General features: G+C 70.0%; 65 protein-coding genes (1 of these 65 only partly in view). 13 read left to right on the top strand and 52 right to left on the bottom strand.

From position 1 onward, the window contains the following. Window positions 1-128 precede the first annotated feature (128 nt). Window positions 129-1,028 carry a LysR family transcriptional regulator gene (locus ACFVS6_RS17425; RefSeq protein WP_389704640.1) on the bottom strand — a complete coding sequence of 300 codons (900 nt, stop codon included), beginning with the start codon at window positions 1,026-1,028 and terminating at the stop codon, window positions 129-131. Between the two features lie 182 nt (window positions 1,029-1,210). On the opposite strand from ACFVS6_RS17425, the gene ACFVS6_RS17420 reads away from it, so the two are divergent. Next, window positions 1,211-1,984, top strand: coding sequence for an SDR family NAD(P)-dependent oxidoreductase (locus ACFVS6_RS17420; RefSeq protein WP_389704638.1), 774 nt, complete (start codon window positions 1,211-1,213; stop codon window positions 1,982-1,984). Between the two features lie 85 nt (window positions 1,985-2,069). Beyond that, complete coding sequence (locus ACFVS6_RS17415) at window positions 2,070-2,783, top strand: ester cyclase (RefSeq protein ID WP_389704636.1); 714 nt, start codon at window positions 2,070-2,072, stop codon at window positions 2,781-2,783. Window positions 2,784-2,851: 68 nt separating this feature from the next. On the opposite strand, the gene groL is transcribed toward ACFVS6_RS17415, so the two are convergent. Together groL and groES are read right to left on the bottom strand one after the other, a co-directional pair. Continuing rightward, window positions 2,852-4,480, bottom strand: coding sequence for a chaperonin GroEL (groL, locus tag ACFVS6_RS17410; RefSeq protein ID WP_389704634.1), 1,629 nt, complete (start codon window positions 4,478-4,480; stop codon window positions 2,852-2,854). Between the two features lie 132 nt (window positions 4,481-4,612). Beyond that, entirely contained in the window at window positions 4,613-4,921 is a 309-nt protein-coding gene (gene groES / locus ACFVS6_RS17405) for a co-chaperone GroES (RefSeq protein WP_055418319.1), read from the bottom strand. Between the two features lie 304 nt (window positions 4,922-5,225). Between groES and ACFVS6_RS17400 the strand changes: the two genes are divergently transcribed. The 5 genes from ACFVS6_RS17400 to ACFVS6_RS17380 all read left to right on the top strand — a co-directional run bounded on the left by ACFVS6_RS17400 (window position 5,226) and on the right by ACFVS6_RS17380 (window position 10,675). After that, window positions 5,226-5,723, top strand: a complete 498-nt coding sequence (locus tag ACFVS6_RS17400) for a hypothetical protein (protein ID WP_389704632.1) — start codon at window positions 5,226-5,228, stop codon at window positions 5,721-5,723. 34 nt (window positions 5,724-5,757) lie between these two features. Next, window positions 5,758-6,438, top strand: coding sequence for a response regulator transcription factor (locus ACFVS6_RS17395; RefSeq protein ID WP_389704630.1), 681 nt, complete (start codon window positions 5,758-5,760; stop codon window positions 6,436-6,438). Then, window positions 6,431-7,894, top strand: coding sequence for a sensor histidine kinase (locus ACFVS6_RS17390; protein ID WP_389704628.1), 1,464 nt, complete (start codon window positions 6,431-6,433; stop codon window positions 7,892-7,894). Before ACFVS6_RS17395 ends, ACFVS6_RS17390 begins: the two co-directional genes overlap by 8 nt. A gap of 121 nt (window positions 7,895-8,015) precedes the next feature. After that, window positions 8,016-9,269, top strand: coding sequence for an LCP family protein (locus ACFVS6_RS17385; protein WP_389704627.1), 1,254 nt, complete (start codon window positions 8,016-8,018; stop codon window positions 9,267-9,269). Next, window positions 9,257-10,675: an FtsW/RodA/SpoVE family cell cycle protein gene (locus ACFVS6_RS17380; protein ID WP_389704625.1), complete on the top strand. Its 1,419-nt coding sequence runs from the start codon at window positions 9,257-9,259 to the stop codon at window positions 10,673-10,675. The genes ACFVS6_RS17385 and ACFVS6_RS17380 overlap by 13 nt, the downstream gene beginning before the upstream one ends. Before the next feature lie 501 nt (window positions 10,676-11,176). Here the strand turns inward: ACFVS6_RS17380 and ACFVS6_RS17375 are convergent. Next, window positions 11,177-11,920: a GntR family transcriptional regulator gene (locus tag ACFVS6_RS17375; RefSeq protein WP_389704713.1), complete on the bottom strand. Its 744-nt coding sequence runs from the start codon at window positions 11,918-11,920 to the stop codon at window positions 11,177-11,179. A 189-nt stretch (window positions 11,921-12,109) separates the two neighbouring features. Here ACFVS6_RS17375 and ACFVS6_RS17370 point away from each other — a divergent pair, with 189 nt between their 5' ends. Both ACFVS6_RS17370 and ACFVS6_RS17365 read left to right on the top strand, forming a co-directional pair. Next, complete coding sequence (locus ACFVS6_RS17370; protein WP_389704624.1) at window positions 12,110-12,244, top strand: hypothetical protein; 135 nt, start codon at window positions 12,110-12,112, stop codon at window positions 12,242-12,244. Continuing rightward, the gene (locus ACFVS6_RS17365) at window positions 12,237-12,476 is read left to right on the top strand and encodes a hypothetical protein (RefSeq protein ID WP_389704622.1); all 240 of its coding nucleotides are present in this window, start codon (window positions 12,237-12,239) and stop codon (window positions 12,474-12,476) included. The genes ACFVS6_RS17370 and ACFVS6_RS17365 overlap by 8 nt, the downstream gene beginning before the upstream one ends. Before the next feature lie 473 nt (window positions 12,477-12,949). Here the strand turns inward: ACFVS6_RS17365 and ACFVS6_RS17360 are convergent, their stop codons facing one another. Together ACFVS6_RS17360 and ACFVS6_RS17355 are read right to left on the bottom strand one after the other, a co-directional pair. After that, complete coding sequence (locus ACFVS6_RS17360; RefSeq protein WP_389704620.1) at window positions 12,950-13,831, bottom strand: polysaccharide deacetylase family protein; 882 nt, start codon at window positions 13,829-13,831, stop codon at window positions 12,950-12,952. Further along, window positions 13,831-14,781 (bottom strand): polysaccharide deacetylase family protein, encoded by a 951-nt coding sequence (locus ACFVS6_RS17355; protein ID WP_389704618.1) that lies wholly within the window; start codon window positions 14,779-14,781, stop codon window positions 13,831-13,833. Before ACFVS6_RS17355 ends, ACFVS6_RS17360 begins: the two co-directional genes overlap by 1 nt. A gap of 72 nt (window positions 14,782-14,853) precedes the next feature. Between ACFVS6_RS17355 and ACFVS6_RS17350 the strand changes: the two genes are divergently transcribed. Continuing rightward, window positions 14,854-16,056, top strand: a complete 1,203-nt coding sequence (locus ACFVS6_RS17350) for a methyltransferase domain-containing protein (protein WP_389704711.1) — start codon at window positions 14,854-14,856, stop codon at window positions 16,054-16,056. Between the two features lie 28 nt (window positions 16,057-16,084). Here the strand turns inward: ACFVS6_RS17350 and ACFVS6_RS17345 are convergent, their stop codons facing one another. From ACFVS6_RS17345 to tsaB, 5 genes are all read right to left on the bottom strand, one after another. Further along, window positions 16,085-16,747 carry a hypothetical protein gene (locus ACFVS6_RS17345; RefSeq protein ID WP_389704616.1) on the bottom strand — a complete coding sequence of 221 codons (663 nt, stop codon included), beginning with the start codon at window positions 16,745-16,747 and terminating at the stop codon, window positions 16,085-16,087. A 137-nt stretch (window positions 16,748-16,884) separates the two neighbouring features. Beyond that, the gene (locus tag ACFVS6_RS17340; protein WP_389704615.1) at window positions 16,885-17,157 is read right to left on the bottom strand and encodes a hypothetical protein; all 273 of its coding nucleotides are present in this window, start codon (window positions 17,155-17,157) and stop codon (window positions 16,885-16,887) included. Next, window positions 17,154-18,299 (bottom strand): tRNA (adenosine(37)-N6)-threonylcarbamoyltransferase complex transferase subunit TsaD, encoded by a 1,146-nt coding sequence (tsaD, locus tag ACFVS6_RS17335; RefSeq protein ID WP_389704614.1) that lies wholly within the window; start codon window positions 18,297-18,299, stop codon window positions 17,154-17,156. Before tsaD ends, ACFVS6_RS17340 begins: the two co-directional genes overlap by 4 nt. Next, window positions 18,292-18,774 carry a ribosomal protein S18-alanine N-acetyltransferase gene (gene rimI, locus ACFVS6_RS17330; RefSeq protein WP_281204277.1) on the bottom strand — a complete coding sequence of 161 codons (483 nt, stop codon included), beginning with the start codon at window positions 18,772-18,774 and terminating at the stop codon, window positions 18,292-18,294. Before rimI ends, tsaD begins: the two co-directional genes overlap by 8 nt. Window positions 18,775-18,800: 26 nt before the next feature. Further along, the gene (gene tsaB, locus ACFVS6_RS17325; RefSeq protein WP_389704613.1) at window positions 18,801-19,463 is read right to left on the bottom strand and encodes a tRNA (adenosine(37)-N6)-threonylcarbamoyltransferase complex dimerization subunit type 1 TsaB; all 663 of its coding nucleotides are present in this window, start codon (window positions 19,461-19,463) and stop codon (window positions 18,801-18,803) included. Window positions 19,464-19,600: 137 nt separating this feature from the next. Here tsaB and ACFVS6_RS17320 point away from each other — a divergent pair, with 137 nt between their 5' ends. Beyond that, window positions 19,601-20,158 carry a hypothetical protein gene (locus ACFVS6_RS17320; RefSeq protein ID WP_389704611.1) on the top strand — a complete coding sequence of 186 codons (558 nt, stop codon included), beginning with the start codon at window positions 19,601-19,603 and terminating at the stop codon, window positions 20,156-20,158. Between the two features lie 179 nt (window positions 20,159-20,337). Here the strand turns inward: ACFVS6_RS17320 and ACFVS6_RS17315 are convergent, their stop codons facing one another. The 8 genes from ACFVS6_RS17315 to ACFVS6_RS17280 form a co-directional block, all read right to left on the bottom strand. Next, window positions 20,338-20,523, bottom strand: a complete 186-nt coding sequence (locus tag ACFVS6_RS17315) for a hypothetical protein (protein WP_389704609.1) — start codon at window positions 20,521-20,523, stop codon at window positions 20,338-20,340. 195 nt (window positions 20,524-20,718) lie between these two features. Beyond that, window positions 20,719-21,267: a tRNA (adenosine(37)-N6)-threonylcarbamoyltransferase complex ATPase subunit type 1 TsaE gene (gene tsaE / locus ACFVS6_RS17310; protein ID WP_389704709.1), complete on the bottom strand. Its 549-nt coding sequence runs from the start codon at window positions 21,265-21,267 to the stop codon at window positions 20,719-20,721. Next, window positions 21,224-22,399, bottom strand: coding sequence for an alpha/beta fold hydrolase (locus ACFVS6_RS17305; RefSeq protein ID WP_389704607.1), 1,176 nt, complete (start codon window positions 22,397-22,399; stop codon window positions 21,224-21,226). The genes tsaE and ACFVS6_RS17305 overlap by 44 nt, the downstream gene beginning before the upstream one ends. 17 nt (window positions 22,400-22,416) lie before the next feature. Next, entirely contained in the window at window positions 22,417-23,565 is a 1,149-nt protein-coding gene (gene alr / locus ACFVS6_RS17300; protein ID WP_389704605.1) for an alanine racemase, read from the bottom strand. Between the two features lie 103 nt (window positions 23,566-23,668). Then, window positions 23,669-25,081 (bottom strand): NAD(P)H-hydrate dehydratase, encoded by a 1,413-nt coding sequence (locus ACFVS6_RS17295; RefSeq protein ID WP_389704604.1) that lies wholly within the window; start codon window positions 25,079-25,081, stop codon window positions 23,669-23,671. Window positions 25,082-25,127: 46 nt separating this feature from the next. Beyond that, on the bottom strand, window positions 25,128-25,496 hold the full coding sequence (locus ACFVS6_RS17290) for a holo-ACP synthase (RefSeq protein ID WP_389704602.1): 369 nt from the start codon (window positions 25,494-25,496) through the stop codon (window positions 25,128-25,130). A 26-nt stretch (window positions 25,497-25,522) separates the two neighbouring features. Further along, the gene (glmS, locus tag ACFVS6_RS17285) at window positions 25,523-27,370 is read right to left on the bottom strand and encodes a glutamine--fructose-6-phosphate transaminase (isomerizing) (RefSeq protein WP_389704601.1); all 1,848 of its coding nucleotides are present in this window, start codon (window positions 27,368-27,370) and stop codon (window positions 25,523-25,525) included. A gap of 131 nt (window positions 27,371-27,501) precedes the next feature. Further along, window positions 27,502-28,275 carry a hypothetical protein gene (locus tag ACFVS6_RS17280; protein ID WP_389704599.1) on the bottom strand — a complete coding sequence of 258 codons (774 nt, stop codon included), beginning with the start codon at window positions 28,273-28,275 and terminating at the stop codon, window positions 27,502-27,504. A gap of 311 nt (window positions 28,276-28,586) precedes the next feature. Here ACFVS6_RS17280 and coaA point away from each other — a divergent pair, with 311 nt between their 5' ends. Together coaA and ACFVS6_RS17270 are read left to right on the top strand one after the other, a co-directional pair. After that, window positions 28,587-29,606, top strand: coding sequence for a type I pantothenate kinase (gene coaA / locus ACFVS6_RS17275; RefSeq protein WP_389704598.1), 1,020 nt, complete (start codon window positions 28,587-28,589; stop codon window positions 29,604-29,606). Between the two features lie 45 nt (window positions 29,607-29,651). Further along, window positions 29,652-30,614: a DUF389 domain-containing protein gene (locus ACFVS6_RS17270; protein WP_389704596.1), complete on the top strand. Its 963-nt coding sequence runs from the start codon at window positions 29,652-29,654 to the stop codon at window positions 30,612-30,614. A 13-nt stretch (window positions 30,615-30,627) separates the two neighbouring features. Here ACFVS6_RS17270 and glmM read toward each other — a convergent pair whose 3' ends face one another. The 33 genes from glmM to rplW all read right to left on the bottom strand — a co-directional run. Continuing rightward, entirely contained in the window at window positions 30,628-31,986 is a 1,359-nt protein-coding gene (glmM, locus tag ACFVS6_RS17265; RefSeq protein WP_389704594.1) for a phosphoglucosamine mutase, read from the bottom strand. Between the two features lie 135 nt (window positions 31,987-32,121). Further along, window positions 32,122-32,637, bottom strand: coding sequence for a 30S ribosomal protein S9 (gene rpsI, locus ACFVS6_RS17260; protein WP_281204242.1), 516 nt, complete (start codon window positions 32,635-32,637; stop codon window positions 32,122-32,124). Window positions 32,638-32,679: 42 nt separating this feature from the next. Then, complete coding sequence (rplM, locus tag ACFVS6_RS17255) at window positions 32,680-33,123, bottom strand: 50S ribosomal protein L13 (protein WP_073912858.1); 444 nt, start codon at window positions 33,121-33,123, stop codon at window positions 32,680-32,682. 232 nt (window positions 33,124-33,355) lie between these two features. Then, window positions 33,356-34,633, bottom strand: coding sequence for a glycosyltransferase family 87 protein (locus tag ACFVS6_RS17250; RefSeq protein ID WP_389704591.1), 1,278 nt, complete (start codon window positions 34,631-34,633; stop codon window positions 33,356-33,358). Between the two features lie 107 nt (window positions 34,634-34,740). Next, window positions 34,741-36,369, bottom strand: a complete 1,629-nt coding sequence (locus tag ACFVS6_RS17245) for an ATP-binding cassette domain-containing protein (RefSeq protein WP_389704589.1) — start codon at window positions 36,367-36,369, stop codon at window positions 34,741-34,743. Window positions 36,370-36,412: 43 nt separating this feature from the next. Then, window positions 36,413-37,264: a tRNA pseudouridine(38-40) synthase TruA gene (gene truA, locus ACFVS6_RS17240; RefSeq protein ID WP_389704587.1), complete on the bottom strand. Its 852-nt coding sequence runs from the start codon at window positions 37,262-37,264 to the stop codon at window positions 36,413-36,415. A gap of 142 nt (window positions 37,265-37,406) precedes the next feature. After that, window positions 37,407-37,871 (bottom strand): 50S ribosomal protein L17, encoded by a 465-nt coding sequence (rplQ, locus tag ACFVS6_RS17235; RefSeq protein WP_281204238.1) that lies wholly within the window; start codon window positions 37,869-37,871, stop codon window positions 37,407-37,409. Window positions 37,872-37,968: 97 nt separating this feature from the next. Continuing rightward, window positions 37,969-38,991, bottom strand: a complete 1,023-nt coding sequence (locus ACFVS6_RS17230) for a DNA-directed RNA polymerase subunit alpha (protein WP_008739666.1) — start codon at window positions 38,989-38,991, stop codon at window positions 37,969-37,971. 150 nt (window positions 38,992-39,141) lie between these two features. Further along, window positions 39,142-39,546: a 30S ribosomal protein S11 gene (rpsK, locus tag ACFVS6_RS17225; protein WP_003956432.1), complete on the bottom strand. Its 405-nt coding sequence runs from the start codon at window positions 39,544-39,546 to the stop codon at window positions 39,142-39,144. Between the two features lie 54 nt (window positions 39,547-39,600). After that, window positions 39,601-39,981 (bottom strand): 30S ribosomal protein S13, encoded by a 381-nt coding sequence (rpsM, locus tag ACFVS6_RS17220; RefSeq protein ID WP_150518306.1) that lies wholly within the window; start codon window positions 39,979-39,981, stop codon window positions 39,601-39,603. Window positions 39,982-40,180: 199 nt separating this feature from the next. Beyond that, window positions 40,181-40,294, bottom strand: a complete 114-nt coding sequence (rpmJ, locus tag ACFVS6_RS17215) for a 50S ribosomal protein L36 (RefSeq protein WP_003956441.1) — start codon at window positions 40,292-40,294, stop codon at window positions 40,181-40,183. Between the two features lie 73 nt (window positions 40,295-40,367). Further along, on the bottom strand, window positions 40,368-40,589 hold the full coding sequence (gene infA / locus ACFVS6_RS17210; RefSeq protein ID WP_003956442.1) for a translation initiation factor IF-1: 222 nt from the start codon (window positions 40,587-40,589) through the stop codon (window positions 40,368-40,370). A gap of 138 nt (window positions 40,590-40,727) precedes the next feature. Further along, window positions 40,728-41,579, bottom strand: coding sequence for a type I methionyl aminopeptidase (gene map / locus ACFVS6_RS17205; protein ID WP_389704584.1), 852 nt, complete (start codon window positions 41,577-41,579; stop codon window positions 40,728-40,730). A gap of 95 nt (window positions 41,580-41,674) precedes the next feature. Next, window positions 41,675-42,322: an adenylate kinase gene (locus ACFVS6_RS17200; protein WP_389704582.1), complete on the bottom strand. Its 648-nt coding sequence runs from the start codon at window positions 42,320-42,322 to the stop codon at window positions 41,675-41,677. Then, window positions 42,322-43,638: a preprotein translocase subunit SecY gene (gene secY, locus ACFVS6_RS17195; RefSeq protein ID WP_281204235.1), complete on the bottom strand. Its 1,317-nt coding sequence runs from the start codon at window positions 43,636-43,638 to the stop codon at window positions 42,322-42,324. Before secY ends, ACFVS6_RS17200 begins: the two co-directional genes overlap by 1 nt. Window positions 43,639-43,825: 187 nt before the next feature. Further along, entirely contained in the window at window positions 43,826-44,281 is a 456-nt protein-coding gene (gene rplO, locus ACFVS6_RS17190) for a 50S ribosomal protein L15 (RefSeq protein WP_008739693.1), read from the bottom strand. Window position 44,282: 1 nt separating this feature from the next. After that, window positions 44,283-44,465, bottom strand: a complete 183-nt coding sequence (gene rpmD, locus ACFVS6_RS17185) for a 50S ribosomal protein L30 (RefSeq protein ID WP_053682614.1) — start codon at window positions 44,463-44,465, stop codon at window positions 44,283-44,285. Beyond that, window positions 44,465-45,067, bottom strand: coding sequence for a 30S ribosomal protein S5 (rpsE, locus tag ACFVS6_RS17180; protein ID WP_073912880.1), 603 nt, complete (start codon window positions 45,065-45,067; stop codon window positions 44,465-44,467). Before rpsE ends, rpmD begins: the two co-directional genes overlap by 1 nt. Before the next feature lie 45 nt (window positions 45,068-45,112). Continuing rightward, on the bottom strand, window positions 45,113-45,496 hold the full coding sequence (gene rplR / locus ACFVS6_RS17175; RefSeq protein ID WP_008739696.1) for a 50S ribosomal protein L18: 384 nt from the start codon (window positions 45,494-45,496) through the stop codon (window positions 45,113-45,115). A gap of 2 nt (window positions 45,497-45,498) precedes the next feature. Further along, complete coding sequence (gene rplF, locus ACFVS6_RS17170) at window positions 45,499-46,038, bottom strand: 50S ribosomal protein L6 (protein ID WP_389704579.1); 540 nt, start codon at window positions 46,036-46,038, stop codon at window positions 45,499-45,501. Window positions 46,039-46,058: 20 nt separating this feature from the next. Then, a complete protein-coding gene (rpsH, locus tag ACFVS6_RS17165; RefSeq protein ID WP_007265911.1) occupies window positions 46,059-46,457 on the bottom strand; it encodes a 30S ribosomal protein S8 in 399 nt (132 codons plus the stop codon). 223 nt (window positions 46,458-46,680) lie between these two features. Continuing rightward, complete coding sequence (locus tag ACFVS6_RS17160; protein ID WP_003956452.1) at window positions 46,681-46,866, bottom strand: type Z 30S ribosomal protein S14; 186 nt, start codon at window positions 46,864-46,866, stop codon at window positions 46,681-46,683. Window positions 46,867-46,871: 5 nt separating this feature from the next. Beyond that, on the bottom strand, window positions 46,872-47,423 hold the full coding sequence (gene rplE / locus ACFVS6_RS17155) for a 50S ribosomal protein L5 (RefSeq protein ID WP_037792008.1): 552 nt from the start codon (window positions 47,421-47,423) through the stop codon (window positions 46,872-46,874). Continuing rightward, a complete protein-coding gene (rplX, locus tag ACFVS6_RS17150) occupies window positions 47,423-47,734 on the bottom strand; it encodes a 50S ribosomal protein L24 (RefSeq protein ID WP_030008468.1) in 312 nt (103 codons plus the stop codon). The genes rplE and rplX overlap by 1 nt, the downstream gene beginning before the upstream one ends. 2 nt (window positions 47,735-47,736) lie before the next feature. Next, window positions 47,737-48,105: a 50S ribosomal protein L14 gene (gene rplN, locus ACFVS6_RS17145; protein ID WP_053682618.1), complete on the bottom strand. Its 369-nt coding sequence runs from the start codon at window positions 48,103-48,105 to the stop codon at window positions 47,737-47,739. Window positions 48,106-48,214: 109 nt separating this feature from the next. Beyond that, window positions 48,215-48,499, bottom strand: coding sequence for a 30S ribosomal protein S17 (gene rpsQ, locus ACFVS6_RS17140; protein ID WP_008739702.1), 285 nt, complete (start codon window positions 48,497-48,499; stop codon window positions 48,215-48,217). Further along, window positions 48,499-48,723 carry a 50S ribosomal protein L29 gene (rpmC, locus tag ACFVS6_RS17135; RefSeq protein WP_008739703.1) on the bottom strand — a complete coding sequence of 75 codons (225 nt, stop codon included), beginning with the start codon at window positions 48,721-48,723 and terminating at the stop codon, window positions 48,499-48,501. The genes rpsQ and rpmC overlap by 1 nt, the downstream gene beginning before the upstream one ends. Beyond that, window positions 48,723-49,142, bottom strand: a complete 420-nt coding sequence (gene rplP / locus ACFVS6_RS17130; RefSeq protein ID WP_030026326.1) for a 50S ribosomal protein L16 — start codon at window positions 49,140-49,142, stop codon at window positions 48,723-48,725. The genes rpmC and rplP overlap by 1 nt, the downstream gene beginning before the upstream one ends. A 5-nt stretch (window positions 49,143-49,147) precedes the next feature. Then, window positions 49,148-49,990 (bottom strand): 30S ribosomal protein S3, encoded by an 843-nt coding sequence (gene rpsC, locus ACFVS6_RS17125; protein WP_008739710.1) that lies wholly within the window; start codon window positions 49,988-49,990, stop codon window positions 49,148-49,150. Further along, window positions 49,990-50,337 carry a 50S ribosomal protein L22 gene (rplV, locus tag ACFVS6_RS17120; RefSeq protein WP_007265904.1) on the bottom strand — a complete coding sequence of 116 codons (348 nt, stop codon included), beginning with the start codon at window positions 50,335-50,337 and terminating at the stop codon, window positions 49,990-49,992. The genes rpsC and rplV overlap by 1 nt, the downstream gene beginning before the upstream one ends. 43 nt (window positions 50,338-50,380) lie before the next feature. Continuing rightward, entirely contained in the window at window positions 50,381-50,662 is a 282-nt protein-coding gene (gene rpsS / locus ACFVS6_RS17115; protein ID WP_008739713.1) for a 30S ribosomal protein S19, read from the bottom strand. A gap of 12 nt (window positions 50,663-50,674) precedes the next feature. Further along, window positions 50,675-51,511, bottom strand: a complete 837-nt coding sequence (rplB, locus tag ACFVS6_RS17110) for a 50S ribosomal protein L2 (RefSeq protein ID WP_030388860.1) — start codon at window positions 51,509-51,511, stop codon at window positions 50,675-50,677. Between the two features lie 39 nt (window positions 51,512-51,550). Further along, on the bottom strand, window positions 51,551-51,770 hold the 3' portion of the coding sequence (gene rplW / locus ACFVS6_RS17105; RefSeq protein WP_030154694.1) for a 50S ribosomal protein L23. The gene runs 104 nt beyond the window's last position; only the last 220 of its 324 coding nucleotides appear in the window; the start codon falls outside the window, past its right edge; it ends in the stop codon at window positions 51,551-51,553.

Here is a 51,770-nt window from a genome sequence, read left to right as displayed (position 1 = left end):
GACCCCCCCCCCTACCCACCCCAACTAGGGTTGCGGCGTCCCGGACTACCCGCCGCCCCCCGGGTTGCCCGGGGTCCGGCGGGTGACGGGGCCCGGGGCGCCACGCGTCCGGCCGTACCGCCGTACGGTCAGCGCGTGGCGGCCCGCGCCAGCTCGCCCAGGGTCGCCGCGACGGCCGGTACCCGCGCCAGGTCCGGCAGCGTCAGGGCCACGACCTCCCGCTCGACGGCCGGCTCCACGGCCAGGGTGCTGACGCCCTTGGCCCGTACGGACTCGACCGCCAGTTCCGGCAGCACCGCCACGCCGAGCCCGGCGCCGACCAGGCCGACCACGGCCGGGTAGTCGTCGGTGGCGAAGTCGATCCGCGGGGTGAAGCCGACGCCCTCGCACACCTCGACGAGGTGGCGGCGGCAGCGCGGGCAGCCCGCGATCCAGGGCTCGTCCGCCAGCTCCGCCATGCCCACCCGTTCGGCGCCCGCCAGCCGGTGCCCTTCCGGGACCAGTCCGACGAGGCGGTCGGTGAGCAGCGGCGTGACCACGAGGTCCTCCCACTCGGACGCGGAACCGGACGCCCCGCCGTAGCGGAAGGCCAGCGCCAGGTCGCAGTCGCCCTCGCGCAGCATCTCGACCGACCTCGGGGGTTCGGCCTCGACCAGGGAGATCCGGGTGCCCGGGTGCGCGGCGCGCATGGCCGCGAGCGCGGTCGGCACCAGCGTGGAGCTGCCGCTGGGGAAGGACACGAGCCGGACCCGTCCCGCGCGCAGGCCGGCGATGGCCGCGACCTCCTCCTCGGCCGCTGTCAGCCCGGCAAGGATTCCGGCGGCGTGCCGCACCAGGGCCTCGCCCGCCTGCGTCAGGCGCATCTCGCGGCCCGTGCGGATCAGCAGCGGGGTGCCCGCCGACTGTTCGAGGGCCTTCATCTGCTGGGAGACGGCGGGCTGGGTGCAGCCGAGCTCGCGCGCGGCGGCGGAGAAGGAGCCGGTCCCGGCGACGGCGCGCAGGACCCGGAGATGACGTGCCTCTATCACCCCTTGAGCATAAGCCCGACTTTGACTGCAACGCGCTTACCGGGGTCGCGCTTTGAGCTCGCCGGGGCGGGCGTGGCCGCATCCACCCCGCGCGGGCACGGTCGGTAGCGGATCGCGGGACGGCCCGAACACCGGCCCCGCCCCACGGGACACCCCCTGACCCGGGCGGCTAGGTTGCGCCTATGACGACTGCGTTGATTACGGGATCCACGGCGGGCATCGGCGCCGCCTTCGCCCGCCGGCTCGCCGCCCAGGGCCACAACCTCGTGCTGGTGGCGCGCGACACCAAGAGGCTGGCCGAGCAGGCCACCGAACTGCACGACCGGCACGGCATCGAGGCCGAGGTGCTGGCCGCGGACCTCTCCACCGAGGAGGGCATCACGGCCGTCGAGACCCGCCTGGAGGACCGTACGCACCCGGTGGACCTGCTGGTCAACAACGCCGGCTTCGGCAACAAGGGCCGCTACCTCGAAGTGTCCATGGCCGACGAGCTGACCATGATCAAGGTGCACATCGAGGCGGTGCTGCGGCTGACCTCGGCGGCCACCGCGTCGATGCGCTCGCGCGGTCGCGGCGGCGTCATCAACGTGGCCTCCGTGGCGGCCTTCGTCCCGCGCGGCACCTACGGCGCCAGCAAGGCCTGGGTCGTGCAGTTCACACAGGGCGCGGCCAAGGACCTCGCGGGTTCCGGCGTGCGGCTGATGGCCCTGTGCCCGGGCTTCGTGCGGACCGAGTTCCACGAGCGGGCCGGCATGGGCACGGACAACATCCCGAGCTGGCTGTGGCTGGACGCCGACAAGCTGGTGGCGGCGGCGCTGGCCGACCTGGCCCGCGGCAGGACCGTGTCGATCCCGGACCCGCGGTACAAGGCGCTGATGGGCGTGGTGAAGCTGACGCCTCGCGGACTCCTCGGCGGCGTGTCGTCCCGCACGGGCCGCAAGTACGGGCCGCAGTAACCCGTTCAGCCCGTTCACAAACCGGCCAAACGGGTGAAATCTCCCTAAACTGGACGTGTCCCGATCCGGCCTGGGAGGCGACACGATGACATTCGTACAGGTGATCGATTACGAGACCCGACGGTTCGCCGAGATGAACGCGCTGATCGACCGCTGGGCGGAGCAGAGCAGCGGCAGGCGCACCGCGACGCGCGCGATGCTCGGCCAGGACCGCGAGGCGCGGAACCACTACGTGGACATGGTGGAGTTCGCCTCGTACGAGGAGGCCATGGCGAACTCCCACCTCCCCGAGACCGAGCGGATGTTCCAGGAGATGGTGGCCCTGTGCGAGGGCATGCCGAAGTTCATGAACCTCGACGTGGTCCGCGACCAGCACCTCAACAAGCAGCTCGTGGAGCGGGTGTTCCAGGAAGCCATCATGGGCGGGGACATGGGCGTCCTCGACGAGTGCTTCGCGGCGAACTACATCGACCACGACATCAGCAAGGAGGAGTCCACCGTCATCGGACGGGAGGGCATGCGCGCGGACATCGAGACCTGGCGCGGCGCCTTCGACATGACCTTCGAGCCGATGGCCCGGCTCGCCGAGGGCGATCTGGTCACGACGGTGTGGAACTGGCGCGGCACCCACGACAAGGGCCCGTTCATGGGGGTCGCCCCGACCGGCAGGACGTACGAGATGTCGGGGAGCACCACGTTCCGGTGCACGGGCGGGGAGATCGTCGAGGGCTGGTGGCACTACAACCCCGGAGCCCTGCAACGGCAGATGGGTGGATCCGGTACCCCGTACGGGTCCTGAGGCCGCATCACGGGGAAGGCCCCGTCCCGCGACTGCGGGACGGGGCCTTCTCGGCGTGGTGCGTGCGATCAGTGGCTGTGGCCGTGACCGTGGCCGTGACCGGCGTCGCCCTCTTCCTCGGCCGGCTTCTCGACGACCAGGGTCTCGGTCGTGAGCAGCAGCGAGGCGATGGAAGCGGCGTTCTCCAGCGCGGAACGGGTGACCTTGACCGGGTCGATGACGCCGGCCTTGACCAGGTCGCCGTACTCGCCGGTGGCGGCGTTGAAGCCCTGGCCCTTGTCGAGCTCGGCGACCTTCGAGGTGATGACGTAGCCCTCGAGGCCGGCGTTCTCGGCGATCCAGCGCAGCGGCTCGACGGCGGCGCGACGCACGACCGAGACGCCGGTGCCCTCGTCGCCGGTCAGGCCGAGGTTGCCATCCAGGACCTTGACGGCGTGGACGAGCGCGGAGCCACCGCCGGAGACGATGCCCTCCTCGACCGCGGCACGGGTCGCCGAGATGGCGTCCTCAAGGCGGTGCTTCTTCTCCTTGAGCTCCACCTCGGTGGCGGCGCCGACCTTGATGACGCAGACGCCACCGGCGAGCTTCGCCAGGCGCTCCTGCAGCTTCTCGCGGTCCCAGTCCGAGTCGGTGGACTCGATCTCGGCCTTGATCTGGTTGACGCGGCCCGCGACGTCGGCGGAGTTGCCACCACCGTCGACGATGGTCGTGTCGTCCTTGGAGACGGTCACGCGGCGCGCGGAGCCCAGGATGTCCAGACCGGCCTGGTCGAGCTTGAGGCCGACCTCCTCGGCGATGACGGTCGCACCGGTGAGGGTGGCGATGTCCTGGAGCATGGCCTTGCGGCGGTCACCGAAGCCGGGGGCCTTGACGGCGACCGCGTTGAAGGTGCCACGGATCTTGTTGACGACGAGGGTGGAGAGCGCCTCGCCCTCGACGTCCTCGGCGATGATCAGCAGCGGCTTGGAGGCGCCGGCCTGGATGACCTTCTCCAGCAGCGGCAGCAGGTCCTGGATCGAGGAGATCTTGCCCTGGTGGATCAGGATGTACGGGTCATCGAGGATGGCCTCCATACGCTCCTGGTCGGACACCATGTACGGCGACAGGTAGCCCTTGTCGAAGGCCATGCCCTCGGTGAATTCGAGCTCCAGGCCGAAGGCGTTGGACTCCTCGACGGTGATGACACCGTCCTTGCCGACCTTGTCCATCGCCTCGGCGATGAGCTCGCCGACCTGCGAGTCCTGCGCGGAGAGCGCGGCGACGGCGGCGATGTCGGACTTGTCCTCGATCGGGCGGGCGGTCGCGAGGAGCTCCTCGGACACGGCCTTGACCGCGGCGTCGATGCCCTTCTTCAGGGCGGCCGGGGAAGCACCCGCGGCGACGTTGCGCAGACCCTCGCGGACCAGTGCCTGGGCCAGCACGGTGGCGGTGGTGGTGCCGTCACCCGCGATGTCGTTGGTCTTGGTCGCCACCTCCTTCACGAGCTGCGCGCCCAGGTTCTCGTACGGGTCGTCCAGCTCGACCTCGCGAGCGATGGTGACACCGTCGTTGGTGATGGTCGGCGCGCCGAACTTCTTGTCGATGACGACGTTGCGGCCCTTGGGACCGATCGTCACCTTGACCGTGTCGGCAAGCTTGTTGACGCCGCGCTCGAGGGCGCGACGGGCGTCCTCGTCAAACTTCAGAATCTTCGGCATGGGAGCGGTTCCGCCCTCTCGTTGCGATCCTCGGCCGCTCACCGCGACCGCATGGAAACGAACTACGCCCCTCGCCGCCCGGCATCAGCAGGGTGACCAGGGGCGTAGCTCACAGCAAAACTGGAGAAGTGATTACTTCTCGACGATCGCGAGCACGTCGCGGGCCGAGAGGACGAGGTACTCCTCGCCGTTGTACTTCACTTCGGTGCCGCCGTACTTGGAGTACAGGACGACGTCGCCGACGGTGACGTCGAGCGGAAGACGGTTGCCGTCCTCGAAGCGACCGGGACCGACGGCAAGGACGACGCCCTCCTGGGGCTTCTCCTTCGCGGTGTCCGGAATGACCAGGCCAGAGGCCGTGGTCTGCTCGGCGTCGAGCGGCTGGACCACAATGCGGTCCTCGAGCGGCTTGATGGCAACCTTGGAGCTGGTGGTCGTCACGATCCGACCTCCCCCTTCGGAGATCCGGGGTTAACTGTCTGAGGTGGCGACCAGGTCGATCCGTCGTCGCGGGTGCCGGACCAGCCTGTCGCTGTGTTGGCACTCACCAGGGGCGAGTGCCAGGTGCGACACTATTCCGGCGATTAGCACTCGGTCAAGCGGAGTGCCAACACGCGCCGGCCGAGCCGTACGGATCAGGCCGCCCGGAGGGCGTGTTGGGCCCTGGTCACAGGCGTTCCGACGGGGTGGCGCGGCCCGATTTTTTCCGTGTCCCCGCAGGTCGGCGACCCCTATGATCCCGATCATGAACACCTCAACGGGGGCAGGGCGGCGCCGCACGGCGGGCGGCATCGGCTTCGGACGTCTGTACTCGACCGCCATCTCCATCGCCGGAGCGGTGATCCTCCTCCACTTCGTCATCCCCCGGATGACGACGCAGCTGACCGGCATCGAGGGTTCCTTCCGCGCCGTGTCCTGCACCCCGTACGAGTCCCGCCGCGACGCCGACAGCGTGATGTGCAGCGGCACCTTCACCGCCCGGGACGGCTCCTTCTCCCTCGCCCGGGTCTCCGTGGACACCACCTTCGACACCCCGCCGACCGTCCCCGTCGCGACCGTCGTCAGCGGACCGGACGCCACCGGGGCCGTCTCCGCCGAGCGCCGGGCCTGGGCCCTGCCGGGCGCCACCGGGCTGCTCTGCCTCGCCGTCGCCGTCTGGAACGTCACCTCCATCGCGCGCACCGTCCGCGCCTCCCGGGCGGGGGCGGGCACTCCCGCCGCGGCCGGGCCGGCCACGACCTGAAGGGCGTTCCCGCCCGGTATGTGACGCTTGAGCGGTGCGCATCCTGGTGGTCGAAGACGAAGAGAACCTGGCCGAATCCCTACGGCAGGGCCTGTCCGCGGACGGTCACCGCGTCGAGGTGGCCCACGACGGACACCGCGGCCTCGAACTGGCCCGCACCGGCGGACCCTACGACGCGGTGGTCCTGGACCTGATGCTCCCGGGCCTCGACGGCCACGAGATCTGCACCCGGATGCGCGCCCACGGCGACCCGACCCCCGTCCTGATGCTGACCGCCCGGGACGGGGAACGCGACGAGGCCGACGGCCTCGACGCGGGCGCCGACGACTACCTCACCAAACCGTTCTCCTTCGTCGTGCTCGGCGCCCGCCTGCGGGCCCTCGCCCGGCGGGCCGCCGCCCCCGAGCCCACCGTGCTCCGGGTCGGGGACCTCGTCCTCGACCCGCAGGACCGGCGCTGCCGCCGCGGCACGCGGGACATCGAACTCACCACCCGCGAGCTGGGCGTCCTCGCCTGCCTGATGGAAAGGCCGGGCCGGGCCGTCGCCAAGCAGGACATCCTCGACGAGGTCTGGGACGCCCCGCACGCCATCGACCCGAACATCGTGGAGGTGTACGTCTCCTCCCTGCGCAGGAAGATCGACGCGCCCTTCGGCCGCCGCTCCATCCTCACCGTCCACGGCACCGGCTACCGGATGGCGCCCGACGGTGGTTAGCAGCCTCCGGGCCCGCACCGCCGTGGCCGCCGCCCTCGCCATGACCGCCGTCCTGGCCGTCGGCGGCCTTTGGCTGCACGCCGTGCTGCGCGCCAACCTCCTCGACAACACCACCGGGCGCACCGAACTCGCCGCCCGGAAGGCCGCCGCCCGGTTCGACTCCCGGGACCCGTCCCCCGGCGGGCGGCTGCCCGCGCCCGAGGGCGGGGTCGACCTGGTCCTCGTACGGGACGCGGCCGGCCGGACGGTCGCGTCCAGCGGGGACCCCGAGGACGCCCCGGACTTCGGCGCGCTGCTCCCCCGCCCCGGCCCCGGCGACGACTCCCGCTCGACGGTCCTGCCCCCCGCCCACCCCGACGGCCAACGCCGCGCGGTGGTGGTGGTCGCGACCCCGGGGGGCGGGGGCGCCGGGAGGGGTGGGGGTGCCGGGGGTGCCGGGGATGCCGGGGACGTCGGGGGTGCCGGGGCCTCCGGGGGCGTCGGGGGCTCCGGGGAGCACGCGCCGTACGCCGTGTACGCGATGACCGTGCTGGGCGACGTCGACGACGCCACCCGCGCCATCGCCGCCGGCCTGCTCGCCGGCGCTCCCCCGCTCATCGCCTTCGCCGCCGCCCTGGCCTGGTGGGTCACCGGCCACGCCCTGCGCCCCGTCACCGCGATCCGTGGCGGGCTGGCCTCCGTCACCGCGAGCGAGCTGGACCGGCGGGTGCCCGACCCCGGCGGCGCGGACGAGATCGCGCGGCTGGCCCGGACCGTCAACGACACCCTCGACCGGCTGGAACGCTCCGACGCGCGGCAGCGGCAGTTCACCGCCGACGCCTCCCACGAACTGCGCAACCCGCTCGCCGCCGTCCGCTCCCGGCTGGAGGTGGCCCTGGCCATGGAGCGGCCCGACCGGGCCTCGGTGGCCGCCGCGCTGGCCGACACCGAACGGCTCCAACGGATCGCGGCCGACCTGCTGCTGCTCGCCCGCCTCGACGGCGGCCCGGCGCCGCGCCCCGAACCCGTCGACCTCGCGCTGTTGGCCGCCGAGGACGCGGCCCGCCGGCCCGCGCCCCGGGTGCCGCTGCGGCTGGAGGCGGACACGCCCGTGGCGGCGTACGGGGATCCGGCCCGACTGGAACGGGCCCTGGCCAACCTGGTGGACAACGCCCTGCGCCACGCCGCCGGCGGCGTCGTCGTCCGGGCGCGGGCGTGCGGCGACTGGGCGGAGCTGGAGGTCGTGGACGACGGTCCGGGGATCCCGGACGCGGACCGGGCCCGGGTGTTCGAACGGTTCGTACGACTGGACGCGGATCGCGGCCGGGCCGGCGGCGGAACCGGGCTGGGCCTGGCCATCGCCCGGGAGATCGCCCGGGCGCACGGGGGCGACGTACGCGCCCTCCCCGCCCGGGACGGCGGCGCCCGACTCCGCCTGCGCGTCCCCGGAGCCGGTGGGGACGGGCGATCCCGGTAGCGGATCGCCGGAGGGGGCAGGCGATCCCGGTAGCGGATCGCCGGTGCCGGCAGCCGTTGCCGGTCCCGGCTGCCCCGGCCCTCAGGATTCCTTCAGCGGGTGTGCCCCAGCATCGGTGGGCATGAGCGCGCAACGGAGGAAGACCAGCCGCCGCCGGCCCTCGCGACGCCGGATCGGCCGCACGCTGCTGATCACCGGCTGCGTGCTGACGGCGGTGGCGGGCGGCACCGCCTGGTACGTCTACCGGGACCTGGTGTCGAGCATCGGCAGCTCCAAGGCCCTGGAGGGCGCCGAGAAGTCGGCGCACGGCGACGTGAACGTCCTGCTCATGGGACTGGACAGCCGCCGCGACCAGAACGGCGACCCGCTGCCGGACGAAGTGCTCGACAAGCTGCACGCCGGCAGCTCCGACATCGGCGGCTACAACGCGAACACCATGATCCTGCTGCACGTACCCGCGGACGGCAGCCGGGCGAAGGCCTTCTCGATCCCGCGCGACGACTTCGTCGCGATACCCGGCCACGGCAAGGACAAGATCAAGAAGGCGTACGGGCTGGCCAAGGCCGCCAAGGAGGACCAGCTGTCGGCGCAGGGCGTCAAGGACCGGCGGCAACTGGAGCAGGAGGGCCGGGAGGCGGGGCGCCGGGCGCAGATCGACACCGTACGGAACTTCCTGGGCGTCCCGGTCGATCACTTCGCGGAGCTGAACCTGGCTGGGTTCTACCACCTCGCGGACGCCCTCGGCGGGGTCCCGGTGTGCCTGAACAAGCCGGTGAAGGACCGCTGGTCGGGAGCGGACTTCCCGGCGGGCCGGCAGCAGCTCGACGGCCGGCAGTCACTGGCCTTCGTACGCCAACGGCACGGCCTGGAGATGGGCGACCTCGACCGGACGAAGCGGCAGCAGGCCTTCCTCGCGGGCGCCACGCAGAAACTGAACTCGGCGGGCACCTTCACGGATCCGGTGAAGCTGGTCAAACTGATCGACACGGCGAAGAAGGACGTCGTGACGGACTCCGGGTGGGACCTGCTGTCGTTCGTGAGGCAGGCGAAGAACCTGTCCGGGGGCAAAGTGCAATTCACGACACTTCCCATCGAAGGGTTCGGAAGGAACCATGGGGAGGACATCAACGTCGTAGATGATATGAAGATAAAGCGCCTCATAGCCGAGCAGATCGGTCCTCAGACCACTGCGACCCCCAGTGCGCCGGGCGCTTCGTCCTCATCCCCGTCCTCGCCCCCGTCCCCGCCCTCGTCCTCGCCCTCACCCCCCGCGTCACCGCCGACGCAGGATTCGGGGCCGCAGGATTCGGGGCGGCAGGATTCCCGGCCGCAGAAGGGCAGCATCGACGGCGGCGGCATCCCGTGCGTGGACTGAGGCCCCGCACGTCGGCGGGTCCCCGCCGGCGCACCGAAGCACTGCTGCTCGTCCTCGTCGTCGGCATCGCCGTCTTCGGCCACGTGAGCGCCGGCCTCGCTATGAACGGCGAGCTGCCGCAGCACCTGCCCAGCTTCGTCATCAGCATGAGCCTGCTGTCGCTCGTGGGGCATCTGGGCATCCGACGGTTCGCGGCGTACGCGGACCCCCTGATCTTCCCGCTGGCCATGCTGCTGACGGGGCTCGGGCTCGTACTGATCCACCGGCTCGACCAGGGGTACATCGAGCGGTACAACTCGGACGCGAACGCGCCCGGTCAGCTGATGTGGACGGTGGTCGGCGTCGCCGCCTGCCTCCTCGTCGTGGCGCTGCTGCGCGACCACCGGCTGCTCCAGCGGTTCATCTACATCACGATGGCCGGCTCGCTGGTGCTGCTGATCGCGCCGGCGTTCTTCGGCGCGGACACGTACGGCGCGAAGCGGTGGATCAAGCTGTTCGGCTTCTCGCTCCAGCCCGGCGAGTTCGTGAAGATCATGATCGCGGTCTTCTTCGCGGGCTACCTGGTCGTCCACCGCGATTCGCTCGCGCTGACCGGACGGAAGTTCCTCGGCATGCGGCTACCCCCGATGCGCCAGCTCGGCCCGATCGTCACCGTGTGGATCGTGTCGATGCTGGTCCTGGTCTTCGAGCGCGACCTGGGCACCTCGCTGATCTTCTTCGGCGTCTTCGTCGTCATGCTGTACGTCGCCACCGAGCGCACCAGCTGGATCGTGTGCGGCCTGCTCATGGCCTCCGTGGGCGCCTTCGTCGTCGGCTCGACCGAGCCCCACGTCAAGGCCCGCGTGGCCGCCTGGCTGAACCCGCTCTCGTTCTACTGGGAGAACCGACCGCCCGGCATCACCTCGGACCAGTCCGCCCAGGCCCTGTTCAGCTTCGGCACGGGCGGCATCTCGGGCACCGGCCTCGGGCAGGGCCACCCCGAGCTGATCGCCTTCGCGGGGCGCAGCGACTTCATCCTGACGACGGTGGGCGAGGAACTCGGCCTGGCCGGGGTCATGGCCGTCATCCTCCTCTACGCGCTCCTCGTGCAACGCGGGCTACGGATGGCACTGGCCGCGCGGGACCCGTTCGGCAAGCTCCTGGCGGTCGGCCTCGCCGCCGCGCTGGCGCTCCAGGTGTTCGTGGTCGCCGGCGGCGTCACGGGCCTCATCCCCCTGACGGGCAAGGCCCTGCCCTTCCTCGCGAAGGGCGGCTCGTCCCTACTGGCCAACTGGATCATGATCGCCCTCCTGCTCCGCATCAGCGACAGCGCGGAACGCCAACGCGAAGCGGACACCCACGACCCGGCGGAAACGACGATCACCCCGATGGTGGGGGCGGGGGCGGGGGCGGGGGCAGGGGTCTAGGCGGGAGCGGGTCGGGGGTGGGCGGGATGCACTCGGTCCGTGTCAGGGAGGGTTTGGTGGTTTCCCGCCGGTCTCATCGTCTCCCCGTGGCGGGCCGGTCCCTCAAGGGCGCTCCTCCTTCGTCGTCGCGTCGCTTCGCGATGGCCTTCGGCCACCCTTGACCGACCGACCCGCCACGGAAAGCCGAAGACCGACGGGAACCCCCCAAAAGAACGGTCACGGGTCAGAGATGAACAGGGACGGGTCCCTCAGTGACGAGGCGAGGGGACGGGTGCTGCCCGACAGGGCATGCGGGCACGCCGGAGGGCCTGCGGCCGGGCCAGGGGCGCGGGCACGGGCTCTACCTGCCCGTCAGGACGAGGAAATCGACCTCAGGGCACGTCAGACGGGCCATAAGCACCGGGTTCGTGGGTTCTTCGCCCGGTTCGGCGTCTGCGAGCCGTCTGGGCTTGAAGAAGCAGGTTTGCTTGCCGCCGTGCGGGGACGGGTCCGAGGTGGCTCCTAGGCGTCGAAGTCGTACTCCAGCACGTATGACGCGGAGTCCAAGGTCATCTCGTTGACCTCGACGGCATGCCCGTCCTCGGTGAACGCGGTGCGGACGATCTGGATGACGGGTGTGCCCATGGCGAGCGACAGTCGCTCGGCCTCATCGGCTGAAGGCATACGAGAACGGATCTCTTCGCGGAAGTGAGCGGGGCGATGCCCCAGCTCGGCCAACCTCGCGTAGGTCCCGCCGGGGCCGGTGTCGACCTGAGTGATGGCGGAGTCGGCGACCACGTCGGACGGCAGGTACGACTTCGCGAAGAGCACCGGCTTGCCATCGAGCACGAAGCGGCGACCACGGGTCCAGACCCGGGAGCCGGAAGAAACACCGAGAGCGTCGGCGATGCGGCTGTCGGCCTCTTCCTCCCGCACCTCGATCTGGTCGACGACCAGGTCGCGATCTTCGGTGTCGGTGGACCAGATGGATCGGCCCGAGCCCCACTGCTCCTGCGCCAGCCGTTGAATACCTCGTCGTCGTAGCGGTCTGAACGCTCGGACGAAGACGCCCGCACCCTTCCGCGCCTCGGCGAGCCCTTCGTTCTGAAGCACACCGAGAGCCTGCCGTGCGGTCATCCGAGCGACGTCGTACGCAGCCATCAGGTCGTTCTCACCCGGCAGCCGGTCCCCCGGCCCGTACTCCCCCGACTGGATGGCCGCCCTCAACGCATCAGCGATCCGCTGGTACTTCGGCTGGCCCGTCATCAAACCGATCACTCCCTCTCCTCTCTAGACACCCTAGGGCCAAAGGTCGGTCGCTGCATTTAGCAGAATCACGCCCCAACCGGTGAGATCTCTAGACATGCCTTGACGGCGCAGGGTTGCATCAGCTGCAATGAATACATCTCTAGAGAGGTTGTCTGAGAGGCATCCTCGTGGCTGAGGAGAGTGCGTATGCGCCCGATCGTTATCGCCATCGAAACCGAGGACGTCGCTGCGCCGATCGAACCCAGTGCGGAACTACTCGACCGCGCGCTGGTCGGCTGGGAGCGCTTCCTCGACACCTTCGAAAAAGCACCCGATGAGTGAGCGCTACGAGTACCTACCGCATCGACTTCTGCGGCAGCGGGTGCGCGACGTGGCCTCCGGCACCGAGGGGGAATTGATGGCCGTGGTCAACGAGAACGTCTCGGACTCGCCCTTGAATGATCACTGGATGGAGTTGGCCTACATCCGCGCCGCATCCGGCCGTGAGTTCACCACGGCGATCCACAACATCCAGCCCGCCGTTGACCAACCACGGGAGAATCGCAGGCAATGAGGCGTGAAAAGGGCCTACGGTTCAGACAATTCTCAGCCGCCTGGCGTGCCCTGAGGTCGACTACGTCGTCCTGGCGAGCCAGTAGGGGCCCCTTGGCCGTCTGTCGGGTGTGGAGAGGTGCTGTGACGTGCCCGTATGCCCGATGGGCCGACCCCCGGTCCCTCGTCTCGTCACTGACGGACCCGCTCCTGCTCATCCGTCCCCCGTGACCGTTCTTTTGGGGGGTTCCCGGCGGTCTTCGGCTTTCCGGGACGTGCCGGTCGGTCAAGGGTGGCCGAAGGCCATCGCGAAGCGACGCGACGACGAAGGAGGAGCGCCCTTGAGGGACCGGTACGGCACGGAGAGACGATGAGACCGGCGGGAAACCACCAAACCAACCCTGATCCGGACCAAGGACATCCCGCCCACCCCCCGACCCCACCAACAGGACAACCCCGCCCCACCAAAGCCCCCCCACCCCCGACCCCGCCCCCCTACAGCCAGTCCTCCAACCGCCCTATGCGGTAGCCCTGTTCCTGGATGCTGCGGAGCATGCGCGTCGTCATCTGGGTTTCCGTCGCGCCCTTGAGTTCCGACGGGCCGCGGAAGTGGGCCAGGACTATGTCGCCCGGGTGGAGGGCGGAGCCCTCGGCGTACTGGAAGTTGTTGATCTGCATCGACGCGCGCCACAGGACGACCGAGGAAATACCGCACTCGGCAGCGGCCCTGAGGGTGTCGTCGTTGTAGTTGCCGAACGGCGGGCGGAACAGCGGCGGGCGTTGGCCGAAGCGCTGCTGCAGGCGGTCCTGCTGGCCGCATATCTCCTTCTTCTGCGCCGCGTAGGGCAGGGTCCGGAGGTTCGGGTGCGTCAGGGTGTGGTTGTTCACCGTGCTGCCGGAGCCGTTGTCGCGGAGCTTCTCGAAGTGTCCGTAGTCCGCGGAGGCCACGTTGTCGGTGAGGAACATGCTGATCGGCAGCTTGAGTTCGGCTGCCATCTTCAGGAATTCGGGGTCCTTCTCCGCGCCGTCGTCGAAGGTCAGGAACACGACCTTGTCCTGCGGCGCGACGGGTATTCGGTCCACGACCGCCGCCTTGCCCGGGGCGGCCTTCGGGAGTTGGGGCTTGCGGTCCGGCTTAGGGGCGTACTGGACGGGGGCGGTCAGCCCCCACTTGCGGTACGCCTCGTCCGGGGAACGCGTGGCCGAGGAGGGGGAGGCGGAGGCCCCGACGGACGGGGAGGCCGTGGGGGTCGCCCCGTCCTGCGTGGCCTTGCGGCCGAGCCGTTCGATGGGATCCACGCTGTTCCCGCAGCCCGACAGGGAAAGCGCGAGCGCGCCGGCCGTCAGCGTCCCGGCCAGCAGCCGGCGCGCGTACATCACAGGTAGTCCTCCAGGCGGGCCACGGCGTACCCCTTGTCCGTGATGGTCTTCATGGCATGACGGATCATGTCAGGCATCGTGCCCTTCCAGTCCTCCCGTCCCCGGAAGTGGGTCAGGATGATGTCGCCGGGGTGCAGGTCACGGTCCCACTCCCGGTAGTCCATCCGGTTCGGGAAGGCCTCGGCGTTCCACAGCGGAACGGCCTTGATGCCGCAGGACTTCGCCGCCATGAGCGTGTCCTGGTTGTAGTTGCCGTACGGCGGGCGGAAGAGCGTGGGCCGCTTGCCGAACTGCTTCTGGATCGTGTCCTGCTGGCCGCAGATCTCCTGGCGCTGCTTCTCGTACGACAGCGCGGGCATGTAGCGGTGGTTGAGGGTGTGGTTGTTCAAGGTGACGCCGGCGGCCTGCATCTCCTTGAAGTAGGGGTAGTCGTCGCGGACGATGTAGTCGCTGAGGAACGCCGTGTACGGGATCTTCAGCTCCTTCATCATCTTGATGAACTCGGGGTCCTTCTCCGCGCCGTCGTCGACCGTCAGGAAGACGACCTTGTCCTCCGTCGGGATCGTCGTGAAGACGGGCGGGAGTTCCTCCTGGTCCTCGACCTCGAAGCCGTCGCGGGTGGTGATCTCCGGCTTCTCCTTGGGCCCCGGCGGGGCGACGAGGGGCGGCTTGGCCAGGCCCCACCGCTTCGCGGCGGCGACCCGGGCCTGTTGGGCGGCCTTGAGCCGGTCGGCGACGTTGCCGGCGGCGCCCGCCGCTCCGGGCCCCGCCTCGGCACCCTTGGCGGGCTTGGTCTTGGCCGGCGTCTCCTGCTCCCCGGCGCCGCATCCCGTTCCGAGGGCGGCCACCAGCAGCGCGGCCACGGCCACCCCGTACCGGCCGCGCGGACGTGCCGCGGACCGGTGACCCATGTGCGCGGTCTTTCCCTTTTGTCGTACTAGCTGCATAGCTGCGGATCTTTACATCGCACAACCGCCCGCCCCGGCCGACACCACGGCCGGACTCCGCCCTTCCACCGACTGGCCCACAATGGAGCGGTGACCCCCGAAGACTTCGCCGCGCTCCTCACCTCCGAGGGCCACGCGCTCCTCGACTCGCTCCGCGACCACGACCCCGCCCAGGAGCTGGCCCTCGCCACGCGGCTGCGCCGCGAGCACCCCGCGCCCCTGGTGTCGGCGGCGCTGGGGCAGGCCAGGTTGCGGCAACGGGCGGTGGCGAAGTTCGGGGCCGAGGACGCGTTCCGGATGTACTTCACGCCCGGCGGCGGCGAGATGGCCACCCGCGCACCGGTGGCCTCGTACCGCGCGGGCCGGCTCGCGGAGCTCGGCGTACGGAGCGTCGCGGACCTCTGCTGCGGCATCGGCGGGGACGCCCTCGCCCTGGCCCGGCTCGGGATCCGGGTGCTGGCGGTGGACGTCGACCCGCTGACGGTGGCCGTCGCCCGGGCCAACGCCGAGGCGCTGGGCCTGGCGGACCTGATCGAGGTCCGGGAGGCGGACGTGACGGACGTGGACGTGTCCGGGTACGACGCCGTCTTCATCGACCCGGCGCGCCGCGGTGGCCGCGGCCGCGTCTTCGACCCGGAGTCGTACTCGCCGCCGCTGTCGTGGGCCGTGGCGACGGCCCGTGCGGCGAAGTACGCGGCCCTCAAGGTCGCCCCCGGCATCCCGCACGAGGCGGTGCCGGAGGAGGCCGAGGCGGAGTGGATCTCCGACCACGGGGACGTCAAGGAGGCCGTGCTGTGGTTCGGGACCGCTCCCGGCACCGTCCGCGCCACCCTGCTGCCCGGCCCGCGGCTGCTGCGCACCACCGACCCGCTGCCCGACCCGGAGGCCGGTCCGGTCGGCCGCTGGCTCTACGAGCCGGACGGGGCCGTGATCCGCGCCCACCTGGTCGCCGAGGTGGCCGAGGAGCTCGACGGCCGGCTCATCGACCCGACCATCGCCTACGTCACCGCCGACGAGCTGCGCCCGACGCCGTACGCGACCGCGTACGAGATCACCGACGTCCTGCCGTTCGGCCTGAAGAAGCTGAAGGCCCTGCTGCGCGAGCGCGAGGTCGGCATCCTGACCGTGAAGAAGCGCGGGTCGGCCATCGAGCCGGAGGAGCTCCGCAGGAAGGTGAAGCCGCAGGGGCCGAACTCCGCGACGGTGTTCCTGACGCGGGTCGCGGGAGCGCCCTCCATGCTGATCGGCTCCCCCGCCCAGGCGTCGGGGGCCTGACGCGGAGCCCCGGCCCCGCCGGGTTCCGTCAGTACGCCGTGTCCCGGAGCACCGGCACGGGCGGTCGGGCGGCCCGTACGGGGCGGCCGGAGCAAGCCAACCGGCGGTGGTGCACGCCCGCCCTGGCCAGCCCCAGCAGGCCGGTGATCCACAGGATCATGCCGAGCCCCATGAAGTAGGCGACCTCGCCGTACGCGTGCTCCCCCGGCCGCACCTCGGACGCGGCCGCGAAGGCCACCCGGAGCCCGGTGGCGCCCAGGGCGAGCGAGCCGGTCAGCCACACCAGGCTCCGCCCGGGCGCGCGCAGCCCGCTCCCGGTGGCGGCGGGGTCCCGCCCGGCTTCGAGCCAGGCGCACAGCAGTCGGCTGAGCTGCCGTTCCTGCCGGACGCCGCGGACGAACCAGGAAGCGGCCGGTACCAGCACGCCCAACCCGATCAGGCCGAAGACGAACCCGAAGAAGCACGAGAGCGGGTCGCCGGATTCGAAGGCGGTGACGGCCATGCCGACGAAGGTCCAGCCGATCACGAACAGCGCGGCGACGGCCCAGAGCAGCAGCAGCCGCCCCAGGCCCAGGTTGCGCCGGCCCAGGTCCGCCAGGAACCGCGCCCGGTCGGCCCGTACGGCGCCCTCGTCCAGCCACTCGCGCAGGTGCGCGGGCGGCGGCGGGGGCGGGAGGTCACGACGAGGCATGGACATGACCATAGCGGCAGCCGGTACAGCCCCACCGGAGCCCTCTTCGACCCCCGATCCAGCCACCGCCACCCGGCCCGACCCACGATCCGACCACCGAATGCCGGGCGCGGCCCGACCCGGCCCGGCCCCCGGCATCAGCCGCCCGTGACCTCCACCGACTCGAACCGCCACCTGTGCACGGCCCGTGTGATCAGGTCGGCGGCCGGTTCCGGCAGCTCGGGCAGCTCCGTCGCCGTGCCCTCGGCGGCCTCCCACCAGGTGACCACCAGCACCCGGTCCTGGCCGGCCCGCAGCACCTCGCGGCGCACCGGCTCGCGGGCCAGGACCTGGGCCCGGGCCCACTCCAGGAGCTCGTTGCCCCGGCCCTCGACGGCCCGGGCCTCCCACATCAGCGCGACGGTGCTCACGAGTAGAGGTTGTCCTTGCTGAGCTCGTGCACGTGGTCGTGATCATGCCCGTGACCGTGACCGTGCGAGTGCCCGTGCCCGTCGCCGTCCCCGTGCGACGCCCCCGGGACGTGCGGTTCGGTCACCGGCAGCGAGGAATCGGCGGACAGGTCCCAATCGGATGCGGGCCGGTTCCGCTTGACCATCTCGGCGCCCAGCGCCGCGACCATCGCGCCGTTGTCCGTGCACAGCTTGGGCCGCGGCACGCGCAGGATGATCCCCGCGTCGTCGCAGCGCTCCTGCGCGAGCGAGCGGAGCCGGGAGTTGGCGGCGACACCGCCGCCGATCATCAGGTGGTCGACGCCCTCGTCCTTGCAGGCGCGGATCGCCTTGCGGGTCAGCACGTCCACCACCGCTTCCTGGAAGGAGGCGGCCACGTCGCGCACCGGGACCTCCTCGCCCGCCTTCCGCTTCGCCTCGATCCAGCGGGCGACGGCCGTCTTGAGGCCGGAGAAGGAGAAGTCGTACGCCGCGTCGCGCGGACCCGTCAGGCCGCGCGGGAAGTTGATCGCCCGGGGGTCGCCCTCACGGGCGAGCCGGTCGATGACCGGGCCGCCGGGGAAGCCGAGCTGGAGCACCCGGGCGATCTTGTCGAAGGCCTCGCCGGCGGCGTCGTCGATGGTGGCGCCGAGCGGACGGACGTCCGAGGTGATGTCCGGGGCCAGCAGCAGCGAGGAGTGGCCGCCGGACACCAGCAGCGCCATGGTCGGCTCGGGCAGCGGCCCGTGTTCCAGCTGGTCGACGCAGATGTGCGAGGCGAGGTGGTTGACCCCGTAGAGCGGCTTGCCCAGGGCGTACGCGTACGCCTTCGCCGCCGAGACGCCCACCAGGAGCGCCCCCGCGAGGCCCGGCCCGGCGGTGACCGCGATGCCGTCGAGGTCGCGGGCGCTGACGCCGGCTTCCTTCAGGGCGCGCTCGATGGTGGGGACCATGGCCTCCAGGTGGGCCCTGGAGGCGACCTCGGGCACGACGCCGCCGAAGCGGGCGTGCTCGTCGACGCTCGACGCGATGGCGTCCGCGAGCAGGGTCGTGCCGCGGACGACGCCGACGCCGGTCTCGTCGCAGGAGGTCTCGATGCCGAGGACGAGAGGTTCGTCAGCCATTGCTCTCACTGCTCTCAGTTCGTGCTTGTGCGGGGTCGGTCAGTCGCATCACGAGCGCGTCGACGTTCCCGGGCTGGTAGTAGCCGCGGCGGAAGCCGATCGGTTCGAAGCCGAAGCGCTCGTAGAGCCGCTGGGCACGGGTGTTGTCGACCCGGACCTCCAGCAGCACCTCGGCGCATTCGAAGGCGGTCGCGGCGCGCAGCAGTTCGGACAGCAGCCGGGCCCCGAGGCCGGTGCCCCACTGCTCGCGGGCGACCGCGATGGTCTGTACGTCGGCCAGGTCACCGGCGGAGGCCAGCCCGGCGTAGCCGGCCAGGCGGCCGGTCGCCGGGTCCTCGGCGACGACGTAGCGGCGGGTGGCGTGCGGGCCGCGCGCGTGGGCGAGTTCGGACCAGAACATGCCGGCGGACCAGGCGTCGTCGGGGAAGAGCTCGTGTTCGAGCTCCAGCACCGGGTCGATGTCCCACCAGCGCATCTCGCGCAGCGCGGGGGTCTCGGGGGTCACTTCGGGGTGACCACCTTGTAGTTCTTGGGCACCTGGGCGTCGGGCCGGCGCAGGTAGAGCGGGGTGGGCGGGAGGAACTCGACGCCCGCCGCGAGCCGCTCGGCGGCCAGGGCGGCGAGGGAGGCCGCCGACTGGTGCTCGGGGGCGCGCGCGTCCGCGAACACCTCGGGGTAGAGGTGGGCGCCCTGGCCCACGGCGGGCAGTCCGGCGACGTGCTCGGCGATGTCGGCCGGGCGGTCCACGGCGGGCTCGCCGGTCCGGGTGCGGGGGTCCTCGTACCGGGCCCAGTAGACCTCCTTGCGCCGCGCGTCGGTGGCGACGACGAAGGGGCCCTCGATGCCGGCGGCGCCCGCGGCGTACGCGAGGCCGTCGAGGGTGCACAGGCCGTGGACCGGGACGCCGAGGACGGAGGCGAAGGTGGAGGCGGTGACGAGGCCGACGCGGAGCCCGGTGTAGGGGCCGGGGCCGACGCCCACGACGATGCCGGTGACGGCTTCGAGCTTCACCCCGGCCTCGGCGAGGACCTTGTCGACGGAGGGCAGCAGGAGCTCCCCGTGACGGCGGGCGTCGACCTGGTTCGACTCGGCGAGGACGGACTCCCCGTCGTGCAGGGCGACGGTGACGGCGGGCGTGGCGGTATCTACAGCGAGCAAGAGCACGCGAACAGCCTACGACTCCCGGGCCCCCGGGCCTTGCGGCCGGGGCGGCGGGCGGTCCTGCTGCTACCTTTCGACCGGGGTTATCGCACCCAAGTCCGGACGCAGGTCCACACACAGGCGCGGAGAGGTGGAGCAAGGTGGCACGCAGCAGCTCGGGAATCGTGGCCGGGCTCACGGTCGCGGCAATCGCCGCCGTCGCGTTCCTCGGCTACCAGGCCTCGGCGACCGCGCCGGCGCTCCCCCCGAAGGCGGCTCCGTCCGCTCCCGCCACGCCCGCCCCCGACCAGGCGCAGGCCCAGCAGCCGGCGAAGCCGGGGGCCCTGCCGGCCGATTCCGGGGCCGGGACGCGCGTCGTGTACTCGCTGGGTCAGAAGCGGGTGTGGCTGGTCACGGAGGGTGCTCCGGAGCCGCGGACCTTCACGGTGGTGCCGAGCACGGTGAACCCGGCGCCCGGCAGCTACGCGGTCACCTCGCGCTCGGGTTCGGTCACCGGCACGGACGGGGTGCCGATCGAGCACGTCGTGCGGTTCACCAGCACCGAGGGCATCGCGGTCGGCTTCAGTGCCCGTGTGGACGGTGCGACGCCCGCGCCGGACGTGGCGAAGAAGACCGGCGGCATCCGCATGGCGCGTGCGGACGGCGACGCGATGTGGGCGTTCGCCACCATCGGCGCGAAGATCATCGTCGTTCCCTGACCCGAAGCGCTCCGACCGGCGCGACGCCCTCCGGCGACGACGCGACGCCTCGACCGATGGTGCGACGTGCTCGCCCGATCACGCGGCGCCCTCCGCCCGATGACGCGACGTCGCCCGGCCGACCGGCGGTCTCCCGACCGCCCCGCCGCCTCCCGACGCGCTTTCACCCGTACGTGGTATCAGGCCGCTTCCGACTCCGGGGCGGCCTGTTCGCCGTGCGCGGGGGCCACGGCGACGGGGCGCGGTGCTTCCGGGGCCCGGCCGAGCCACGAGGGTGGGGTCGAGACCGCCGTGGCGGCCGCGCCCGCCGCGAGCAGGACCCGCATGGACACGACGGGCGCTCGCTCTGCTCCTGCTACCGACATGGCTGCCTCCTGAACCCCGGGCCACCGTACTTAGGTAAACCTAACCAGTGCTGAGTACCATGTGACCACGCAGCCCGCCGGAAGCGCAATGTTTTTCCCGACGACTTGTCGGTACCTTTTCGCGCGAGGAGCCCCGGCCGGACGCCCGGGACGCTCCCCGGCCGACCGATCCCGGGCGCCGACGCGGACCGGGCCCTACGCCAGCTCCGCCAACCCCGCTCCGACCCAGCGCGCCCCGACGCCGCGCACCGCGACCTCGCGCACGTCGTCCAGGACCTCCTCGTGCCCCACCGCACGGCCGATGACCACGTGCAGGCGGTCGTCGGAGAGCTCCTCCACCTTGCCGTCGCCCCATTCGACGACGACCACGGACTCGGGCAGCGAGACGTCGAGGTCCAGGTCCTCCATCTCGTCGAGCCCGCCGCCCAGCCGGTACGCGTCCACGTGCACCAGCGCCGGTCCGTCGGCCAGGGGCGGGTGCACCCGGGCGATCACGAAGGTCGGGGAGGTGACCGCCCCGCGGACGCCGAGCCCCTCACCGAGGCCCCGGGTCAGGGTGGTCTTGCCGGCGCCGAGCTCGCCGGTCAGCAGGACGAGGTCGCCGGGGCGCAGCAGGCCGGCGATCCTGCGGCCCAGGTCCTGCATGGAGGCGGGCGAGTCGACGGTGATCAGGGTTTCGGCGGCGGTTGCGGCGAGGACCTCAGCGGCCGGGCTGCGCGGCGCTTCCCGCGGTACTTCTTCCATCATGCGTCCCAACGTTAGCCGCTGCGGGGAGGGCTCCCGCGCGCGCCAGGAGGCCGGTCAGCAGCCCGGTCACGATGTCGGGGCGCTCCAGCATCATCAGGTGCCCGGTGCCTTCCAGCACCACCAGTTCGGCGGCCGGCAGCGTCTCCTTGATGGCGACGCTGTGTTCGGGCGGGGTGATCATGTCCCGGTCGGCGGCGATGACGGTGACCGGGATGTCCGCGAAGCGTTGGAGGGCGGCGGTCTTGTCGTGGATCTGGAACGCCGGGTAGAACGCGGCGACGACGTCGATCGGGGTCGCCTCGATCAGCCGCTCGGCGAAGCGGGCGACGCCGGGGTCCACGTCCCTCGAACCGAACGAGTACATCTTGATCATGCCCGCGAAGAGGTCGGCGGTGGCCCGCCGGCCCCGCTCGACGAGTTCGGTCTGGGAGCCGAGGGCCTTGAGCACGCCCGGGAGCATGCGGCGTACGGCGCCCAGGCCGTAGGCGGGCAGTCCGTACGTCACCTCGTCGAGGCGGCCGCTGGAGGTGCCGACGAGCGCCACGCCGACGACGCGGTCGCGCACCAGGTCGGGGAACTGCTCGGCGAGGGCCATGACGGTCATTCCGCCCATCGAATGGCCGACGAGGACGAGGGGGCCCTCGGGGGCGGCGGCGTCGATGACGGCCTTGAGGTCCCGGCCGAGTTGCTCGATGGTCACCGGCACGCCCTCGGCCTGGGCGACGCCCCGAGCGCTGCGGCCGTGGCTGCGCTGGTCCCAGTAGACGCTGCGGACCACGCCGCGCAGGGCGGCGCGCTGGAAGTGCCAGGAGTCCTGGCCGAGGCAGTAGCCGTGGCAGAAGACGACGGTGGCGCCGGCGGTGGCCGTGCGGCGCGGGCGCCGCTTCTTGCCGTCGTCGGGCAGTTCGTCGATCTCGTAGTGGAGTTCGGTGCCGTCCTCGGCCCGGCAGGTGCCCTCGGTGCCGCGCAGGGAGCCGTAGTCGCCGGCCGCGTCGAGCGCGAGGCGCGCCTTCATCCGGATGCCGCGTCCGACGGTGATCCGTTCGACGGCGACACCGGCCGCCGCGCCCGCCGCCAGCACGCCGATGGCCGCACCGGCCCAGCCGGCCTTGCGCCAGTTCTCGCTCATGCCGTCGCCGTCCTCACTCAGCCGCCCAGGTACACCCGGGGGACCCGGCCTCCGATACGGGTGACGATCTCATACCCGATCGTATGTGCCGCTTGAGCCCAGTCCTCGGCGGTGGGTTCGCCCCGTTCGGCGTCACCGAACAGGACGGCCTCGTCCCCGGCGCGGACCGTCGCGGCCCCCGGGTCGGATCCGAGGTCGACGACGAACTGGTCCATGGCGATCCGCCCGGCCGCGTGGTGGATCCGGCCGCCGACCAGGACGGGCCCGGCGTCGGAGGCGTTGCGCGGGAAGCCGTCGGCGTACCCGGCGGGGATCAGCGCGAGCGTCGTCCCGGACTTGGTGACGTGGTGGTGGCCGTAGCTCACGCCGTGCCCGGCGGGAACCGTCTTGACCAGGGCGACGGACGCCCTGACGGTCATGGCGGGGCGCAGGCCGAGCTGGGCGGGGGTGCCGAGTTCGGGCGCCGGCGAGACGCCGTAGACGGCGAGGCCGGGGCGGACGAGGTCGAAGTGGCTCTCGGGGAGGGTGAGCGTGGCCGGGGAGTTGGCGATGTGCCGCACCTCGGGGTCGACGCCCTCCTTCTCCGCGTACGCGAGCATGTCGCGGAAGGCGGTGAGCTGGAGCTGGATGGACGGGTGACCGGGCTCGTCGGCGCAGGCGAAGTGCGACCAGACGCCGGTGACGTGGACGGTGCCCTCGGCCTGGGCGGCGACGGCGGCGCCGACCAGTTCCGCCCAGTCGGCGGGCTGGCAGCCGTTGCGGCCGAGGCCGGTGTCGGCCTTGAGCTGGACGCGGGCGGGGCGGCCGGCGGCGCGGGCCGCGGCCCGGACCTCGTCCAGGGCCCACATCGCGCTGACGGACACGTCGATGTCGGCCTCGATGGCCTCCCGCCAGGGGCCGCCCGGGGTCCACAGCCAGCACAGCACCGGTCCTTCGATGCCGGCGGCGCGCAGTTCGAGCGCTTCCTCGGGGGTCGCGGTCCCGAGCCAGTCGGCGCCGGCCTCCCGGGCCGCCCGGGCGCAGGGGACGGCCCCGTGCCCGTAGGCGTTCGCCTTGACGACGGCCATCAGCCGGGAACGGGGCGCCCGCGCGCGCAGCGCGCGCACGTTCTCCCGTACTGCGTCAAGGTCGATCTCGGCGTACACGCGCGTCGGAGTCTCGTTCATCGGGGTCAGTCTCTCAGAACCGCCCCGTACCGCCCGCCCCGCACCGGTCGCGGTACGGGGCCAATCCGGCCCTCCGGGACAAACTTCCCGCTCGGGCGGCGCGTCAGCGCAGGACGTCGCGCCACGCGTCGGGCAGGGCCCGCGCCACCTCGTGGGCCGTCACCGGGGCTCCGGCCGAGGCGCGGCGGGCGGCGAGGCCGTGCAGGTACGCCGCCACCGATCCGGCGTCGGCCCCGCCGAGCCCGGCCGCGAGCAGCGATCCGGCCAGCCCTGACAGCACGTCACCGCTGCCGGCGGTCGCCAGCCAGGGGGTTCCGGTCGGGTTGACCCGGACGGGGGCCGTGCCGGCGGCCACCAGCGTGGTCGATCCCTTCAGCAGGACCGTCGCCCCGTACCGCGCGGCCAGCGCCCGTACGGAGGCCAGCCGGCCCGCCTCGACCGCCGCCCGGTCCACTCCGAGCAGGGCCGCCGCCTCCCCCGCGTGCGGGGTCAGCAGGGTCGCCGCCCGGCGTGCGCGCACCACGGCCGGGTCCAGTCCGCGCAGCCCGTCGGCGTCGACGAGGACCGCCGCGTCCCGGTCGGCCAGCGCCTCGGCGACCTCGGCGCCGCGCCCGTCGCCGATGCCCGGCCCGACCACCCACGCCTGCACCCGGCCGCGTCCGATCAGGGTCTCCGGGTACCGCGCGAGGACGGCCTCCGCGACGGCCGGGGGGCCCACGTACCGGACGGCGCCGGCGCCGCCGCGCAGCGCTCCGGCGACGGCCAGGACCGCCGCGCCCGGGTAGCGGTCGGACCCGGCGACGACGCCGACGACGCCCCGCCGGTACTTGTCGCTCGACGCCGTCGGGGCCGGCAACAGCCGCGCCGTGTCGGCGTGTTGGAGGGCCTCCAGGTCGGGGGCGGGCAGCTCCAGCCCGATGTCCACGAGCCGGACGGCGCCGGCCAGCGACGCCCCCGGGTCGATGAGCAGTCCGGGCTTGTACGCCCCGAAGGTGACCGTCGCCCCGGCCGTGACGGCCGGGCCCGCCGTCTCCCCGGTGTCGGCGTCGACGCCGCTGGGCAGGTCCGCGGCGACGACGAGCGCGCCGTCGGGCACGCGTTCCGCGAGGGCCGCCGCCGCCGGGCGCAGCCCGCCGCGGCCGCCGATGCCGAGCAGCCCGTCCACGACGAGGTCCGCCCGCGCGGGGACGACCCGGGCGAGTCGCCCTCCGGCGGCCCGCAGGGCGGCGAGCCCGCCCGCGTGCACCCGTTCGGGGTCCAGCGGCACGGCCGTCACCCCGGCGCCGCGCCGGGCCAGGCGGGCGCCAGCGTACAGGGCGTCGCCGCCGTTGTCGCCGGGTCCGACGAGCAGCACGACCTTCGCGCCGTAGACCCGGCCACGGCGCCGCGTGAGCAGACCCGCGCAGACGACGGCCAGTCCGGCCGCCGCCCGGGCCATGAGGGTGCCTTCGGGCAACCGGGCCATCAGCTCGCGCTCGGCGGCCCGTACGGTCTCCACGCTGTAAGCAGTACGCATGCCCCCAGCGTGCCCGAAGGACGCCGCCCGGGGCCCGGAACAGGTCCTAGCCCTCGGCGATCACCACGGCCGACGCGACTCCGGCGTCGTGGCTCAGCGAGATGTGCCAGGACTTCACCCCGAGGGCCGCGGCCCGCGCGGCGACCGTCCCGGAGACGCGCAGCCGGGGTCGGCCGCTGTCCTCGACGTACACCTCGGCATCGGTCCACAGCAGTCCGGCGGGCGCTCCGAGTGCCTTGGCGAGGGCTTCCTTGGCGGCGAAGCGGGCGGCGAGCGAGGCGGTTCCGCGTCGCTCGCCGCTCGGCAGTGTCAGCTCGGATTCGAGGAAGAGGCGGTGCGCCATGTTCGGCGTGCGCTCCAGCGCGGCGCCGAACCGCTCGATCTCGGCAACGTCAATCCCCACACCGACAATCACAGCAACGAACCAGCCCTACTGATCGCTCACTCCACGGTCACCGACTTGGCGAGGTTACGCGGCTGGTCGACCTCGTTGCCGCGCGCGGTCGCCAGTTCGCAGGCGAAGACCTGGAGCGGCACGGTCGCCACCAGCGGTTGGAGCAGGGTGGGCGTCGCGGGGATCCGGATCAGGTGGTCGGCGTACGGGACGACGGCCTCGTCGCCCTCCTCCGCGATCACGATGGTCCGCGCCCCGCGGGCCCGGATCTCCTGGATGTTCGACACGATCTTGTCGTGGAGCACGGACCGGCCGCGCGGCGACGGTACGACGACCACCACCGGCAGGTCCTGCTCGATCAGCGCGATCGGCCCGTGCTTGAGCTCGCCCGCCGCGAAGCCCTCGGCGTGCATGTACGCGAGTTCCTTGAGCTTGAGCGCGCCCTCCAGCGCGACCGGGTAGCCGACGTGCCGGCCGAGGAACAGCACGGTGTCCTTGTCGGCGAGGGAGCGCGCGAGGGCCCGTACGGGCTCCATCGTCTCCAGCACGGTGTCCACGGCGGCGGCGATGTCCGAGAGCTCCCGGATCACGGCCTGGATCTCGTCGCCCCACTTGGTGCCGCGGACCTGCCCGAGGTAGAGGGCGACGAGGTAGCAGGCCACCAGCTGCGTCAGGAACGCCTTCGTGGAGGCGACGGCGACCTCGGGGCCGGCGTGCGTGTAGAGCACGGCGTCCGATTCGCGCGGGATGGTGGAGCCGTTCGTGTTGCAGACGGCCAGCACCTTGGCGCCCTGCTCGCGGGCGTGCCGCAGCGCCATCAGGGTGTCCATGGTCTCGCCGGACTGCGAGATCGCGATGACGAGCGTCCGCTGGTCGAGGATCGGGTCGCGGTAGCGGAACTCGCTGGCCAGTTCGGTCTCGCAGGGGATGCGGGTCCAGTGCTCGATGGCCAGCTTCGCGATCATGCCCGCGTGGTAGGCCGTGCCGCAGGCCACGATGACGACCTTGTCGACCTCGCGGAGCACCGAGGTGGGGATGCGGACCTCGTCGAGGGTCAGCAGGCCGCTGCCGTCGATCCGGCCGAGGAGGGTGTCGGCGACGGCCTTCGGCTGCTCGGCGATCTCCTTGAGCATGAAGTAGTCGTAGCCGCCCTTCTCGGCGGCGGAGGCGTCCCAGTCGACGTGGTACGCCCGCACCTCGGCGGGCGCCCCGTCGAAGTCGGTGACCACGACCCCGTCGCGGCGCAGTTCGACGACCTGGTCCTGGCCGAGTTCGATCGCGGAGCGGGTGTGCGCGATGAAGGCGGCGACGTCCGAGGCGAGGAAGTTCTCGCCCTCGCCCACGCCCACCACCAGCGGGGAGTTGCGGCGTGCGCCGACGACGACGTCCGGCTGGTCGGCGTGCACCGCGACCAGGGTGAAGGCGCCCTGGAGCCGCCGGCAGACCCGGCGCATGGATTCGGCGAGGTCCCCCCACACCGCGAACTGCTCGGCGAGCAGGTGCGCGACGACCTCGGTGTCGGTCTCGGACTCCAGCCGGTGCCCGCGTTCGGCCAGTTCGCCGCGCAGTTCCGCGAAGTTCTCGATGATTCCGTTGTGGACGACGGCCACCCGGCCGGAGTTGTCCAGATGGGGATGGGCGTTGACGTCGGTGGGCCCTCCGTGGGTGGCCCACCGGGTGTGCCCGAGGCCGGTGGAGCCGGCCGGCAGGGGCTGCCCGACGAGTTCCTTCTCCAGGTTGACCAGCTTGCCGGCCTTCTTGACGTTGGCGAGTTCCCCGTCGGCGAGCACGGCGATGCCCGCCGAGTCGTAGCCGCGGTACTCCAGCCGCTTCAGTCCGGCGATGACCACATCGAGCGCCGATTGCGCTCCTACGTAACCCACAATTCCGCACATAGGCGGCAGCGTACGCCGATGTGCGCCCCGTGCCCCGTACCCGAACAGGACGAAAACCCCGCTCCGGGGAATCCACCGGAACGGGGTCGACGACCTGTTCGAACACGCGCGCCCGGTCGGGCGCGCACGGCTCAGCCCAGCTTCTTGACCTGTGCGTCGACGACGGTCTTCGGCTGCTCGGCCTTCAGGCCCCAGGTGTAGAAGGTGGCCAGCGTGTTGCCCTTGCGCACGGCCACGAAGTGGGTGGCGGACTTGTCGCCGTCCTCCAGGTCCATGGGCGCGGCGTAGGACACGGCCTCGTCGCCACCGGTGACGGCGGCCCCCGGGGCGACGGCGCCGAACTTCACCTTGTCGCCGTCCGAGGTGATGGTGAAGCCGGCGGCGCAGGCGGTGGCCGCGGTCTTCACGGCGGCGAGGGCCTCCTCGGCGCCCTTGCTGTCGTAGGAGGTGACGGTGACCAGGGTCTGGGAGCCGCCGATCGCCTTCAGCGTGGCCTCGACCCTCTGCTCGGCGGTGGCGTTCGCCGGCAGTTCCTTGGGCTTGTCCTTGGAGCCGGTGCGGCCGAGGCCGGTGGCCGCGCCGGGCTTCTGCGACGCCATGATCTGGACCAGCGGCTTGCAGGCGGCGTTCTCGGCCTCGGCCGGCATGGCGACGACCTTGGCGGCGCTCTCGGCCGAGACGACCTGGTCCGCGAGGTCGGCCTGGGTGACGACCAGCGCCGCGACCTCCGCGTCCGACTTGCCCTTCGCGCCCGGCGCCGCCGAGGACGCCGCGCCACTGGCGGCGGCCGACGGCTTGGCGTCCTTCTTGGCGTCGGAGTCGCCGGAACCGCAGGCGGTGACCAGCAGGCCCAGGGACAGCGCGGAAGCGGTCAGGACGGTACGACGGACGAGTGCGGTACGCACGATGGATCTCCCCCATGAGTCACGACGAGCAGCAGGGCAGCCCGAGCGGCGCCCCGCCGGACGGGGCGCGCATCGAAGGCCGCGATGACGATCAATGTACGGGCGCCGATCGATCGCACGATCGGGATCACGGGCCGCTCCGGCAATCGTGATGCTGACGAGACTTCCCGGGATTCCGATCGATACCTGCTCGCGCACAACCCTGCACACTTGCGCCGAAACCATGTCTGACCTGCCCCGATCCGTCCCGGACCGGCCGACGTGACCGACCCCACCACCCACGGACGCCCCCGAGCCCCGACAATGGCCCTGTGATCACATCGCCGACGCGTGGCACGCCGGAGCGCGGGGCGGAGCGCACCGGCCCCCGCCGGGCCCCCGACGCCTCCCCGTACGTCGACCTCACCCGGGCGGAGTGGAGCGCGCTGCGCGAGCGCACGCCACTTCCCCTCACCGCGGACGAGGTGGAGCAGCTGCGCGGTCTGGGGGACGTCATCGACCTCGATGAGGTCCGGGACGTCTACCTGCCGCTGTCCCGGCTCCTGAACCTGTACGTCGGGGCGACCAGCAACCTGCGCGGCACCCTGAACACCTTCCTCGGTGACGCGGGCAACGGACACGGCGCCCAGCAGGGCACCCCGTTCGTCATAGGCGTCGCCGGTTCGGTCGCCGTCGGCAAGTCCACCGTGGCCCGTCTGCTCCAGGCGCTGCTGGCCCGCTGGCCGGAGCACCCCCGGGTGGAGCTGGTCACCACGGACGGCTTCCTGTACCCGATGAAGGAGCTCCAGCGCCGCGGGCTGACCTCCCGCAAGGGCTTCCCCGAGTCCTACGACCGGCGCGCGCTGACCCGGTTCGTCGCCGACATCAAGGCCGGCAAGGACGAGGTGACGGCCCCCGTCTACTCCCACCTGATCTACGACATCGTCCCGGACGAGCGGCTCGTGGTGCGGCGCCCGGACATCCTCATCGTCGAGGGCCTCAACGTCCTCCAGCCGGCGCTGCCGGGCAAGGACGGCCGGACCCGCGTCGGGCTCGCCGACTACTTCGACTTCAGCGTGTACGTCGACGCCCGCCCGGAGGACATCGAGCGCTGGTACCTGGGCCGGTTCCGCAAGCTGCGCGCGACCGCGTTCCAGAACCCGTTCTCGTACTTCCGCAAGTACACGCAGGTCTCCGAGGAGGAGGCGCTGGAGTACGCGCAGACGATGTGGCGGACCGTCAACAAGCCGAACCTGATGGAGAACGTGGCTCCCACCCGCGGCCGCGCCACCCTCGTGGTGCGCAAGGGTCCGGACCACAAGGTGCAGAAGCTGAGCCTGCGCAAGTTGTAGCGGCGCGGGCCGGCGCGGCGGGTCCGCTTCGCTAGGGTGCGGGGCATGCTGCACCTGCGGATGATCACCCCGCCGGACCGGACGGACGCGGTGGTGGCGATCGTCGAGAAGACGGTCGGAACCACCCATCTGGTCGTGCTGAAGGGCGCGGCCCGGATTCCGCCCGGCGACCTCGTGCTGTGCGACGTCGCCCGCGAGGCCGGGGACGAGCTGCTCCAGGAGCTCCAGGAGCTGGGGGTCGACGCGGACGGGTCGATCGCCGTGGAGAACATCGACCTGTCGCTGTCGCGGCGGGCCGACGCCGCCGAGGAGGAGGCTCCGGGCGAGGCCGCCGACGCCGTGCTGTGGAAGCAGTTGACGGAGGCCACCCACGAGGAGTCGACGCTCACCATCACCTACTGCGCGTTCATGATCCTCGCGACCATGATCGCGGCCTGTGGCGTGCTGCTCGACAACGCGATCCTGATCGTGGGCGCGATGGCGGTCGGCCCGGAGTTCGGGCCGCTCGCCGGGGTGTGCGTCGGCGTCGTGCAGCGGGAGCGGCGGCTCGCGCTGCGGTCCCTGTCCGCGCTGCTGATCGGCTTCGCGGCGGCGATGGCCGCCACCACCCTCTTCACCCTGGGCATGGACGCGATCGGCCAGTTCGAGCCGGGCATGTTGGACCGGCCCCGCCCGAACACCGGGTTCATCTGGCAGCCGGACCCGTTCTCCTTCGTGGTCTCGCTGCTGGCGGGCATCGCCGGGGTGCTGTCCCTGACCTCCGCGAAGTCGGGGGCGCTGGTCGGCGTCGCCATCTCGGTGACGACCGTCCCGGCCGCCGCGAACGCGGCCGTGGCCCTCGGCTACGCGGAGTTCGCCCAGATGTGGGGCTCCGTGGAGCAGTTGCTGCTCAACCTGGGCGGAATCATGCTGGCCGGCGTCCTGACCCTGTACGGGCAGAAAGCACTGTGGCGGACCCAGCAGGGACGCTGGATCCGCCGGGCCAAGGGCGGTGCCCCGGGCCGTTGAGGCGTGCGGGCCGTCAGCCGAGCGCCGACTTCACCACGTCCGCGAGCCGCCCGGCGACCGCGCGGGCCTGCTCGATGTCGGCGGCCTCCACCATCACCCGTACGAGCGGCTCCGTGCCGGACGGACGGAGCAGCACCCGGCCGGTCGTACCGAGCTCGCGCTCGGCCTCGGTGACCGCCGCGGCCAGCTCGCCCGAGGTCGTCACCCGGGACTTGTCCACGTCGGGCACGTTGATCAGGATCTGCGGCAGCCGCGTCATCACACCGGCCAGCTCGGCCAGGGACCGGCCGGTGGCCGCGATCCGCGCCGCCAGCAGCAGGCCCGTCAGGGTGCCGTCGCCCGTCGTCGCGTGGTCGAGGATGATCACGTGGCCGGACTGCTCGCCGCCCAGCGCGTAGCCGTGCTCCTTCATCGACTCCAGCACGTAGCGGTCGCCGACCCCGGTCTGCACGACCTGGATGCCCTCGGCCTCCATCGCCAGCTTGAAGCCCAGGTTCGACATGACGGTGCCGACCACGGTGTTCTCGCGCAGCTGGCCCGCCTCGCGCATGGCCAGGGCGAGCACCGCGAGGATCTGGTCGCCGTCGACCTCCGCGCCCGTGTGGTCCACGGCCAGGCAGCGGTCGGCGTCACCGTCGTGGGCGACGCCGAAGTCGGCGCCGTGCTCCACGACGGCCTGCTTCAGCAGGTCGAGGTGGGTGGAGCCGCAGCCGTCGTTGATGTTCAGCCCGTCGGGCTCGGCGCCGATGGTGACGATCTCCGCGCCGGCGCGGGCGAAGGCCTCCGGGGACACGTACGCCGCCGCGCCGTGCGCCTCGTCGAGGACGACCTTGAGGCCTTCGAGACGGTTGGGCAGGACGCCGATCAGGTGGGCGACGTACTTGTCGAAGCCCTCGGTGTAGTCGGAGACCCGGCCGACGCCGGAGCCGGTGGGCCGGTCCCAGGGCGCGCCCGTGCGGTGCTCCTCGTAGACCGACTCGATCCGGTCCTCCAGGTCGTCGGCGAGCTTGTGCCCACCGCGCGCGAAGAACTTGATGCCGTTGTCGGGCATCGCGTTGTGGCTGGCGGAGAGCATCACGCCGAGGTCGGCGCCCAGCGCACCGGTGAGATACGCCACCGCCGGGGTGGGCAGCACACCGACGCGCAGGACGTCCACGCCGGCGCTCGCGAGGCCCGCGACGACCGCGGCCTCCAGGAACTCGCCCGACGCACGCGGATCGCGGCCGACGACCGCGGTGGCCCGGTGGCCCGCGAAGGTACCCGCCTCGGCCAGTACGTGTGCGGCCGCCACGGAGAGGCCGAGCGCGAGCTCGGCCGTCAGATCCGCGTTGGCAACGCCTCGTACACCGTCCGTCCCGAAGAGTCGTCCCACTGTTGTCCTCCCGAGTTCACGCTTCGCTTGTGACCGCTAGTGACAGGTATTTGCCGGCTATGGCGGTAAACGAACCGCCCCGGCAGCACAGAGAGTGCTGCCGGGGCGGTTTCGTTGCAGAACAGCAGGCGCAGATTAACGCTTGCTGTACTGCGGAGCCTTACGGGCCTTCTTGAGACCGGCCTTCTTGCGCTCGACCGCACGGTCGTCGCGGGAAAGGAAGCCGGCCTTCTTCAGCGCCGGGCGGTTGTTGTCCACGTCCGCCTCGTTCAGCGCACGGGCGACACCGAGGCGCAGGGCACCGGCCTGGCCGGAGACGCCGCCACCCGAGATGCGGGCGATGACGTCGTAACGGCCGTCGAGCTCCAGGAGCTTGAAGGGCTCGTTGACTTCCTGCTGGTGCACCTTGTTGGGGAAGTAGTCCTCAAGGGTGCGACCGTTGATCTTCCACTTGCCGGTGCCCGGAACGATCCGGACACGGGCGATGGCGTTCTTGCGACGGCCCAGGCCGGCGGCCGGCTGGGGGTCACCGAAGCGACCGGCAAGCGACTCGGAGGTGTAGTCGCCCTCGGCGACAACCTCGGACTCGGTGGTGTACTCCTCGACGCCCTCGAACTCTTCGACGGGGGTCTCGGCGGTGGTCTCGGCCACGATGCTCCTCAGAATTTTCTACGTCTTAGGGGGTGGCCGGAACTACTGCGCGACCTGGGTGATCTCGAACGGCACCGGCTGCTGGGCAGCGTGGGGGTGCTGGTCGCCCGAGTAGACCTTCAGCTTCGAGAGCATCTGCCGGCCCAGGGTGTTCTTGGGGAGCATGCCCTTGATGGCCTTCTCGACGGCCTTCTCCGGGTTGTTCGCCAGGAGGTCGTCGTAGCGCACCGAACGGAGACCGCCCGGGTAACCCGAGTGGCGGTACGCCATCTTCTGGGTCGCCTTGTTGCCGGACAGGTGAACCTTGTCGGCGTTGACGATGATGACGAAGTCGCCCATGTCCATGTGGGGGGCGTAGGTCGGCTTGTGCTTACCCCGCAGGAGGGCAGCGGCCTGGGTCGCCAGACGGCCGAGGACAACGTCCTGGGCGTCGATGACGAGCCACTGGCGCGAGATGTCGCCGGGCTTGGGGCTGAACGTACGCACGCGTATGCCTTCGCTTCTTCAGTGGTGGTATCCCAAGGGCGCAAGCCCCACGGGAAGGTCCTGACAGGGTCACCACGGACGATCACGACAGCCCTCGTTCGCATCGGGGACGCAACCCGTGCGCGAACTGCTGGTCATCGGTCCGGTGGACCGGCGCAAGGCCTTTCACGTGAGAATGAGAAAGCCAATACGCATAACAAACCAGCAGGATACCCAGCAGACCCGAGACGGGTCAAAACGCGGTCCGCGATGCCGATTCTGCTGGCGTCGCGGCGCACTCCGGTTCGGTCCTGGGTGGGGACCCCGCAGTTGTTACAGGGACCAGGGTAACCCGACCCGGACGCAGCGCACGACGCGCCAGCAGGAACGCGAGCCCGCACAGGGTCACCGCGTCCCGGAACGCCCGCCGCTTGCGCTCCACCTCGGAGGGCCACGGGATGCCGGCCGTCTGGGGCACCAGGGCCACCCAGAACCAAGGCGTACGGGGCATCGAGCCCTCCCGCACCCCCGACGCCAGCAGCAGCGGCAGCACCACCAGCAGGTAGTGGTCGAAGGACGGACGCGACACCAGGAATGCGGCGAGCATCACCATGCAGGCCGTCTCCACCAGCCGCATCTCCCCCGCGTCCGCGTCGGGCGCGCGCCACCGCGTCCACGCCGCCCACAGCCCGGCCGCGGCCCCCGCGAACGCCAGCAGCACCGCCACCGGGACCGGCACCCCCAGCCGCGGCAGCACCGCGATCGGCGAGGCGTCCCACGGCAGGGCGTAGGAGTCCTGCCCCTGGAAGAGGAAGGGCAGCGTCTTGGTGAAGAACAGCGTCGGACTCGGCATCATCAGCGCCCCGACCAGGGACATCCCCACCGGCACCAGGACCGCAACGGCCAGCCCCCGCCACTGCCGGGCCAGCAGGAAGAGCAGCCCGATCGGCACCAGCATGGGCTTGCAGGCGATGGCCAGCCCCACCACCAGCCCGGCCGCGCCCCACGAACGCCGGTGCGCCAGCAACAGCGCCACCGGCAGGGCCGCCGCCGAGATCGCCGTCCAGTTTCCGATCAGCACGAGGTTCGCGTACGGCTTGTGGGCCAGCGCCAACAGACCGAGGCCGCCCACCGCGAAGCGGGAGCACAGCGGCACCGAGAACAGCCTCAGCGCCGCCCACCACCCCACCCCGACCAGCCCCGAGATGCCCGCGGGCAGCAACCAGCGCAGCACCTCCGTCGGCAGCAGCGCCTCCGGCACCGCCATGATCACCGCACTCGGCAGGTAGAGGAAGCGTTTGTCCTCGTACGGGGAGATCCCCGCCATCAGGGCATCGGCGGCCTTGACGACGAAGGCGTTGTCCGACCCCCAGTTGGAGCGCAGGCTCGACGACACGGCGACCGTCAGGAGGACCACCAGGGAGGCGACCCGCAGGGACCGCGGAGCCGGCCTCAGCAGCCAGGAGGTCAGCCGGTCCCCCGAATCCGGGCGGTCCCACTTCACGAGCCAGGTGCTAGGCCGCAGCCCCACGACGCCTCCCCCTCGACCGGCGCGGAAGGTGGTCGCCCCTCAGCGCACGCGCTCAACCCGACGTTCGACCCGGACGGGACCCCGTCCGTCGAACGCGCGGCTTCCCCTCAGCGCTTGCGCTCAACCCGACGTTCGTCCCAGACGGGCTCCTGAGTCTCCCTCACAACACCGTCCGAACCGAAGACCAGGTAGCGGTCAAATGTGCGCGCGAACCACCGGTCGTGCGTGACGCACAACACAGTGCCGTCGTAGGACTCCAGGCCGTCCTGCAACGCCTCCGCCGACTCCAGGTCGAGGTTGTCCGTCGGCTCGTCCAGGAGCAGCGCCGTGGTTCCGGCCAGCTCCAGCAGCAGGATCTGGAAGCGCGCCTGCTGGCCGCCGGAGAGCTTCTCGAAGGGCTGGTCGCCCTGTCGCTCCAGCTCGTAGCGGCGCAGGGCGCCCATCGCCTGGCCGAGCGGCTTGGCCGCCTCCGTCCACAGGATGTCGACGAGCGTGCGCCCGAACAGCTCGGGGTGCGCGTGGGTCTGCGCGAAGTGGCCCGGCACCACGCGGGCACCCAGCTTCCAGTTACCGGTGTGCTTGACGTCCTCGCCCGCCATCAGGCGCAGGAAGTGCGACTTCCCGGAACCGTTCGAGCCGAGCACCGCGACCCGCTCCCCGTAGAAGACCTCCAGCGAGAAGGGCTTCATCAGCCCCGTGAGCTCCAGGTTCTCCACGGTCAGCGCGCGCACGCCGGTCCGGCCGCCCTTGAGGCGCATCCGGATGTCCTGCTCCCGCGGCGGCTCCGGCGGCGGACCGGCCTCCTCGAACTTCTGGAAGCGGGTCTGCATCGCCCGGTACCGCGAGGCCATGTCCGGGCTGCTCGCCGCCTGGTTGCGCAGCCGCAGCACCAGCGCCCTCAGCCGGGCGTGCTCCTCGTCCCAGCGCCGCTTGAGCTCCTCGAAGCGGGCGAAGCGCTCCTTGCGGGCGTCGTGGTACGTGCCGAAGCCGGCGCCGTGCACCCACACGTCGGAGCCGGTCGGGCTCGCCTCCAGGCTGATGATCTTCTCCGCGGCCTGCGTCAGCAGCTCCCGGTCGTGGGAGACGAAGAGCACGGTCTTGCGGGTGGCCCTGAGCTGCTCCTCCAGCCACCGCTTGCCCGGAACGTCCAGGTAGTTGTCCGGCTCGTCGAGCAGCAGGACCTCGTCGGGCCCGCGCAGCAGCGCCTCCAGGACGAGCCGCTTCTGCTCACCGCCCGACAGCGTGCGCACCTCGCGGTACTGGGCGCTGTCGTACGGGATGGCCAGCGCGGCCATGGTGCAGACGTCCCACAGGGTCTCCGCCTCGTAGCCCTGGACGTCGGCCCAGTCGCTGAGCGCCTGCGCGTAGGCCATCTGCGCGGCCTCGTCGTCGACGGTCAGGATCAGGTGCTCGGCCCGGTCGACGGCCTTGGCCGCCTCCCGGATCCGCGGCTGGGACACCGAGACCAGCAGGTCCCGTACGGTCGTCTCGTCCCGGACCGAGCCCACGAACTGCGACATCACGCCGAGTCCGCCGCTGATGGCGACGCCGCCGCCGTGCGGCTGGAGCTCGCCGGAGATCAGCTTGAGCAGGGTGGTCTTGCCGGCGCCGTTCGCCCCCACCAGGGCCACCACCGAGCCCTCCCCCACGCGGAAGGAGACGTCGGGGAGCAGGACCCGCCCGTCGGGAAGGTAGTACTCCAGGTGGTTGGCTTCGAGATGTCCCATGCCGGGCATTGTCCCGGTCCCCCCGCGATCCGCCCAAACGCATAAGCGGATCTCAGCAGCAACCAGCTCCTGGCAGGGTCCGCAGGTTGCGCGCCTCCTTGCTGCGGGCGGCCAGCAGCTCGTCGGCGGGGTAGCCGACCTCCTCCAGGGTGAGCCCGTGCGGCTTCACCACGTGGACCGAGGAGTCCCGTACGCCGGCGGCCAGCACCTCGCCGGGCCAGGTGACCGGCCGGTGTCCGTCGCCGACGTGCAGCAGGGCGCCGACCAGCGAGCGGACCATGTTGTGGCAGAAGGCGTCGGCGCGGACCGTCGCGGTGACGATGCCGTCGTCGGCCCGCTCCCAGCTGAGCTGCTGGAGCGTACGGATCGTCGTGGCGCCCTCGCGCTTCTTGCAGTACGCGGCGAAGTCGTGCTCGCCGAGGAGCGCGGCGGCGGCCTCGTTCATGGCGTCGACGTCCAGCGGCCACTGGTGCCACAGCACGTGGCCGCGGCGCAGCGGGTCCACGCCGGCCCGGTGGTCGCCGACCCGGTAGGCGTAGCGGCGCCAGATGGCCGAGAACCGGGCGTTGAAGCCCTCGGGGGCCTCGGCGGCCCGCCAGACCCGTACGTCCTGCGGGAGGCGCCCGGCGAGGCGGCGCAGGAGCTTGTCGTGGTGCTCGGCCCACACCTCCTCGGCCAGGTCGAACTGGGCGACCTGCCCGCGGGCGTGGACGCCGGCGTCGGTGCGCCCGGCGACGGTCAGCTCGACGGGGTCCGCGAGCCGCATCACGGTCCGCAGGGCGGACTCCAGCTCGCCCTGCACGGTCCGCAGCACGCGCTGCTTCGCCCAGCCGGAGAAGTCCTTGCCGTCGTACGACAGGTCCAGCCGCACCCGGACGTGCCCGGGCTCCACCTCGTCACTCACGTGACCGATCCTCTCAGGGTGTTCCAGGGCCGTGTTCCCGCGCCGCTCTCCCGGGCTGTGTTCCCGGGAGAACGCGGGAACGGGCCCGCCCCGGGAAGGGGGCGGGCCCGTTCAGAGCCGTTCGGCGTGATCCCGGAGGGGATCAGGCCTCCTTGGTCTCCTCGGCGGCGGGAGCCTCGGTGGCCTCCGCCTCCTTCACGGCGCGCTTGGTGGCGGCCTCGGCCTCACCAGTGGCCTGCTGGGCGACCGTCAGGGCCTCGACCAGCTCGATGACCGCCATCGGGGCGTTGTCGCCACGACGGTTGCCGATCTTGGTGATGCGCGTGTAACCACCGGGGCGGTTCTCGTAGCGCGGGGCGATCTCGGTGAACAGCGTGTGCACGATGCTCTTGTCCGTGATCGTCTGCAGCACCAGGCGACGGTTGTGGATGTCGCCCTTCTTGGCCTTGGTGACCAGACGCTCGGCGTAGGGACGCAGGCGACGGGCCTTGGCCTCGGTGGTGGTGATGCGGCCGTGCTCGAAGAGCGACTTCGCGAGGTTCGCGAGGAGGTGCTTCTCGTGCGCGGCGCTGCCGCCCAGACGGGCACCCTTTGCGGGACGCGGCATGGTGTTACTCCTTCATATCTGCACCGGCCGTGTCAGGTACCGGTGTCAGTTCCCCCGAGGCGGACGCCGCGGGAAAGTCCGTTCTGCGAGCCGAGGCTCAGTACTGCTCGGTCTCGACGAAACCGGCGTCCGCGTCGTCGTCGGCGCCGAAGGCGTCGGCGGCGGCGGTCGGGTCGAATCCGGGCGGGCTGTCCTTGAGGGCCAGGCCCATGCCGGCCAGCTTCGCCTTGACCTCGTCGATCGACTTCGCACCGAAGTTGCGGATGTCGAGCAGGTCGGCCTCGGAACGCGCCACGAGCTCACCCACGGAGTGGATGCCCTCGCGCTTGAGGCAGTTGTACGAGCGGACCGTGAGCTCCAGCTCCTCGATCGGCAGCGCCAGATCGGCGGCCAGGGCCGCGTCCGTCGGCGAGGGGCCCATGTCGATGCCCTCGGCGTCGATGTTGAGCTCGCGCGCCAGACCGAACAGCTCGACCAGGGTCTTACCGGCGGACGCCATGGCGTCGCGCGGGCGCATGGCCTGCTTGGTCTCGACGTCGACGATCAGCTTGTCGAAGTCGGTGCGCTGCTCGACTCGGGTCGCCTCGACCTTGTAGGTGACCTTGAGGACCGGGCTGTAGATGGAGTCGATCGGGATGCGACCGATCTCCTGGCCCAGCTGCTTGTTCTGGACGGCGGAGACGTAGCCGCGACCGCGCTCGACGGTCAGCTCCATCTCCAGCTTGCCCTTGCCGTTGAGCGTGGCGAGGACGAGGTCCGGGTTGTGCACCTCGACACCGGCCGGGGGCGCGATGTCGGCGGCGGTGACCAGGCCGGGACCCTGCTTGCGCAGGTACATCACGACCGGCTCGTCGTGCTCCGAGGAGACGACCAGCTGCTTGATGTTGAGGATGATGTCGGTGACGTCTTCCTTGACACCGGGCACGGTGGTGAACTCGTGCAGCACGCCGTCCACGCGGATGCTGGTGACGGCGGCACCCGGGATCGAGGAGAGCAGGGTGCGGCGCAGGGAGTTGCCGAGGGTGTAGCCGAAGCCCGGCTCCAGCGGCTCGATCACGAACCGCGAGCGGTACTCGTCGACGACCTCTTCGGTCAGCGAGGGACGCTGAGCGATAAGCATGTCTGTGTTCCTTCAGTCGTGGACGCCCACTATTTGACGCCCGACGGTGTGCAGCATGGCGCTGCGGACTACAAGGGTACGGGCGGTACGTCCCCCGCGAGGGGTTCGTACCGCCCGAACACTCAAAGACGCACAGGTGCGTCCGCTGCGTCAGACGCGGCGGCGCTTCGGCGGACGGCAGCCGTTGTGCGGGGTGGGGGTGACGTCCTGGATCGAGCCGACCTCGAGGCCGGTGGCCTGGAGGGAGCGGATCGCGGTCTCACGGCCGGAGCCGGGACCCTTGACGAAGACGTCGACCTTGCGCATGCCGTGCTCCTGCGCGCGGCGGGCGGCCGACTCGGCGGCCATCTGCGCGGCGAAGGGGGTGGACTTGCGCGAGCCCTTGAAGCCGACGTGGCCGGCGGAGGCCCAGGAGATCACGTTGCCCGAGGGGTCCGTGATCGAGACGATCGTGTTGTTGAACGTGCTCTTGATGTGGGCGTGCCCGTGAGCGACGTTCTTCTTTTCCTTGCGGCGCACCTTCTTGGCAGCGCCCTGACGACCCTTGGGGGGCATCTAAATCTCCTACGGGAGGTGGTCGGTCCTACAGCGCAAGACCGCTGAACAGGACTACTTCTTGCCCGGCTTCTTCTTACCGGCGATCGCGCGACGCGGACCCTTGCGGGTACGGGCGTTCGTGCTGGTGCGCTGACCGTGCACCGGGAGGCCACGACGGTGGCGAATACCCTGGTAGCACTGGATCTCGACCTTGCGGCGGATGTCGGCCTGGATCTCGCGGCGGAGGTCACCCTCGGTGCGGAGGTTGGCGTCCACGTACTCGCGGATCTTGACCAGGTCCTCTTCGGCCAGGTCACGAACGCGGGTGTTCGGGTTCACACCGGTGGCCGCAAGGATTTCCTTGGACCGGGTGCGACCGACACCGAAGACGTAGGTGAGTGCGATCTCCACGCGCTTTTCGCGCGGGATGTCAACACCGGAAACGCGTGCCATTCAATGGCTCCTGTGTGTTCGGGGGTCTTCAGCAGAATCGACCCCGACCGCCGACCACACCTGATGGGTGGTGGTACGTCCGGGTCCCCGGCCCCCGCCGGAGGTGCCGCCGGCTCCTGTCGGAGCTGGGCGGATTCTGCGTATGTACGTTTTCTTACGTCGCGCGAAGAACTGCGGAAGGCAGGTCGGTCGGCGTGCGTCAGCCCTGGCGCTGCTTGTGGCGCAGGTTGTCGCAGATGACCATGACCCGACCGTGACGGCGGATCACCTTGCACTTGTCGCAGATCTTCTTGACGCTCGGCTTGACCTTCATTGGGTGAGGTTCTCCGGGTCAGTGCCACCACCCGCGCCGGACGAGAATGCCCGGTCGGGAGTGAGGACAAGATCTACTTGTATCGGTAGACGATCCGGCCACGCGTCAGGTCGTACGGGGAGAGCTCCACGACGACCCGGTCATCAGGGAGGATGCGGATGTAGTGCATGCGCATCTTGCCGCTGATGTGCGCGAGGACCTTGTGACCGTTCTGGAGTTCCACCTTGAACATCGCGTTCGGGAGGGACTCGATCACGGTGCCCTCGATTTCGATGGCACCTTGCTTCTTGGCCACGCTTCGCCTTTCGAATCGGCTACCTTGATCGGCTTCGTGCGCCATGCAGGCATGGAAGTGCACGAGAGCCGACGAGTCAGTCTACGTCAGGGCACCCAGAAAGACGAATCCGGAAAGTTTGCCCCAGAGTCTAGATCATTAACCGAGGGGGTCCGGCGCCGTGGTGACGCCGTACTCCGCCAGCTTCGCCTTGCCGCAGTCCGGGCTGGTCAGGACGATCGGTCCGGCCTCGGTCAGCGCGATGGAGTGCTCCCAGTGCGAGGACCAGGTGCCGTCCGTCGTGATGACCGTCCAGTCGTCCGCCAGTACCTCCGTCTGGGCGGTGCCCAGCGAGACCATCGGCTCGATCGCCAGGCACAGGCCCGGGACGAGCTTGATGCCCTTGCCCCGCTTGCGCGAGACGTAGTTCAGCAGGTGCGGGTCCATGTGCATCTCGGAACCGATGCCGTGGCCGCCGTAGTCCTCGATGATCCCGAACTTGCCGAGGCTGTGCTCACCGGTCGTGGGACGCGGCTGGCGCTTGATGTACGTCTCGATCGCCTTCGAGATGTCCACCAGCCGGTTGCCGAGCCGCATCGCCGCGATGCCGGCCCACATCGACTCCTCGGTGACCCGGGAGAGCTCGATCAGCTCCGGGGCGTGACCGGTGCCGACGAAGGCCGTGTAGGCCGCGTCACCGTGCCAACCGTCGATGATGGCGCCCGCGTCGATGGAGATGATGTCCCCGTCCCTGAGGACCGTCTTGTCGTCCGGGATGCCGTGGACGACGACCTCGTTGACCGAGGTGCAGATCGTCGCGGGGAAGCCGCCGTAGCCGAGGAAGTTCGACTTGGCGCCGGCGTCCGCGATGACCTTGCGCGCCACCATGTCCAGATCCCTCGTCGTGGAGCCCGGCACCGCGGCCTCACGTGTCGCCGCGTGGATCGCGGCGACGACCAGCCCTGCCTCGCGCATCTTCGCGATCTGCTCGGGGGTCTTGATCTGAACCATGAACGGGCCTTCCACCTTCGAAACCGGGTCTTCTCAACAGTACGGCCGCGATGCCCGAAGGACACCGCGGCCGTACCCGCACACGAACAGCAGGACTACTTCTTCAGGGCTTCCATCGCACGCTTCGTGACGTCGGCGACCTCACCGAGGGCCGGGATCGTCACCAGCAGGCCCTGGGCCTTGTAGTAGTCGATGATCGGCTCGGTCTGCGTGTGGTAGACCTCCAGCCGGTTGCGGACCGTGGCCTCGGAGTCGTCCTCGCGCTGGTACAGCTCGCCACCGCAGGTGTCGCAGACACCCTCGGTCTTCGGCGCCGCGTACGTGACGTGGAAGACGTGCGCGGACTCCTTGCGGCAGATCCGCCGACCGGCGATCCGCTTCACGACCTCGTCCTCCTCGACCTCCAGGTCGAGGACGGCGTCCAGCTTCATACCCTCGGACTGCAACATGACGTCGAGCGCCTCGGCCTGCGAGACGTTGCGCGGGAATCCGTCGAGCAGGAAGCCGTTCACGGCGTCCGGCTGCTCCATGCGGTCCTTGGCCATACCGATGGTGATCTCGTCGGGGACGAGGTCACCGGCGTCCATGAACGCCTTCGCACGCCGGCCGAGCTCGGTGCCCTGGCTGATGTTGGCCCGGAACAGGTCGCCCGTGGAGATGTGCGGGATGGACAGGTTCTTGGCAAGGAACGCGGCCTGCGTACCCTTGCCCGCACCGGGCGGTCCGACGAGGACGATTCGCATCAGCGGAGGAACCCTTCGTAATTGCGCTGCTGGAGCTGGCTCTCGATCTGCTTCACGGTTTCCAGACCCACACCCACGATGATCAGGATGCTCGTCCCGCCGAACGGGAAGTTCTGGTTCGCCCCGAAGCCCGCCAACGCCATTGTCGGCACAAGAGCGATCAGACCCAGGTACAGCGAGCCGGGCCAGGTGATCCGGTTGAGTACGTAGCTCAGGTACTCGGCGGTCGGCCGGCCGGCGCGGATGCCCGGGATGAAGCCACCATACTTCTTCATGTTGTCGGCAACTTCCTCGGGGTTGAACGAGATCGCCACGTAGAAGAACGCGAAGAAGACGATCAGGAGGAAGTAGACGGCGATGTAGTACGGGTGGTCGCCCTTGACGAAGTGCTTCTGGATCCAGTTGGCCCAGCCCGCGGTCGAGCCGCTGAACTGCACCACCAGGGCCGGGATGTACAGCAGCGACGAGGCGAAGATGACGGGGATGATGCCCGCCTGGTTCACCTTGAGCGGGATGTAGGTCGAGGTACCGCCGTAGGCACGGCGGCCGATCATGCGCTTCGCGTACTGAACCGGAATGCGGCGCTGCGCCTGCTCGACGAAGACGACCAGGCCGACCATCGCGAGACCGACCAACATGACCACGCCGAACTCGACCCAGCCTCCAGCGATCTTGCCCTGGAGCTTGATCGTCCAGAGAGAACCGACGAAGCCGGCGGCGATCGAGATGAACATCAGGATCGACATTCCGTTGCCGATGCCGCGGTCGGTGATGAGCTCACCGAGCCACATGACGACACAGGTACCGGCGGTCATGGTGAGCACCATGACGACGGTCGTGAAGATCGAACGGTTGGGAACGATCTGCGAGGCGACCGAGCAGTTCCCGAAAAGGGCTCCGGTGCGGGCGGTGGCGACGAGACCGGTGCCCTGAAGGATCGCGAGCGCGACCGTCAAATAGCGCGTGTACTGAGTGATCTTCGCCGTGCCGGACTGGCCCTCTTTCTTGAGGGTCTCCAGCTTCGGGATGACCACGGTCAGCAGCTGCAGGATGATGCTCGCCGTGATGTAGGGCATGATGCCGAGCGCGAAGATCGTGATCTGCAGCAGCGCACCGCCACTGAACATGTTGACCAGACCGAAGAGGCTGTTGCTGCCATTCCCCATCTGGTCAAGACAGATCTGAACGTTCTTGTAGCTCACGCCGGGTACCGGGATGTGGGACCCGAGCCGATACAGCACGATGATGCCGAGCGTGAAGAGCAGCTTCTTGCGCAGGTCGGGCGTCTTGAACGCCCGGGCGAACGCGGTGAGCACGGTGCCTCCTGCGACCCCCGCGCTACTGCGTCAGAGGTGACGGTCTGAGGGATCGACGAATACGTACAAGCAAAGGTGCAGGCCACCTTACCGGCGACTGCGCCCCCCGTGGAACGACCAACCGGGGATGCCCCATATGTGAGGCATCCCCGGTCGGGTTTCTAGCTATTTGTCACTGAGTTTTGTCTTAGACGAGCTCGGTGACGGTGCCGCCGGCAGCGGCGATCTTCTCCTTGGCGGAGGCGGAAACGGCGTCAACCGAAACCTGCAGCGCCACGGAGAGCTCGCCCTGGCCCAGGACCTTGACGAGGCTGTTCTTGCGAACCGCGCCCTTGGCGACCAGGTCGGCCACCGTGACTTCTCCACCCTCGGGGTAGAGAGCGCCGAGCTTGTCCAGGTTCACGACCTGGAACTCGGTGCGGAACGGGTTCTTGAAGCCCTTGAGCTTCGGCAGACGCATGTGGAGGGGCATCTGCCCACCCTCGAAGCGCTGCGGGATCTGGTAACGGGCCTTCTGGCCCTTCGTACCACGACCGGCCGTCTTACCCTTCGACGCCTCACCACGACCGACACGGGTCTTCGCGGTCTTGGCGCCGGGGGCGGGACGGAGGTTGTGGGCCTTCAGCGGGCTGTTCTCAGCCATGTTAGTCAACCTCCTCAACCGTCACGAGGTGGCGGACGGTCTGCACCATTCCGCGGAACTCGGGGCGGTCCTCCTTGACGACCACGTCGTTCAGGCGCTTGAGCCCGAGCGAACGCAGAGTGTCGCGGTGGTTCTGCTTGCTGCCGATGTACGACTTCGTCTGCGTGATCTTGAGGCGAGCCATTACGCACCCGCCCCGGCACGTGCACGAAGCAGAGCCGCGGGGGCGACGTCCTCGAGGGGCAGACCACGGCGAGCCGCGATCTCCTCGGGACGCTGCAGGCCCTTGAGGGCCGCCACGGTCGCGTGCACGATGTTGATCGCGTTCGAAGAGCCGAGCGACTTCGACAGGATGTCGTGAACGCCGGCGCACTCCAGAACGGCGCGCACCGGACCACCGGCGATAACACCGGTACCGGGGGAAGCCGGCTTCAGGAGCACGACGCCCGCGGCACGCTCGCCCGTGATCGGGTGAGGAATGGTGCCCTGGATGCGCGGAACCTTGAAGAAGGACTTCTTGGCTTCCTCGACACCCTTGGCGATGGCCGCGGGAACTTCCTTGGCCTTGCCGTAACCGACACCTACAGTGCCGTCACCGTCGCCCACCACGACCAGCGCGGTGAAGCTGAAGCGGCGACCACCCTTGACAACCTTGGCGACGCGGTTGATCGCGACAACGCGCTCAACGTAAGCGGTCTTCTCGGCGGCAGGGCCACCGTCGCGACCCTTCCGGTCCCGCCGCTCGCCGCCACCGGCACCGCTTCCGCGGCGCTGGGGTCCAGCCATTGGATTACCTCTCTCTGTTACGTCCGTGAGTCCCGGAACCGGGGCTTAGAACTTCAGCCCGGCTTCGCGGGCGGCGTCAGCCAGAGCGGCAATGCGCCCGGCGTATCGGTTGCCACCGCGGTCGAAGACAACGGTCTCCACGCCGGCAGCCTTCGCACGCTCGGCCACGAGCGCGCCGACGGCCTGGGCCTGGGCGCTCTTGTCGCCTTCGCCACCGCGGATCGAGGTGTCCAGGGTCGACGCGGACGCCAGGGTGTGACCCTGGAGGTCGTCGATGACCTGAGCAACGATGTTGCGGTTGGAACGCGTCACGACGAGGCGCGGACGCTCCGCCGTACCCGACACGTTCTTGCGAATGCGGATGTGGCGGCGAGCCTTGGCAGCGCGCTTGTACGCGTCGCCCTTGGCGATCTTCACACCGTATGCCATGGCTACTTACCAGCCTTTCCGACCTTGCGGCGGATGACTTCGCCGGCGTACTTGACACCCTTGGCCTTGTACGGGTCGGGCTTCCGCAGCTTGCGGATGTTGGCGGCGACCTCGCCGACCTTCTGCTTGTCGATGCCCTCGACCGAGAACTTGGTGGGCGACTCGACCTTGAAGGAGATGCCCTCGGGCGCCTCGATCAGGATCGGGTGGCTGTAACCAAGCTGGAACTCCAGGTTGGAGCCCTTCGCGGCGACGCGGTAACCGACACCGCTGATCTCGAGAGCCTTGACGTATCCCGTGGTCACGCCGGTGATCATGTTCGCCACCAGCGTGCGGGACAGGCCGTGCAGGGCCTTGTTCTGACGCTCGTCGTTCGGGCGGATGACGTTCAGAACGCCGTCCTCACCCTTGACGATCTCGATCGGCGCCTTGACGGTGTGCGCGAGGGTGCCCTTGGGGCCCTTCACTGCGACCGTCTGGCCGTCGATGGTGACGTCCACACCGGCGGGAACCTGGATGGGGAGCTTGCCGATTCGCGACATTGCTTTTCCTCCGTTCCCGACTACCAGACGTAGGCGAGGACTTCCCCACCTACGCCCTTCTTGCCTGCCTGCTGGCCGGTGAGGAGACCGTGGGACGTGGAGATGATCGCCACGCCCAGGCCGCCGAGCACCTTCGGCAGGTTGGTGGACTTCGCGTACACGCGCAGACCGGGCTTCGAGATCCGCTTGATGCCCGCAATGGAGCGCTCGCGGTTCGGCCCGAACTTCAGCTCGAGGACGAGGTTCTTGCCGACCTCGGCGTCCTCGACCTTCCAGCCGGTGATGAAACCCTCCTGCTTGAGGATCTCTGCGATGTGCGACTTGATCTTGCTGTGCGGCATCACGACGGTGTCGTGGTACGCCGAGTTAGCGTTACGCAGACGCGTGAGCATGTCTGCGATCGGGTCAGTCATGGTCATGAAGTGGCCTTCGGCCTCTCTCGCCGGGGTTTCCTGTATGCGCCATCCCTCTCCCCACTCAGAGGCGGGACGGGTGCGGTGCGGGGACCTACGGCGTAGTAAGTCGTTATGGGCGGCGGACGCCCAACCACACAAGCCTAAGGCATGCGCGGGTGGGCATCCGCCGACCAGATGCTTACCGAGAGTGCCTGGTACTTCTCAAGTCCTTACGGACGAGAGGGAGTTACCAGGAGCTCTTGGTCACGCCCGGCAGCTCGCCACGGTGAGCCATCTCACGAAGGCACACGCGGCACAGGCCGAACTTGCGGTACACGGAGTGGGGGCGACCGCAGCGCTGGCAGCGGGTGTACGCACGCACACCGAACTTGGGCTTGCGGGCAGCCTTCGCGATGAGAGCCTTCTTCGCCATCTCGCTTACGCCTCCTTGAAGGGGAAGCCGAGGTGACGAAGGAGCGCGCGGCCCTCAGCGTCGTTGGTCGCCGTGGTGACCACGGTGATGTCCATACCCCGGGTACGGTCGATCTTGTCCTGGTCGATCTCGTGGAACATGACCTGCTCCGTGAGACCGAAGGTGTAGTTGCCACGGCCGTCGAACTGCTTCGGCGACAGACCACGGAAGTCACGGATACGCGGCAGCGCGAGCGACAGCGTACGGTCCAGGAACTCCCACATGCGGTCACCACGGAGGGTGACGTGGCAGCCGATCGGCTGACCCTCACGCAGCTTGAACTGCGCGATGGACTTCCGGGCCTTCGTGACGGCCGGCTTCTGACCGGTGATCGTCGTCAGGTCCTTGATGGCGCCGTCGATCAGCTTGGAGTCGCGGGCGGCGTCGCCCACACCCATGTTGACCACGATCTTCACGAGGCCGGGGATCTGCATGACGTTCTCGTAGGAGAACTCCTCACGCAGCTTGCCCGTGATGTCCTCGCGGTACTTCGTCTTGAGACGCGGAGTGGTAGCCATCAGATGTCCTCACCCGTCCGCTTGGCAACGCGGATCTTGTTGCCCTCGTCGTCGAAGCGGTAGCCGACGCGGGTGACGACCTTCTTGCCGTCCTTCTCCACAACCAGCTGAACGTTGCTCACGTGGACCGGGGCCTCGGTGATGACGATGCCGCCGGCCTGGTTCTGCGCAGCCTTGGTGTGCTTCTTGACCCGGTTGACACCCTCGACGAGGACGCGGTTGTCAGCGGGGAAGGCGACGATGACCTTGCCCTGCTTGCCCTTGTCCTTACCGGTGATGACCTGTACCAGGTCGCCCTTCTTGATCTTCATGCTTACAGCACCTCCGGCGCGAGCGAGATGATCTTCATGAACTTCTTCTCGCGCAGCTCACGACCCACCGGGCCGAAGATACGGGTGCCGCGAGGGTCGCCGTCGTTCTTCAGAATGACGGCGGCGTTCTCGTCGAAGCGGATGTACGAGCCGTCCTGGCGGCGGCGCTCCTTGACGGTGCGAACGATGACAGCCTTGACGACGTCACCCTTCTTCACGTTGCCGCCGGGGATCGCGTCCTTGACGGTGGCGACGATGACGTCACCGACGCCCGCGTAGCGGCGACCGGAACCACCGAGAACACGGATGCAAAGGATCTCCTTGGCACCAGTGTTGTCGGCGACACGCAGTCGCGACTCCTGCTGGATCACGTGTATCTCCTGTTTGTCTGCCGGTTCCCGGCGGGGGCTTCACGCTCCGAAGAGCGCTCGCCCCCACCGAGCCTGGCGGAACGAATCCGGGGGAAACCCCCCGGACTGATTACTTGGCCTTTTCGAGGATCTCGACGATGCGCCAGCGCTTGCTCGCCGACAGCGGACGCGTCTCCATGATGAGGACGCGGTCGCCGACGCCGGCAGCGTTCTGCTCGTCGTGAGCCTTGAGCTTGTTGGTACGGCGGATGACCTTGCCGTACAGCGCGTGCTTGACGCGGTCCTCGACAGCGACGACGACGGTCTTGTCCATCTTGTCGCTGACGACCAGACCCTCACGGGTCTTGCGGAAACCGCGCTGCTCGGTGGTCTCAGTCACGTTCTTCTCGCTCATCAGGCGCTCTCCACCGTCTCGATACCGAGCTCACGCTCGTGCATCAGGGTGTAGATGCGAGCGATGTCCTTACGGACGGACTTGAGCCGGCCGTTGTTCTCCAGCTGACCCGTGGCCGCCTGGAAGCGGAGCTTGAACAGCTCCTCCTTGGCCTCGCGCAGCTTGCCAACGAGCTCCTCGTTGCCGAGCTCACGCAGCTCGGACGCCTTGGTTCCCGTCGCCATCACGACTCACCTGCCTCGCGCCGAACAATCCGGCACTTCATCGGAAGCTTGTGAGCAGCGCGGGTGAGCGCCTCACGAGCAATCTTCTCGTTCGGGTAGGACAGCTCGAACATGACCCGGCCCGGGTGCACGTTCGCGATCCACCACTCGGGAGAACCCTTACCGGAACCCATGCGGGTCTCGGCAGGCTTCTTGGTGAGCGGGCGGTCCGGGTAGATGTTGATCCAGACCTTGCCGCCACGCTTGATGTGGCGGGTCATCGCGATACGAGCCGCCTCGATCTGGCGGTTCGTCACGTACGCCGGGGTCAGCGCCTGGATGCCGTACTCGCCGAACGAGACCTCAGTACCGCCCTTGGCCATACCGCGGCGCTTCGGGTGGTGCTGCTTGCGGTGCTTGACCCTACGAGGGATCAGCATGTCGGTCAGGCCTCCGTTCCGGTGCTCTCGGCCGGAGCGGCGGCGGGAGCGTCGGCCTTGGGGGCCTCGGCACCAGCAGCCTGCTGCGGCTTGCGGCCACCACGGCCGCCGCGCTCGCCACCACGGCCACCACGGCCGGCGGGACGGTCGCCAGCGCCCTGAGCACCACGGGCCGGGCGGTTACCCGCACGGGCCGCAGCGTTCTCGGCGCGAACCTCGGCGATGTTCTTGACGTCGCCCTTGTAGATCCAGACCTTCACACCGATACGGCCGAAGGTGGTCTTGGCCTCGAAGAAGCCGTAGTCCACGTTCGCGCGCAGCGTGTGCAGCGGCACACGACCCTCGCGGTAGAACTCGGAGCGGGACATCTCGGCGCCGCCGAGGCGACCGCCACACTGGATCTTGATGCCCTTGGCGCCGGCCTTCATCGTGCCCTGCATGCTCTTACGCATGGCGCGACGGAAGGAGACGCGGGAGGAGAGCTGCTCGGCAACGGCCTGAGCAACCAGCTGAGCGTCGAGCTCGGGGTTCTTGACCTCGAGGATGTTCAGCTGGACCTGCTTGCCCGTGAGCTTCTCGAGGTCACCGCGGATGCGGTCGGCCTCGGCGCCACGGCGACCGATGACGATGCCCGGACGAGCGGTGTGGATGTCCACACGCACGCGGTCACGGGTGCGCTCGATCTCAACCTTCGAGATGCCGGCGCGCTCCATGCCGGACGTCATCATCCTGCGGATGGCGACGTCTTCCTTGACGTAGTCCTTGTACAGCTTGTCGGCGTACCAACGCGACTTGAAGTCGGTGGTGATGCCGAGCCGGAACCCGTGCGGGTTTACCTTCTGGCCCATTACCGGGAACCTTCCTTGCTGCTGACGACCACGGTGATGTGGCTGGTCCGCTTGCGGATCCGGTAGGCACGGCCCTGGGCACGCGGACGGAACCGCTTCAGGGTCGGGCCCTCGTCCACGTACGCCTCGCTGATGACCAGCGTGGAGGCGTCCGGGTGGTTGTAGTTGTGTGCGGCGTTGGCAATGGCGCTGTCGAGCACCTTGCCAACCGGCACGCTCGCGGCCTGCGGGGCGAAACGCAGGACCGCCTGAGCCTCCGTGGCATCCATGCCACGGATAAGGTCCACCACTCGGCGGGCCTTCATGGGCGTGACGCGGATGTACCGCGCCTGGGCCCTGGCTTCCATGGTTGTCCCTTCGGTGTAAGTCATAGTCGTAACCACCCCGCCTTTAGCGGCGCTTCGACTTCCGGTCGTCCTTGACGTGGCCGCGGAAGGTGCGAGTCGGCGAGAACTCGCCGAGCTTGTGGCCGACCATCGACTCGGTGACGAACACCGGGACGTGGGTCTTGCCGTTGTGCACCGCGATGGTGTGACCCAGCATGCTGGGGATGATCATCGAGCGACGGGACCAGGTCTTGATGACGTTCTTGGTGCCGGCTTCGTTCTGGACGTCCACCTTCTTTACGAGGTGGTCGTCGACGAAGGGCCCCTTCTTGAGACTGCGCGGCATCTAAACCCGCTCCTAGCGCTTCTTGTTCGTCTTGCGGCGGCGGACGATGTACTTGCTCGAAGCCTTCTTCGGCGAGCGAGTACGACCCTCCTTCTGACCCCACGGGGAGACCGGGTGGCGACCACCACTGGTCTTGCCCTCACCACCACCGTGCGGGTGGTCAACCGGGTTCATCGCGACACCGCGGACGGACGGGCGAACGCCCTTCCAGCGCATACGGCCGGCCTTGCCCCAGTTGATGTTCGACTGCTCGGCGTTGCCGACCTCGCCGACCGTGGCGCGGCAGCGGGCGTCGACGAGACGGATCTCGCCGGACGGCATGCGGAGGTGGGCCATGACGCCCTCCTTCGCAAGCAGCTGCACGGACGCACCGGCGGAGCGGGCGAACTTCGCACCGCCGCCGGGACGCAGCTCGATGGCGTGGATGGTCGTACCAACCGGGATGTTGCGCAGAGCCAGGTTGTTGCCCGGCTTGATGTCGGCCGTGGGGCCGTTCTCAATCCGGTCGCCCTGCTGCAGACCGCGCGGCGCGATGATGTAGCGCTTCTCGCCGTCGGCGTAGTGCAGCAGCGCGATGCGCGCGGTGCGGTTGGGGTCGTACTCGATGTGCGCGACCTTGGCCGGCACGCCGTCCTTGTCGTGACGACGGAAGTCGATCACGCGGTAGGCGCGCTTGTGACCGCCACCCTGGTGGCGAACAGTGATCCGACCGGTGTTGTTACGGCCGCCCTTGCTGTGCAGAGGGCGAACCAGCGACTTCTCCGGCGTGGACCGCGTGATCTCGACAAAGTCGGCGACGCTGGAGCCACGACGGCCCGGGGTCGTCGGCTTGTACTTGCGGATACCCATTTCTCAGTCCTCGTCCGATTCCGGACGACTAGACCTCCGTTAGGAGGCCTGGCCGCCGAAGATGTCGATTCGGTCGCCCTCAGCGAGGGTCACGATGGCGCGCTTGGTGTCAGCGCGCTTGCCGAAACCGGTCTTGGTGCGCTTGCGCTTACCCTGACGGTTGATCGTGTTGACCCCGGTGACCTTGACCCCGAAGACCGCTTCCACGGCCTGCTTGATCTGGGTCTTGTTGGAGCCGGGCGCGACGATGAACGTGTAC

The sequence above is a fragment of the Streptomyces sp. NPDC057939 genome, assembly GCF_042887545.1.
Classification (GTDB): domain Bacteria; phylum Actinomycetota; class Actinomycetes; order Streptomycetales; family Streptomycetaceae; genus Streptomyces.
Note: the sequence above shows the minus strand (reverse complement) of the source record. Positions and strands in the feature narration are given on the sequence as shown.

Coding starts and splice junctions, on each gene's coding strand:
- rpsS (WP_008739713.1), bottom strand. CDS start 50,662: ATGCCGCGCAGTCTCAAGAAGGGGCCCTTCGTCGACGACCACCTCGTA.
- rplP (WP_030026326.1), bottom strand. CDS start 49,142: ATGCTGATCCCTCGTAGGGTCAAGCACCGCAAGCAGCACCACCCGAAG.
- ACFVS6_RS17400 (WP_389704632.1), top strand. CDS start 5,226: ATGAACACCTCAACGGGGGCAGGGCGGCGCCGCACGGCGGGCGGCATC.
- ACFVS6_RS17345 (WP_389704616.1), bottom strand. CDS start 16,747: ATGCCTCGTCGTGACCTCCCGCCCCCGCCGCCGCCCGCGCACCTGCGC.
- rpsH (WP_007265911.1), bottom strand. CDS start 46,457: ATGACCATGACTGACCCGATCGCAGACATGCTCACGCGTCTGCGTAAC.
- rplV (WP_007265904.1), bottom strand. CDS start 50,337: ATGGAAGCCAGGGCCCAGGCGCGGTACATCCGCGTCACGCCCATGAAG.
- ACFVS6_RS17415 (WP_389704636.1), top strand. CDS start 2,070: ATGACATTCGTACAGGTGATCGATTACGAGACCCGACGGTTCGCCGAG.
- rpmC (WP_008739703.1), bottom strand. CDS start 48,723: ATGGCGACGGGAACCAAGGCGTCCGAGCTGCGTGAGCTCGGCAACGAG.
- ACFVS6_RS17315 (WP_389704609.1), bottom strand. CDS start 20,523: ATGTCGGTAGCAGGAGCAGAGCGAGCGCCCGTCGTGTCCATGCGGGTC.
- tsaD (WP_389704614.1), bottom strand. CDS start 18,299: ATGGCTGACGAACCTCTCGTCCTCGGCATCGAGACCTCCTGCGACGAG.
- rpmD (WP_053682614.1), bottom strand. CDS start 44,465: ATGGCTCGCCTCAAGATCACGCAGACGAAGTCGTACATCGGCAGCAAG.
- ACFVS6_RS17420 (WP_389704638.1), top strand. CDS start 1,211: ATGACGACTGCGTTGATTACGGGATCCACGGCGGGCATCGGCGCCGCC.
- rplX (WP_030008468.1), bottom strand. CDS start 47,734: ATGAAGATCAAGAAGGGCGACCTGGTACAGGTCATCACCGGTAAGGAC.
- rplO (WP_008739693.1), bottom strand. CDS start 44,281: ATGGCTGAGAACAGCCCGCTGAAGGCCCACAACCTCCGTCCCGCCCCC.
- rpsC (WP_008739710.1), bottom strand. CDS start 49,990: ATGGGCCAGAAGGTAAACCCGCACGGGTTCCGGCTCGGCATCACCACC.
- rpsM (WP_150518306.1), bottom strand. CDS start 39,981: ATGGCACGCGTTTCCGGTGTTGACATCCCGCGCGAAAAGCGCGTGGAG.
- ACFVS6_RS17365 (WP_389704622.1), top strand. CDS start 12,237: ATGAGTGAGCGCTACGAGTACCTACCGCATCGACTTCTGCGGCAGCGG.
- ACFVS6_RS17305 (WP_389704607.1), bottom strand. CDS start 22,399: ATGAGCGAGAACTGGCGCAAGGCCGGCTGGGCCGGTGCGGCCATCGGC.
- rpsQ (WP_008739702.1), bottom strand. CDS start 48,499: ATGAGCGAGAAGAACGTGACTGAGACCACCGAGCAGCGCGGTTTCCGC.
- rpmJ (WP_003956441.1), bottom strand. CDS start 40,294: ATGAAGGTCAAGCCGAGCGTCAAGAAGATCTGCGACAAGTGCAAGGTG.
- ACFVS6_RS17230 (WP_008739666.1), bottom strand. CDS start 38,991: ATGCTTATCGCTCAGCGTCCCTCGCTGACCGAAGAGGTCGTCGACGAG.
- ACFVS6_RS17295 (WP_389704604.1), bottom strand. CDS start 25,081: ATGCGTACTGCTTACAGCGTGGAGACCGTACGGGCCGCCGAGCGCGAG.
- rplB (WP_030388860.1), bottom strand. CDS start 51,511: ATGGGTATCCGCAAGTACAAGCCGACGACCCCGGGCCGTCGTGGCTCC.
- rplF (WP_389704579.1), bottom strand. CDS start 46,038: ATGTCGCGAATCGGCAAGCTCCCCATCCAGGTTCCCGCCGGTGTGGAC.
- ACFVS6_RS17385 (WP_389704627.1), top strand. CDS start 8,016: ATGAGCGCGCAACGGAGGAAGACCAGCCGCCGCCGGCCCTCGCGACGC.
- ACFVS6_RS17200 (WP_389704582.1), bottom strand. CDS start 42,322: ATGCGAATCGTCCTCGTCGGACCGCCCGGTGCGGGCAAGGGTACGCAG.
- map (WP_389704584.1), bottom strand. CDS start 41,579: ATGGTTCAGATCAAGACCCCCGAGCAGATCGCGAAGATGCGCGAGGCA.
- ACFVS6_RS17270 (WP_389704596.1), top strand. CDS start 29,652: ATGCTGCACCTGCGGATGATCACCCCGCCGGACCGGACGGACGCGGTG.
- rplE (WP_037792008.1), bottom strand. CDS start 47,423: ATGGCTACCACTCCGCGTCTCAAGACGAAGTACCGCGAGGACATCACG.
- ACFVS6_RS17360 (WP_389704620.1), bottom strand. CDS start 13,831: ATGTACGCGCGCCGGCTGCTGGCCGGGACGCTGACGGCCGGCGCGCTC.
- tsaE (WP_389704709.1), bottom strand. CDS start 21,267: ATGGAAGAAGTACCGCGGGAAGCGCCGCGCAGCCCGGCCGCTGAGGTC.
- ACFVS6_RS17375 (WP_389704713.1), bottom strand. CDS start 11,920: ATGACGGGCCAGCCGAAGTACCAGCGGATCGCTGATGCGTTGAGGGCG.
- rplR (WP_008739696.1), bottom strand. CDS start 45,496: ATGGCATACGGTGTGAAGATCGCCAAGGGCGACGCGTACAAGCGCGCT.
- glmS (WP_389704601.1), bottom strand. CDS start 27,370: ATGTGCGGAATTGTGGGTTACGTAGGAGCGCAATCGGCGCTCGATGTG.
- alr (WP_389704605.1), bottom strand. CDS start 23,565: ATGAACGAGACTCCGACGCGCGTGTACGCCGAGATCGACCTTGACGCA.
- groL (WP_389704634.1), bottom strand. CDS start 4,480: ATGCCGAAGATTCTGAAGTTTGACGAGGACGCCCGTCGCGCCCTCGAG.
- ACFVS6_RS17355 (WP_389704618.1), bottom strand. CDS start 14,781: ATGCAGCTAGTACGACAAAAGGGAAAGACCGCGCACATGGGTCACCGG.
- rplQ (WP_281204238.1), bottom strand. CDS start 37,871: ATGCCGCGTCCCGCAAAGGGTGCCCGTCTGGGCGGCAGCGCCGCGCAC.
- ACFVS6_RS17160 (WP_003956452.1), bottom strand. CDS start 46,866: ATGGCGAAGAAGGCTCTCATCGCGAAGGCTGCCCGCAAGCCCAAGTTC.
- rimI (WP_281204277.1), bottom strand. CDS start 18,774: ATGCGCTGGTGGGACATCGACCCGGTGCTGGAGCTCGAACACGAGCTC.
- ACFVS6_RS17245 (WP_389704589.1), bottom strand. CDS start 36,369: ATGCCCGGCATGGGACATCTCGAAGCCAACCACCTGGAGTACTACCTT.
- rpsK (WP_003956432.1), bottom strand. CDS start 39,546: ATGCCCCCCAAGGGTCGTCAGGGCGCTGCCAAGAAGGTGCGCCGCAAG.
- rpsE (WP_073912880.1), bottom strand. CDS start 45,067: ATGGCTGGACCCCAGCGCCGCGGAAGCGGTGCCGGTGGCGGCGAGCGG.
- ACFVS6_RS17370 (WP_389704624.1), top strand. CDS start 12,110: ATGCGCCCGATCGTTATCGCCATCGAAACCGAGGACGTCGCTGCGCCG.